This window comes from Rhizobium leguminosarum bv. trifolii WSM2297 (assembly GCF_000271845.1).
The window spans coordinates 4,449,924-4,505,092 of the sequence record NZ_JH719395.1; the positions used below are offsets into that span (position 1 = coordinate 4,449,924).

Here is a 55,169-nt window from a genome sequence, read left to right on the forward strand (position 1 = left end):
GATGGCCCACGCAGGGAAGATGGTTGTGCGAGATAGAATAGCATATGTGGTCCCCACCAAGGATCGCCCTGACGATCTGCGGAAACTTTTCGAAAGCCTTCGGACGCAAGGCGAGGCACCCGATCAGGTAATTATCGTCGATGCAAGCGAGCCACCGATAAGGGCGATATGCGACGAATTCGCCGATCTTCCACTAACGTATGTCCGCGTATATCCTCCGTCGCTCGCCAAGCAACGCAACGCTGGAATGGCAACGCTAGATGACGGGATTACGATTGCCGGCTATCTCGACGACGATCTCGAACTCGAACCAGATGCCACCAGCAAGATGAAAGAATTCTGGAGTGCCGCGGGGCCGGATGTTGGCGGCGCAGCCTTCACCATCGTCAATCAGCCTTTGAGACAGTCTGCTTTCGGAGCCGCTGCCGACTTCTTTCTATTGAACGCGAAGCGGCAGGGTCGGTTGCTACGATCAGGCTTTGCTTCGTCTATCGCGGTTCCCTCCGAAGACATTGACACCGACTGGCTATATGGTGGCGCCACGCTTTGGCGGCGGAAAGTAATCGAGCAGCATCGTTACGATGAATGGTATATCGGCCACGGGTTTCTCGAGGATGTGGACTACAGCTATCGTGTGTCGCGAAATCACAAACTCTGGGTTGTTGCGGCTGCCCGGGTATGGCATTGGCCTCGACCAGTGATGGCGTCGAAACAATTTACGCTCGGCGTGCAGCAGGTCGTGAATCGTATATACTTCACTAGGAAGATGGGAACTTTTTCCGCCATGGCTCTTTCATGGGCGCTTCTCGGGCAATGCTTCTTTAACATAGCGCAATCCGTTCAGCAGAGGGAAAGCAGCGGTTTCCGACGCTTTCTGGGGAATCTCAAGGGTCTTGTCCTAGTCATGAGCGGCAGGCTCAATTCAGTCGATGGAATCTGGAAGTAACGCATACCTATCCTATCGGACTAAAAGCCGGTTGTACATTATAAGGATATCAACGGGCCATGCGCATTCTGTTCGTCTCCCAGTATTTTTGGCCAGAGGACTTTCGCGCTAACGATATCGTCTTGGGATTGAAGGAACGCGGCCACGAAGTTGTTGTTGTCACCGGTCTGCCCAACTATCCGGGTGGCAAACTGCTCCCGACCTATTCATTGTTTCGGGGGCCTTATAGGGAGGAGTGGAACGGGATAGAAATTATTCGCAGCCCGTTGTTGCCGAGAGGCCAGTCCGACGGCATCAAGCTAACTTTGAATTATATCAGCTTCGCACTTTTCTGTTCCATGATCATGCTGTTTCGCCGCAGAAAGGCCGATATCGTCTTTTGCTGGATGGTGTCGCCGATCACACAGGTACTGCCCGCCATTGTTGCCAAAAAACTACTGAGCGTCCCGCTCGTGCTCTGGGTGATGGATCTCTGGCCCGATAGTCTTTTTGCGTCCGGGCGAGTGTCGAACCGGTATCTGATCGCATTGGTCGGAAGCTTCACCAGATGGATCTATAGACGGTGCGACATCATCTTGGGACAATCTCGGCGGTTTATCGGGCATATAAAAAAGGTCGGGAAGTTTTCACACGATCGCGTTTATTATATGCCCCAATGGGAGCCGCCTGTTCTGCCTGCGGATTTGGTAGCCATCAGTCTCCCGCCTCTTCCCGAGGGATTTCGGATCGTATTTACTGGCAATGTGGGATTTTCACAAGATTTCGGCACAATCGTCGAGGCAGCCCGGCGTTTGTCCGCACGATCGGATATCCACTGGATTGTCGTGGGAGAGGGCGATGCGCTTCAGTGGGTGCGTGAACGGGTCGCAGAAGCCGGTCTCCAGGCGAACTTTCATCTGCTCGGACGTTATCCGTTCGGTGCGATGCCGGAATTTTACCATAACGCCGATGTTTTGTTGGCGACCTTGCGCCGGGTCGAGATCTTCAGCATGACCATTCCAACCAAAATTCAATCCTATCTTTCGAGCGGCAGACCGATGATCACCGCGATTGATGGTGAGGTCGCCGAAATTGTATCCGAAAGCGGAGCGGGATTTGCCGTCCCAGCAGGAGACGCCGAGAGCCTGGCTGGTGCGGTCCTGAAAATGGCATCGCTTTCCAAACGCGAGCGCGCGGAGATGGGAGAGCGAGGACAGCACTACTTCCGAAAGAACTTTGGACGGGATGAACTCCTTGACCGTCTCACAACATTGCTTAAAGAGGTAGCAGAAAGTGGTTCGCGATCTTGAAGCGGTGGCGTGGAAAGGGCTGCGGAACTGCAAAGACTGCGGACGTCGCCGTCAGCGACTTTGATGCGGAACTACAGGTACAAGGACATAAAGCATGATCCCCTACGGCCGTCATCATATCGACGAAAGCGACATCAAGGCCGTTGCCGACCTGCTGCGCGATGGATTTCTTACACAAGGGCCGATGGTAAGCGCGTTCGAGAATGCCGTGGCTGCCTATACGGGGTCAAGATTCGCGGTGGCCGTTTCCAGCGCGACTTCGGGACTTCATCTTGCTGCCGCGGTCGCCGGCGCCGAACCTGGCACAGCTCTGGTGACCTCGCCGATAACCTTCGTGGCCAGCGCCAACGCTGCGCTTTACAATGGAGCTGCTCCGCTGTTTGCCGACATCGATCCGGCCACTGTCAACATAGATCCGGCAAAGCTAAAGCAGGTGCTAGCGATGAACAGCAATGTCAAAGCCGTCATGCCGGTTCACTACGGCGGACTCGCCTGTGACATGGCCGAAATTCGCAGAGTTGCCGATGGGTTCGGCGTTTCCGTCATAGAAGACGCCGCGCACGCGCTTGGCGGAAACTATCCGGACGGCGGAAGAATCGGAAATAACAGTTTCTCCGACATGACGGTGTTTTCGTTCCACCCCGTCAAGGCTATTGCTGCCGGCGAAGGCGGCATGATCACGACCAATAGCGAAGATTCTTATAAGCGCCTCCTGAGACTCCGCAGCCACGGCATCAATAAGTTGGACGATCCGTTCATCTATGCCGAAGATGCGTTTGAGGGCGGCGAGGCCAATCCCTGGTACTACGAGATGCTGGAAGTCGGTTACAACTACCGCATCACCGATATCCAATGTGCCCTTGGACTTTCGCAGTTCAAAAAGCTCGACCGATTTATTTCAAGGCGGCGGCAGCTCGCCAAGCTCTATGATGATGCTTTCAGTGATTTCAAAAATCTGCGCCCTGCTCAGCCGAGGGAAGGGCGTGATCGGAGCGGGCTGCATATCTATGTTGTGCGGATAGATTTCGAAGCCATCGGTATGGGACGCGGGGAACTTATGCGCGCGCTGAGAGCCCGCAATATAGGATCGCAGGTCCACTATATCCCGGTTACCAGTCAGCCCTATTATCGCGATCTCGGTTTCAAGACTTCGGACTATCCAAACTCGGCGGATTTCTATGGCCAAGCGCTGAGCATTCCGCTTTATTTTGATCTGTCCGACGATGAGCTGGCAATGGTCATCGAAGCGCTTCGAGAACTTGTTGGATGAAGCTGAGCCTGGGAACTGCGCAGTTTGGGTTGACCTATGGTGTGTCCAACACCATAGGTCAACCCACGGAAGAAGAGGTAGCGCTCATTATAGCGCGGGCACGCCAACACGGCATTCGCACCATAGACACTGCCACAGCCTATGGGGATGCCGAGATGATATTGGGCGAGGTCGGGATCGAAGGTTTCGACATCGTCACCAAGATCGGTGGCGTTGATGGCCCCGATCTTGCAAATGAAGTGAGATCGTCGCTTTCAAGGTTGCGCATCTCAAGTCTGCATGGGCTCTTGTTGCATCGTCCTTATGAACTGCTTGCAGATCAGGGCGCCGGTCTCCAGGATGCTATGGAGCAATTGCGGACGGCAGAAGTGGTGAAGAAGATTGGAGTGTCGGTCTACGATCCTTCCGACCTTGATGCGATTATTCCAGTTTTTCGGCCTGATATCGTCCAATTGCCCCATAACATTTTCGACCGTCGGATGGAGCGAAGTGGCTGGTTGCAGAGATTGAAGGACATGGAAGTTGAAATCCATGTGCGTTCAGTATTTCTGCAGGGCTTGCTAGTTATGCCGTCGTCGGCGCGCCCGGCTCGGTTCGCGCGCTGGCAGCCATTGTGGGAGCAATATGAGAACTGGTTAAGAAAGGTTGGTCTTACGCCCGTTGAGGCTTGCCTTGGATTCGCACTTGCAAACCCGCTGGTCGACCGCGTGATCGTAGGTCTTGTGAATACGGAGCAGATGGAAGAAGTACTGTCGGTCAATCCGTTGACGGAAAGCGTTCCCCAAATTTTGGCGAGCGACGATCAGTTCATGATAAACCCAAGCCTCTGGAATAGTTGAATTTTTTCCGCATCGCACGGCGGATGGAGTGGATTGACATGAAAGTTGTTGCAGTTGTCCAAGCAAGAATGGGATCGTCGCGTCTTCCGGGCAAGGTGCTTCGAGAGATTTCAGGCCAGCCGCTGATTTCAGTGCTGATGAAACGAATGGCGCAATCACTAAGATTGCATGAGTTGGTCGTGGCAATCCCGGAGGGGCCTGCTGACGATGTTCTTGCGCGGTTTTTGGATGCGAACGGATACAAGGTCTTCCGTGGCTCCGAAGGCGATGTCCTTAAGCGATATTTCGATGCCGCAAAGGAGCACCAAGCCGATGTCGTGGTCAGGGTAACGGGCGACTGCCCATTCATCGATCCTGCGGTGCTCGATACGGTCATCGACACGTTTGTTTCGTGCGCCGCAGACTACGCCTCCAACATTGCGCCGCCGACTTTTCCTGATGGCCTTGATGTGGAAGTTTTCGGATTCTCCGCTCTTCAACGCGCACATCTCGAAGCGACAGAGCTCGCGCACCGTGAACACGTCACTCCCTACCTACGGGAAAGCGGTTTGTTCAAAACGATCAATGTCAGCAACGAGTACGATCATTCCTCAGAACGCTGGACAGTGGATGAAGTGGGAGATCTTCAGGTTGCAGATGCAGTTTTGGCTCACTTGGGGCCTGATATCGATTTTACTTGGCAAGACATCCTCCAGCTCAAGATCGATCGGCCGGAACTCTTTCAATTGAACAGCGGCATAGCGAGAAACGAAGGGTTGACCATGCGCAGCGGGCAGAAACTCTGGAAGCGAGCAAAGGATGTTATCCCAGGCGGAAACATGCTCCTGTCGAAACGGGCTGAAATGTTTCTTCCAGGTCAATGGCCGGCCTATTTCAGCAAGGCGAAAGGACACACGGTCTGGGATCTGGACGGAAATATGTACATCGATACTTTCTTGTTTGGTGTCGGAACGAACACTCTTGGATACGGTCATCCGGAAGTGGATGCTGCTGTCTTGGCCGTGATCGCCGACGGCAACATGTCAACGCTGAATGCGCCCGAGGAAGTCTATCTCGCGGAGCGTCTCATCCATATCCACCCATGGGCAGACATGGCTCGGTTTTGCCGTTCGGGCGGAGAAGCGAACGCGGTCGCGATACGGATTGCGCGAGCAGCTAGCGGGCGGGATAAGGTCGCATTCTGCGGTTATCATGGCTGGCACGACTGGTATCTGGCTGCAAATCTCGGAAACGATCGTGTGCTGGCCGGCCATCTCTTGCCAGGACTGGAACCTCGCGGTGTTCCGCAGGAATTGCGCGGATCGATTTGCCCGTTCTCTTACAACTCGATTGCCGAGTTCGACGAGGCGGTATCCGATCCGGAAGTTGGAGTTATCTTCATGGAAGTGTCCAGAAATTCAGGGCCGCAGGAAGGCTTTCTAGAGCATGTCCGAGACGTCGCCTCGCAGAAAAATCTGGTGCTGATCTTCGATGAATGCACTTCCGGTTTCAGACAGAGTTTCGGGGGGCTCCATAAGATTTACGGCGTTGAGCCCGATATGGCTACATTTGGCAAAACAATAGGCAACGGCTACGCGATTACGGCCGTGATCGGCCGTCGTGCGATCATGGAAGCGGCGCAATCGACCTTTATCTCCTCCACCTTCTGGACCGAGCGCATCGGTTCGGCTGCGGCGCTCAAGACATTAGAAGTCATGGAGCGTGAGCGTTCTTGGGAGGTCATTACCGCGACCGGGCTTGACATTCGGCGCAGATGGCAGCAGCTGGCGGATGATTATCGGCTTGTGATTGATCATTGGGGTCTTCCTTCACTGTGTGGCTTCACCGTCAGAAGCGATAATGCGCTCGCCTACAAGACGCTGATCACCCAGGAGATGCTCGCCAAGGGCTATCTTGCGGGTAACAGCATATATAGCTCGATCGTTCATACGCCTGACGTTATTGAAACCTTCTTCGAGAAGCTGGCGCCGGTCTTTAGGCTTATCAAGGAATGCGAAGACGGACGGAACGTCGTGGATCTTTTGAACGGACCTGTTGCCCATGGCGGTTTCAAGCGCCTGAACTGATGATGGACCTGGGTCGGTGCCCCACGAGAGAATTTTGAATGTCGGGAAATTCCGGAGTTCTTGTTTTCCGCTGCGATGGTTCAATATCGATTGGTAGCGGACATATGATGCGTTGCATCACCTTGGCGGAAACGCTTCGCAACTTTGGATATCGTTCGCACTTTATCTGCCGGGAACTTGAGGGAAATCTCATTTCAGTTGTGGCTGAAAGGGGTTTTGAGGTTCACCGTCTTCTGTTGGTTCCGCAGCCCGCCATCGATTTGGAAAGTACGCAGGAGGAGGCGTTCCACGAACAAGCGGATGCTCTCGAATGCCGAGAGATTATGAAAGCGATCCAGCCTGAAAGGGTGATTGTCGATAGTTACGCACTAGGATCTGGATGGGCGAAGAACGCGGTTCCAATGGGTTGCGACGTGTTAGTCATAGACGATCTCGCGGACAGGCCGCTGTTGTGCGATATCGTTCTTAACCAAAACTTCGGCCGGCAAGTCGAAGAATATGATCATCTCTTGTCAAGCGGGTGCAAGCGGTTGATTGGCCCGCTGTTTGCACTCATCCGACCTGAATTTGCTCAAGCCAGATCGCGTTCCTTGTCCAGGCGGCGAGGACAAAGCCTTCAGCATTTGCTCATTGCATTTGGCGCTACCGATCCAGATAATTGCAGCGGTAAGGTCCTTGCCTACCTTTTGGAACAGCGGCCCTTTTTGGTTCAGAGGATCACGATTGTTTTGGGAGCACAGGCGCCGCATTTTGCTGACGTATTGCAGCGTGCGAGGACTGCCCCGATCCCGGTAGACGTCCTTTCAGGAGTGGCCGATATGGCTGAATTGCTCGTCGGCTGCGACGCCGCGATCGGTGCAGCCGGAACAAGTGTCTGGGAGAGATGCGTACTCGGTGTTCCGTCGCTGCTGCTTACGTTTGCGGAGAACCAGCGAGCTGGAATGATCGCGCTAGACGCCGCATACGCAGGTATTGCACTTGGAGATGCCCAGGCTATGGACTGGCAGATCAAACTTCGGGATGCTCTGACGAGACTCAGCGATCCCGATGTCCTTAACTTCTACAGTGAACGAGCGTCCACCATCTGTGAGGGGGTGGGGGCCGAGCGAGTGGCCCACGTAATCATGTCTCAGCGGCTGATTCTGCGTGATGCAACTCTGGACGACGCCCCGGCCATTTGGAATTGGAGGCGGGGCGGAGGAGCGGAACGCTATTACAGATCCCCACAAAGGGGAGATATCAATGCGCACATCGCGTGGTTCAGAATGGCATTGGAAGATCGGAAACGTCATCTTCTGATTTTTGAGGTTGATTCTGTGCCGGTGGGGCATATTCGTCTGGATCGAAGTGAAGATGGGCAGACGGCAGAAGTCAGTATATGCATCGATCTTGCCCATCGTGGAACTGGGCTGGGGGCGCGCGCGCTGGGAAAGGCACTGGATTTCGCACAGAAACAGGGGATAAAAGCCCTTTATGCGGAAATTCACCACGACAATTTCGGATCCTTGAAGGTTTTCCGCGGGCTGCAGTTTGATACTGTCGAAGAATCAACCCCATTTTTGCGCTTGAGGTTGGTCCTTTGAGCGTAAGAGCCTTTGGCGCATCCAGCTTGGGTTTGCTTTACAAGCGTGCATGATTTGACTATTGCACCTGTTCCTATAACGGCCTCGCGGGGAGGTGAAAACGCTATCCCAACAGACCCAATGGAGAATTCGATGACGATAAAAATCGGCGATCGGTTTGTCGGGCCCGAACACGCTCCGGTCATCATCGCGGAAATGTCCGGGAATCATAATCGGTCGCTGGATAGAGCGCTGTCGATCGTAGACGCCGCTGCGGACGCTGGTGCGCACGTTCTGAAGCTGCAGACATATACACCCGATACGATTACGCTCAATGTGCGTGGCGGCAACTTCGAGATTTCAGATTCTGGCAGCCCCTGGGCAGGCAAGAACCTCCATGATCTGTATGCGGAGGCCTACACGCCCTGGGAGTGGCATGCGCCGATTATGGCGAGGGCCCGCGATCGCGGGATGCAATGCTTCAGTTCGCCTTTCGACGAGACGGCAGTGGACTTTCTGGTTGGCCTGGATGTTCCGGCATTCAAGATCGCTTCTTTCGAGAACAACCACCTTCCGCTGATAAGAAGGGCCGCAGCCACGGGAAAACCTCTGATCATCTCCACAGGAATGGCGACGATTGCAGAATTGGACGAGGCTGTTCGGACTGCACGGGCCGCAGGTTGCAAGGATCTCATCCTCCTGAAGTGCACGAGCACCTATCCGGCAACACCACAGAACAGCAACATTCTGACGATACCGCATATGTCGGCGCTTTTCGATTGCCAAGTCGGTCTCTCCGATCACACGATGGGCGTCGGCGTGGCGGTGGCAGCAGTGGCGCACGGGGCGACGGTGGTGGAAAAGCACTTTACTCTGCGACGGGCCGATGGCGGCATCGACAGCGCCTTTTCCCTTGAGCCGGAGGAAATGAATAGCCTCGTGTTGGAGACGGAGCGTGCTTGGCAAGCACTTGGCGCCGTGGCCTACGGGCCGACAGAGGCAGAGCAGAAATCGCTTGTATTCCGGCGGTCGCTCTATGTTGCGCGTGAGATTCATGCTGGCGAGGTTTTTACGACGGAAAATATCCGCATCGTTCGGCCTGGGCAAGGATTGCCTCCGCGCGATTTCGCAGCCGTTTTGGGGCGAAAGGCAAATCGCGATCTGTCCATAGGCACGCCGATGTCGTGGGAATTAATAGGATAGGGACCGTAGATGATAGCGACACAGCGGCTGTTCCTGCGGCCCCTGCGGCAGGAAGATGCGACGCAACGGTATCTCGATTGGTTTCGCGGTCCCGCGTCCGAGAGAATCTACTCCAGCGACTTAATGAACGAAACGGACGATCTGCGACGCTATATCGCAGAGAGGCAAGCGCGCGAAGACGTTTTGTTTCTCGGAATATTTGAGCGGACATCGGGTGACCATATCGGAAATCTGAAGTATGAGCCGATTTCCGAAAAGGAATTTGTGGCGACCATGGGCATTTTCATCGGCGAGCCCTCAGCTCGCGGTAAGGGAATTGCCGGCGAAGCGATCCAGGCGGCCAACTCCTGGCTTAAGGATCGTCGTCGCATCCGCAAAATCGTTCTCGGGGTCGAAACCAACAATATCGCGGCCATAAGGGCATACGAAAAGATCGGTTTCCTATTTGAGGAATGCGAGGAGATTTCTCCCTCTGCATCGACGCTCAGCATGGTGCTCACTCTATGAGGTTGCGACGCACCGTCGAAAAAATGCTTGCCCGTCGTCAGCGACAGGCCGTTCGTCGCTATATGCGGGGTTACCGTCGACTCAGGGACACGGGAGACCTTGCAAAAGTCGATAATATCAAGAACGCACTGGCCCATACCGAAATCGGTGTGGCCGGCAATGCTTCCATTTCGTTCTTCGGCCCGTCGCTGCCATTTGCCGACAAGGTCATCCGTCAATACTTGTTGATTACAATCGCGGAGAAGTCGCTGAACAGAAAGCTTCTGGCTGCCTCCAGTCACGCGGGACATTCCATAGTTCACCCGCTTCCCGCGGTTTGGCGGCGAGCGCTCGTTGCGCATGGATTTCCGGTGTCGAACCTTCGCTGCCGGTTGCTTTGGATGGCTTTTCTGGTTGCAATGTTCTGTTATGGGCTTTTCGCTATATGCCGGACGTTGATGACTGCCCTGGCGCGGGGGGACGCGGTGCCGATGGGCGACACTGCCTATTTTGCTGGCATCTCAGCCGGCCAACTGCCGAGACGCCAGCAGCCCAGCTATGATATATTCTCCTGGTATGCGTCTTGGACTTCTCGTGCTCCAGCCTTGCAAGCGCTGACACACAGCATCGGATCGCCGGCGCCGACGCCGGCGGGCAATCTGCCCTTGCGTTTTGTCCGACAGCCGCAGCCGCTACCCGCAGGATTCGATGAATGGCGCAGGCTGGCGTGGCGCTATTGCAGCCTCATTTATCTCGCTGTGGCCGGAGCACTGCGGGGTCGGTGGTGGCATGTCCTTTTGCTTCGCGAGGCCGCAAGGGCCGCGGATATAAAGGCTGTATCGCCCGATCGTCTTCCACGGGATTATCTGATCAACAATTCCGGATGGCTGTATAGGCCAATCTGGACTTACTTCGCCGAGGCGGCCGGTAGCCGCGTCCTGTTTTACTTCTATTCGACAAACTGCGAGGTCTTCAAAAATCCTTATGGATATCCTCGTCAAAGCAACCATTGGGAACTGTGCAGTTGGTCAACCTACCTCGTGTGGGACAAATATCAGAAGGATTTCATTCGCCGTCTCGGTCTGAATGCTGACATTCAGATTGTGGGTCCCATCTGGTTCTCCGACGCCGATGCGGAAATTCCATCCTTGACCGGCGCGAAGGTCGCTGTGTTTGACGTTCAGCCGATGCGGGACTCCATCTATCAAAGTTTTGCGTTAAGTATGGAATACTACACGCCCGACACGGCGATCCGATTTGCCGAGGATGTCGTCGCAGGTGCGCAAGCTAGCGAAGTTCAGGTTCTCTGGAAGAGAAAACGCAACATAGGCAGGAATGTCCACTCGCATTATGCGAAAGTTCTCGACCGGTTGGGAAATGCGGACCGCATCGTATCCATCGAGCCTTCTTTGGCTGCCCAGCACGTCATTGCGGGTTCGGATTGTGTGGTGAGCATGCCGTTTACATCGACGGCCATTATCGCTCGCACGATGAACAAGCCATCATGCTATTATGATCCGACAGGTCTCGTAGAAGCTGACGATCGCGCCGCGCATGGAATCGAGATATTGAAGACGGCCGGCGAACTTAACGCTTGGATTCAAAAAAACGCGATGGTACATGGCCCCGTCGATGGGAGTAGGCAGAATGAATGAACGGCGCATTATCGAAATTGGATATGGCGATGTTCGCCGTGTAAGGATCGGCCGAGGCCTGCCGCTGGTCTATATTGGCGGTCCATGTGCAATCGAAAGCAGGGATCACGCATTCAAAATGGCGGAAGCCATTGCGGCTGTGTGCGATCGATTGAACATGCCTTGGATCTACAAGTCCTGCTACGATAAGGATTCGCGTTCATCGGCAACAAGTTTTCACGGCGTCGGGCTTGAAGACGGCATGAGAATTCTCTCGGATATCCGCAACGAATTCGGGGTTCCGGTGGTGTCAGATTTTTCGGACCCATCTTGGGCGGCCGCAACGGGTGAAGTCTGCGATTTAGTCCAGGTCCCCGCTTATTTGTGCCGGCAAACTTCCATTCTGCGGGCAGCCGCCGAGGCAGGGCGTCCCGTTCATCTCAAAAAGGGACAATTCATGAGTCCCTGGAATATGCGAAACTCGGTCCGCAAGCTCGAATCCTTCGGCTGCGATCAGATCCTCCTGACCGATCGTGGAACTTTTCTCGGCTATAACATGTTGGTCAACGACATGACCTGTTTTCCGATCATGGCCAAAACGGGCTATCCGGTTTGCTTTGACGCCACCCACTCGGTGCAAATGCCGACGTCGATGGGCAATCTTTCCGGTGGCCAGCGCGAATTCATTCCATTCCTAGTGCGCGCCGCCGTCGGCGGTGGTATCGATGCGCTTTTTATGGAAACGCATGACGATCCCGATAATGCGTTGTCTGACCCGAACACCGTTTTGGATTTAAGGTATTTGGAATTGGTGTTGTCACAGGCCATTGCCATGCATGAAGCAAGGCTCTCGATCCTGGACCAACATGGAGAAGACAATGTCCACCCGTCCATTTAAGGATTTCCGCGTATCGGAACTGGCAATGCCAATCGGAGATTTTCCGGTGGTATCGATGCAAACGATATTCAAGACAGCTCTGGAAGAAATGGGCCGCAGCAAACTCGGCATCGTTTGTATTACGGACCCAGGTATGATGCTTTTAGGGGTTGTAACCGATGGCGACATCCGCCGCCGGCTTTTGTCGGATCAACGTCCCTTCTCAGCCCTGTTCGGCGATGATGCACTGGATCACGCTACTCGTCATCCCGTGACAGTGAGTGCAGATGCGAGCCTTATGGATGCCATCCAAGTGATGGAGGATAGACGGGTTTGGGACCTGCCTGTTGTTGACGCGGACGGTCGGCTGGAAGGCCTTCTCCATCTTCATCGGGTCATGCAAGTCCTCCTGGGTGTCAAGGAATTTTCGCCCGCGGCGCGGTCGTAGATGTCCGACACTGTCGCGATCTTTGGCAATTTCAACCCGCGCGACAGATCGTGCCCACCCCAACAAATCCCAGCCAGAATAAGGCAAAATGGCGGGTCGGTTGGCGCGGCCGATACAGCGCCGCATCTACAATAGCTAATACGGACGATGCGGAAATTTGCAAGGACACGGCTGCCGCTAGTTGGTATGAGTTCCCGTCAATCATCGGTGACCTATACCATGCGTAGCCCTTCACGAAAATTTATTCCATCACTCCATCTGTTGCGCGGTATATGCGCGGTGTCGGTGGCTTTGTACCACTACTTGGCCTGGGGGCACCAGTTTGTCATCAGCAGTATGGGCACATTCGGTGTCTACACCTTCTTTATTCTCTCTGCGGTGGTATTACTCCACACGCATGCCGAAGAGTTCCATGATGTTATCTCGAGAGAGCGTTTACTGAAATTCTACGTGCTCAGGTTTGCCCGGGTAATTCCCCTCCTTGCGGCTGTCACCTTATTCGGCATGGTTTTCGTCCATTTCCAGCAGGGCGCCTCTTTCGACTATATGTGGAAGAAGAGCTTTCTGACCGCTTCTGGACTGTTTGCTTTGCATATGCCGGGGATACTGTCGACGACAACGGGTGCGTGGTCTCTCGGGATAGAGATTGTATTCTACTTGCTTTTTCCGGTTTTGGCGTTGCTATGCTCGGTTATGTCGACACGAGCAATTGCGTCATGGGTGGTGCTTCTTCTGTTGGCACAGTATGCGTTGCTGAAATCTCTTCCGGAGTCTTCGGCTCCCGAATTTTGGGGCCAATACATCATGCCTTTGACATTTGCGCCATTTTTCGGGGTCGGCTTTTTGATATATCGATCGCACAGAATCAACTCGCACTTAGATCTCGGGCTATCGCTGGTATGCTTATCCCTGGTATTTGGCTTCTCACTCATTTCGCGGGGAGACGTATTGGCTGCCGGTTTCACATATCTGCTGCTGACGGGACTCGCCGGTGGCGCGGTTTATTTCGCGTGGTCTGCAAAGCTACCAGCTTTGCTCTTACCTCTTGCGATGTTTCTCGGGAACATCAGCTACTCGCTTTACCTTACGCACTGGATTGCGTTTGAGTTCGCCAAGAAGTCAGGTGTTCCGGCGATATTCCCCGTTGTAGCGATTTCGATCGCGTATTTATGTTGGAAATTTATCGAAAGACCTGCACGACGCTTTCTGACCCCGCCTCCTACGGAAACGGCCTCTCCAACTGCAGCCGGTTTGTCTCAATCAAAGTAATGAAGTTCTGAAAGGTGGTCTTTCCACCGCGGCGCCGGTCGATTAGTCTCCAGCGATTTACAACCCAGATTGAAGCAAGAAAATGCTGTCTGATCTGTGTTTTTGTATGCAGCTGGTATTTCGACCACCGTGGATTACCTAACCGAGAGGTATTGATGAAACTAGAACGTAAAGACATCCAGCGGGGGAGGCGAATATAGTGACTTACTTGGAAGCGCGAGCTCGCACCGGATTCGACCTTGCGAGGTTATTTGTTCCGGTTTTTATCATTACTGCTATAGCAGCCAACGTATTGACAGCACAAACAAGAGATTGGCTGATGCTGGCTGGGAGAGGATGCCATTTAGCATCCATTGGCTTCGCGGTCAGTCTTGCCTTAGCCGCATCCCGTGGCAACTTGGTATTTATTGCAGCTCTTATTATCTCATTTGTCGCCGGGGCGTTACTAGGCGCTAGAGAATTGTACGTCGACTTACTCTGTATTCTCTTTCTCTTTGCAGGGGCGCTGGTATCTCGATATGATCTAAAACGGACCACGTGTACTCTTCAGCTCTTGACGCTTGCCAGCGGCGTATTGATGTTTCTACAGGTGGTCGGAGTGGGGGAATGGACACAATATCTCAATACTGCCGGTGGCTCAGAAATACCGCTGACCCCGTTTCCGACATTCCTTGTACCGGCACAAGACCTAATGGCTCAGCACGTCCAGGGGCGTCCCGTAGGATTATTTCATTCTAATCCATTTGCGTGCCTAATTGTACTTGTGACCTTGGCTCTGACCCTGTCGAGTGACGAAGAGCGATCGGTGTGGTTGGACATTTCGCTTGGCGCTGTAGCCGTTCTTACTCTTGCTAAAGCAGTCTATCTCGGAGTGGCCCTGATCGTTTTGCTGACTGTCTACAGAGGGAGTGAGCGCCAGCGGTCCAGCGCCTTACGCTTTGCATTTATGTTTGTAGGCCTTGTCATCGCTTACATTGCACTCTTTCCAGGTTTGACGTCTATATTCATGTTCAATCCCCAGACGTTCGTTGTGAGCGTGATGACCAGAATTATCGATATTGGCGTGACGCTGGCTCCCCAGCACAAAGCTGAGCTTATGGCATTTCTTGAATGGATTGAAAGCATTGTCGGATCGGCCGAGTTGACAAGCCATCTCATCCCGCAGCTGATTGATATCTATTCGCAGGAGCGCCTCTCAATATTCACACTGATATACCAAGTGCGCACCGGATTCGTCATCTTTCTGGGCGTGCTTTTTTTAATTACCTGTACAAGCCGCTCGACGCGACACGGATTAATCTGGACCAAAAATTCCTTCGCTCTTCAAGATCTTGCTTTGTTGGTTGCACTTTTCTCTATTTCTCTCGCCGCAAATTTTGCTGGCGCCCAGCTGTTTTGGTTCTTTGTGGGACTGGCAATCCCATCGTCAATAACAGATGCGATCGTGGATGATTTGAAGACATGAGCTGCTGATACTAAGTAGAAGTCCTTCCCGTCCATCTATTTCTTGCGAGAATATTTCTCCGTCACGGTAGCTGGCTATCTTCTCATGAAGAAATTCATGGTGTGATGGGCAGCAACCGCTAAGCGGATAAAAAGTTCGGGATCGAAGCCGCCACTGACCTGAAGAGGTCGCTTCAGTTTCTGACCGAGTATTTGCGCAAGTTCGTCCCGAGTTGGTCTCTGGCTCCGGTCATCCGAGCGCTGCAGACGCTGCGAGGGGTGGATCTGATCGTCGCCGTTACATTCGCCACGGAAGTCGGTGACGTGAGCCGATTTGATAGCCCTCGCCAACTGATGGGCTATCTCTGCCTGGTCCCTGGTGAGTGATCAACGGGCGAGACGGTCAGGCGGGGCTTGATCACAAAGGCAGGCAACGGTCGGGTTCGGCATATGCTGGTCGAGAGCGCGTGGACTTATCGCTACCCGCCGAAAGTCGGCGCGAGAAAGCTATACCGCCTCGAGGTAGTGCCGCCGGCAGTCAGAGAGATCGCGTGGAAAGCTCAGAGCCGGTTGACGACTCGATATCGCCTGCTGGTCGCACGGGGAAAGCGGACGACGGTGGTTTGCACCGCAATTGCCCGAGAATTGGCCGGCTTCATGTGGGCCGTTGCAATGGAGGCGCAGGCAAGGACATAGGTCACCGCAGCGAACTTCACCTCGCGCATGGGCGGAGGCGGGACAACGGCAGGGGAACATCCTTCAGACGCTTTATGGCCGGCATTGTCCGACGCCCGCAGTAAGATAGGAACAGCCCCGGACGCATTATCGGGAATGCGGTATCCAACCCGCGCATCAGAGCTTGATCACCGACGTCCTTGAGTTCCGCCTCCACCCATACGCGATCATCCGAACAGCCGTTCGTTTGGGCGGTCGGTTCCTCATGCCTAAAGCAATGACAACGGACATCAGAGCGCTGTAACCGCTGTTCTGCCCCCACATTGCCTGCTGTCGGCTGATCTGTGATCGACGTTTCATGGACGAGCGACAAGGAGTTTCTCCATGGACACTACATTGGAGGTTCGTGAGCGTCCGACGAATGCATTTTTTGCGTCTACGAGGCGCGGTTTAGGACTTGCGGCTTAGCTCATCTGCCATGACGCGCTCGATCATCTCGGGATCGCATTGTTCATCGACGAGGAACTGGCGGATTCCACGTAAGCGCGATTTTCGCTGCACGTTGACGCCAACCCGTTGATTGGCATCGGATCAACGTTTGGAACCGTATTGTGTCAGGCGGCTTCGGTTCTGGCGAAGTTGAACGGCAGCAGGTCGACGATGTCGGCCCTTTCGTCCCGCTGCGGCAACTCAGTGAGCACGTAGCGCAGCCAGGCGAGTGGGTCGACGCCACAGGCGCGGCAAGTCAGCATCAAACTGTAGACCACTGCGCTGGCCTTGGCTCCGTCGGCGGTGTCGCTGAACAGCCACGATTTTCTTCCGGTGGCAAAAACTCTGATTTCGCGTTCCAGAATGTTGTTATCGATCGGGATCCTGCCGTCGCTGGTGTAGCGTGTCAGGTAATCCCATTGGTTCAGGGTGTAGGAGACGGCGTCGCCGAGCTTGGTATCCGGCACGACCTTCGGCGCGATGGCGTCGAGCCAGGCCTTTAGGGCGTTCAGGACAGGCAAGCTGTGCTGTTGGCGGAAACGGCGAATGCAATCAGCCGTCGTCTCACCGGCATCTGGGGTTTTGTCTCTTGCCTGCTTTTCGATCCGGTAGAGCTGCTCGAAGAACCGGAGTGCCTGTTCCGGCGGTCCGCCTCCATTCTTCCGGGTTTTGAGAGCCTCGACGAAGCGCCGTCGTGAATGAGCATGCATCCGACATGGGTTGCGCCATGCAATGTGCGCCACGCGGTGTAGCCATCGGTCACCAATATGCCGCGGTAGTCACCGAGGAAGGTCTGGGGGTGGATCTGGCCTCGGCCGGGCTGATAATCGAGCAGTACGATTGGCTGGTCACTATCCTCGCCACTGCGATAAGCCCACATATACGATGTGCTGGTGGCCTCCTTGTCCTTTTCCTTCAGGACCTGGACTGTCGTCTCATCGCCATGAATGAGAGGCTGCGATCGCAACCGCAGTTTCAGAGCGTCATAGATGCGATGCAGATGCTTCTCGCTTGAACCGATGACCCAGTGAGCGAGAGCGCCGCGGCTGATCGGCACGCCGGCCCGCTCAAATGTCTGCGCCACGCGGTAGAGCGGTGTGCCATCGACGTATTTGTGGACGAGCGCGAAGGCTAGCGTCGAAGCGGTAGCGATGCTGCCCGGCAGGGGCTGCGTCGGCATCGGTGCGATCACGACGGGGGTGTTGATCCCGGTGCGGTCGCAATGGCGGCAGGCATATTTGAACCGGACGTTCTGCAGGACCTTTGCCTTGACTTCGATATGAAGCTGCTCGGTAACGGCCTCGCCCATGCGATGCATTTGACTATCGCAGCACGGGCAAGCCTTCTGATCGTCGGGAAGGTCATATTCGACACGCTCACGCGGCAGGTCTTCCGGCAGAGGTCTACGGCCGCGCTTTTTTCCCACGGCGCTCTCGACCGCCGGCAGGCCCGTGTCCGGGAGATCGACAACGTCATCACTGTCGCCGCTGTCATCTTCGTCGGCAGCCTCTTCGGCTTCGTTGAAGAGGCGATCAACGTGCTTTTCGCTGCGGGGTGCAAAGCGATGCAGCTTTGCAAGCGCCAGCTCCTCCTCAAGCTTGACGACCCGCTGCGAGAGCGCTTCCTTCTCGGCTTTGAGCGCAGCGATTTCGGCAGCATTGGCTGCCAATTGCGCCATCAGTTCTGCAATGCTCGGTTCGCCGGTGCGAGTCATCAGATTCTTGAATCTGAACCGCCCCTGCGCGTCAATCGCTATTCGCCATCCTCAGCCGGCGATCTGATACTGCCGCACCGGATGGCGGATCATCGCATCGATATCGATGCCGTCGAGAATCCAGTGGAGCTGTTCTGTCGTCAGCACAACGACCGGCACCTCGCGGCGGGGCCATCTGAACTTGTCCTCGGTCAACCGCTTCAGGATCAGCACAAAGCCGGACCGGTCGAAGAACAAAAGCTTCACCCGGTCACGACGGCGATTGCAAAAGGCAAAAACCGCAGGAGCAAAGGGATCCAGCGCCATCGTCTCCTGGACCAGGACAGCAAGGCTGTTGATGCCGGCCCGAAAGTCGATCGGCTCGCGATGCAGGTAAACCTTGAGATCAGCGCCAAGTCTGAACATGACCCAGCGCTCCGATGATTGCCGTCAATGCATCTACGTCACCGCATTCCAACGTCAGCTTCACGCCGTTCGGCAGTGACGCGCTCACCTTCGCTGGAGAGGGCAGCGGCCGGTTCCTCTCTGCTTTCCGAGGCAGCTCTTCACCAAACTCAAACTCGTCGCTGGCCGCGGTGATTTGCACCGGAATAAAAGACGATGTCGAAGACGGCGGCGACGCAAGGGGCTGGGTATGCTTCCGCATCCACTTCCAAACGAGGTTCGCGTTGACCCCGTGTTCGCGCGCGAGTTTCGATACCGATGCGCCAGGTTCAAGGCAGGCCGCAATAAGGCGGTCTTTCGAACTTTGATCGAAACGGCGTCTCCCATTCCGACCGACCAGCCGCACGGCAAGTTTTTGACCTTCTTCCATCACTTGGTGTCCACCTATTTTGGTGGACACCTCATGCCAAAGCTCACTCAATTGCAGAAGGTGCGGGGAAAATCGCGCTTACGATTCCACCATCCCACGTCCTTATGTCGGCCAGGAGATCTCGAAGGTCGTCAATTCCATTTTCGGTCAGGCCTTTTGTGCCATCTTCACTGCCATCGCGGACATATACCAATTCGCCCTCGGCGATATTGTCCGAGTTGGCGGTGACTTCCTCGAGTAGTTCAAGGTTCTCGCCGATCATGCTGGCGACTTCTTTGAGCGTGTAGATGAACCTCGAGCGTGCCATCACGCAGCCTCGCATCGGTCTTTCGCCGGCACCCACTGCCACGGCAGCAATTCCTGGAGCCGATCCTTGGGATGGCTCTGGATCCGGGTCAGGACGTCTGTGAGATAGATCTCCGGATTGTGGCCATGGAGTTTGGCAGTCTCAATGATGGTCAGGATATTAGCGATGCGCTCACCGCCCTTGTCTGACCCGGCAAATAGCCAGTTTTTTCTTCCGATTCCAAGCGGCCTCATGGCGCGCTCGGCTATATTGTTGTCGATCTCAACACGGCCATCGTCGATGTAAACGCTCAACGCTGCCCACCGCGAGAGGGCATATCGCATCGCTTCAGCCAGCTTCTGCTTCTGTGGCAGCGTCGAAAGCGTAGCCTCGATCCAGACCTTCAGCTCTCCCAGTATGGGTTTGGCATGTTGTTGGCGCAGTTTGCGTCGCTCGTCGGCAGGCATGCCGCGGATGCGATCCTCGATATCGTAGAGCGCACCGATGCGCGACAGTGCCTCGTCGGCGATCGGAGATGGCTTCAGCTTGATCACATCGTGGAACTTGCGGCGCACATGCGCCATGCAGGCGGCCTCGACGATCTGGTTGCCGTAGAGCTTCTTGTAACCTCCATAGCCATCAGCATGCATCACGCCGCTGAAGTTTGCGAGATGGTCAGCCGGATGCACGCCCTTTCGGTCGGGGCTATAGTAGTATGCGATTGCTCCGGGAGTGGGATCTTGATAACCGCTGCCATCGAAGACATAGACCCAAACCCTGCCAGTTTTTGTCTTTCCTCGCCCAGGGTCGAGAACATCGACCGGGGTATCGTCTGTATGTATTCGGTCAAGCGCGGCGATGTGCGCCCTGATAGCCAAGACGAGCGGCGCAAGCAAAAACGACACGCGGCCAACCCAGTCCGCCATGACAGAGCGAGAGATGTCTATCCCCAGCCGGTCGTACATCTCGGATAGGCGGTAGAGAGGGATATGATCGTCGAATTTGGCGACCATGATATGGGCGAGCAATCCCGGTCCGGGCTTGCCGCGTTCGATGGGCAGGGTCGGCATCTCACCCGCTACCGTCGTGTCGCACTCCCTGCAGATCATGCGCTTTTCGACGTGGCGGACAATCTTGATGGACGCCGGCACGTGCTCCATCACCTGGACCACCTTGTCTGCTGCCTTCAGGAATGATGTGCCTCCGCACGTCGGACAATTGCAGGGCGCGGCATAGACCAGCTCTTCGGTGGGAAGACCATCGGGCAACGGTTTGCGCTTCGGCTTGTCCGGGGTGTCGTTCAACTCCGGCAAAGGAGCTTTCCCGGAGCGCATCTCAGCCTCGGCACGAGAGGCCTCGATCTCCTCCAGCATCAGTTCGAATTGTTCGATCTTCCGGTCGATCTTTTCCGAAGAAGCGCCATGCTGCCGATGGCGGAGCAGTTCCAGTTGCGCGCGCAGAAGCCCGATAATGGAGTCGCGCTTGATGACTTCGGCTTCCTGGCTCTCAAGTTTCGCCGCCTGTTCCGCGACGAGTGCACGCAAAACAGCTAGCTCGTCCTGACTGTTCAGCGGCGTTGTTTCCATACCCGCATACATAGCCGATTTGCGCCGGAAGTGCCAGCATTTTGCCCCGGATGTCCTTGCAAAATATAGCTTTTAACCAGTTCGTCCGGGAGCAGAAGTCCACGCAGGTCGGCGCCAATCGATCCCCTCAACAAGCATCGACAACTGAGCTTGCGTCAGATGCGCAACCCCATCTTTCGCCGTCGGCCAGGGAAAGTATCCGCGTTCCAAAATTTTGTAAAACAGGCAAAACCCTTGGCCATCCCACCATAAAAGCTTGATCCGATCAGCGCGTTTTCCGCGGAATCCGAAGATCGCGCCAGAACCCGGCGCTTCCTTGATGACTGTCTCGACCAACGCTGACAGACCATCAATGCCGCGCCGCATATCAGTCACCCCGCAAGCCAGATAAACCCGCACATTCCCCGACGGCCCGATCATGCCGCCTCCACACAAGCGACCAGTGACGATAGCACTTCGAGATCCATGTCCGCTGCAATTCTCAGTAAACGGCCATTCCTTAGGACGATCTCAACGTCTTTGCATCTCGACCGAGCACTGCTCCTCTTGGAACCGTCACTAACGCTCTCCGACGCTCCGATAAGCGATACCGGGATGAACGTCTGGGGAGATTCGGCTGGCAAGAGCTTCTTTCGCCAGGCGTAAATCTGCTGCGGAAGAACGTCGTGCCGGCGCGCGACATCCGAAACGGTGCCATCCGCGCTGAACGCTTCTTGCAATATCGAAAGCTTCAGTTCCGTCGACCAGCGACGTTGTCGCTCGGCACCCGTCAGAATCTCAACCTTGGCCATTCATACCCTGTTACGTCACAAATGAATCATCTGTGTCGTAACTTGCGCCAATCCCGCACCTAACCAAAATCCGATCACCGGACGCTCACGGAGGTTCTCACGACGCGGCGTGGTCGACGTGAGGTCAATCGGCAATGGCCGGACGAGGTCAAGGCGAGGATCGTTTCGGAGAGCTTGCGACCGGGCGTGACGGTGAATGAAGTCGCGGAACGCCACGGGTTGAAGGCCAACCATTTGTCTTCCTGGCGAACGATGGCGCGAGAAGGCAAGCTAGTTCTACCCGAGCCGGAAGATGCCATCGAGTTCGCGGCCATGGTTGTCGAGACGCCCGCTCCAGAGCTTCCAACTCCCAAAGCCGCCTCCCGCGCCGAGATCGTCGTAGGTACGGTCACCATCCGTCTTGAAGAAGGTGCGTCTGCCGCCCGGATCGCCGCCATCGCGCGTGCCCTGGCGGTGGTGACATGATCTTTCCATCGACTTGGGCAATCAATCCCAAGCAAGTCTGGAACTCTGTACTCGAAGGCGGTGGCGAAGCAATCGAGAAAACTGAACGCCATCTGCGAAGTTATTCCATGCCTCCCGATCTTCCGTAGCAAAGTTTGTCTGTGAGAACGTCAAGACTAGCGACTGAAGGGACCGGCCTCCAAGCAGTGATTTGGAAACGCCTTCAGAAAGCCTCTTGCCGCCCGTCCCCAGTTCCAACTCCGATCGGGTTGACAACATAAAAGAAGTGTTACGGGCGAATGCGCCGGAAAAGTGTTACGGTTGGCAAAATTGCCTGCCAACGAACTAACTGATTTTGTTGATAAAAGTGATATTGGCTGGGGAACCTGGACTCGAACCAAGATTAACGGAGTCAGAGTCCGTCGTTCTACCATTGAACTATTCCCCAGCAGATGCCGCCGAAGCATGGCTTGGCTGCTGTGCGGCGCTTATAACCAAAAGCGGGCGGATTGCAAATACCCGTTTTGAAAAAATTCAGGGCTCCTGCGGACGAGGCGAAACCATCCGCAAATCCCCGTCCAAAAAAGAATTTGGCGATTTCGGCGGGCGCTGATATTCTTGCCGCAACGCAAAAATCGAATGAGCGCCTGCTGCATACCTCAGGACTTGCGCGGCGCAATGGAAAAAACAACGTGGAAGACCCCGAAGGCGGCGCAAAGCCGCAATTTGACGGGGCGTCGGCGGCAGGGCGCAAGGACGGCAAAAAGTCCAGGCGCCGCAAGGGCAAGCGTGGCGGGCAATCCCGCAACGCGGCTCATCCCGCTTCGCATGAGCTTTCCGGCAATGCCGGGCAGTCTGCGCGCCCGATGGAAGATGCGGCCGGTAATCCGGCCCGCAAGCGCAAGCGTCGCCGCCGTGGCGGCCAGGGCGCTACGCAGGACGGTTCATCTCACCCCCAAGCGATGGAACAGGCGGGAGCGGCGAGCAATGTTGTCCGCTCAGAAGGCGAGCCGGCGCCGACCCGGCGCAACCGCCGCAAACATCGCGGCAAGCGCGGCCTTCAGGGCCGGCCGCTGACGACGGCAAAACCTTCCGCTCCGCAGCCGGAAAGCCGCGCCGAAGAGACGGTGCAGCGCGCCGAGCCGCGCGAGGCGCAAAATAGCGCAAATGCCGGCCGCAAGGGCCGCCAGGATAGCCATATCAATTCCGGTTTTCAGGGAGATCGCCAGGCCGGCGACTATACTTGGCCGGACGAACTCTATGCCGCTCTCGACCTCGGCACCAACAATTGCCGTCTGCTGATCGCCCAGCCGACCCGCCCGGGGCAATTCCGGGTGGTCGACGCCTTTTCCCGCATCGTGCGCCTTGGTGAAGGCCTGGCGGCCAGTGGCCGTCTGTCCGACGAGGCAATGGAAAGGGCGATCGAAGCGCTGAGGATCTGCGCGTCCAAGCTCAGAAACCGCGAGATCCGCCGCATGCGGCTGATCGCCACCGAAGCCTGCCGCCAGGCGGTCAATGGCGAGGAATTCCTCAGCCGGGTCGTTGCCGAAACCGGCCTTGCGCTGGAGATCATCGATCGCGAGACCGAAGCGCGGCTCGCCGTCTCGGGCTGCTCCTCGCTGGTCGGGCGCGAGACCCGTTCCGTCGTGCTCTTCGATATCGGCGGCGGTTCGTCGGAGATCGCCGTCATCCGCATCGGCGACAATCGTTTCAGCCGACTTGCCAATCACATCACCCACTGGACCTCGCTGCCGGTCGGCGTCGTGACGCTGTCGGAGCGTCATGGCGGGCGCGACGTCACGCCGGAAGCGTTCGAAGGCATGGTGCGGGAAGTCGGCGGCATGCTCGAAGGCTTCGATTGCCCGGAGATCGAGGTCGCCCAGACCGGCGACTTCCATCTGATCGGCACATCGGGCACGGTGACGACGCTTGCCGGCGTCCATCTCGATCTGCCGCGTTATGACCGGCGTAAGGTCGATGGCATCTGGCTGTCCGACGACGAGGTCTCCGCCATGCAGGCAAAACTGCTCTCCTGGAATTTCGAAAGCCGCGCCGCCAATCCCTGCATCGGGCCGGATCGGGCCGATCTGGTGCTCGCCGGCTGCGCCATCCTCGAGGCGATCCGTCGCCGCTGGCCGAGCCCGCGCATGCGCGTCGCCGATCGCGGCTTGAGGGAAGGCCTGCTCACCGACATGATGGCCGATGACGGCGTGTGGCGGCGCAACCGCAACCGCCGCGGCCAGCGAGCCAGATAAGGAAAAGGCATGACCAAGGCACCGATCGCGGGAAACCGCACCGGCCGCAAGCTCGGCCAGCGCGTCAAGAACAAGAAGATGAAGGCTTCCTCGCGCCAATGGCTGCAGCGCCACATCAACGATCCCTATGTGCAGCGCGCCCAGCTGGAGGGCTATCGTGCCCGCGCCGCCTTCAAGCTGCTGGAGATCGATGAAAAGCACCATATCCTGCGCGGCGCCAAGCGCATCATCGATCTCGGTGCCGCCCCCGGCAGCTGGTCGCAAATCGCCGCCAAGGTTACCGGCTCGACCGATGAGGATATCCGTGTGGCGGCAATCGATTTCCTTGAAATGACCCAGCTGCCAGGTGTGAAGATCCTGCAGCTCGATTTCCTCGATCCGACTGCGCCGGAAAAGCTCTTGGAAGCCGTCGGCGGCACGCCCGATCTCGTCATCTCCGATATGGCGGCACCCACCACCGGCCACCACCGCACCGACCATCTGCGCACCATGCATCTCTGCGAAGTCGCTGCGCATTTCGCCGTCGAAGTGCTCGGGGAGGGAGGACATTTCCTCACCAAGACCTTCCAGGGCGGCACCGAGCGAGAGCTGCTCGCCATGCTGAAGCAGAACTTCCGCCAGGTCGTTCATGTCAAGCCGAACGCGTCGCGCGCCGAATCGGTCGAGATGTTCCTGCTCGCCAAGGGGTTCAAGGGCCGCAAGGCCGAAGGTGACGCTGAGAAAGCTTGATCTTGGGCCGGCCCCGTCCGATGATGGTGGTTTCAAGAGCTGAACTGCTGATCCCATGCTTCTTTACATCACGATCGGAACCAACGACCTTTATCGCGCAGGACAGTTTTACGATGCCGTGCTGCCTCTGCTCGGCTATCGCCGCCAGCATTATTCGGAAGAGGAAATCGGTTATTCCGCCGAAAGCGATACGCGCTGCCGCTTCTGGGTGGTGACGCCCTTCAATCGCCGCCGGGCGACATCAGGCAACGGCGCCATGGTCGCGCTCGCGGCCGAAACCCGGGCTGATGTCGATGCCTTCCATGCAGCGGCAATTGCCGCAGGCGGCGTCGATGAAGGCGGGCCGGGCCTGCGCTCCTACCACGCCAATTTCTATGCCGCTTATGTGCGCGATCTCGACGGCAACAAGATCTCTGCCGTCTGCGAAAACCCGGAATAAGACGACAGCGCCCGCGCGTCTTTTCCGACGCAAAGGGCGTAGCACCTTGGGCCTATTTCACCACCGGCTGCTCGGCTTCAACAGTCGACGCCATCACCATCTTCGAGCGGTGGCCGGAAACGAGCGCGCCGGCATTGCGGTCCATTCTGATGAAGGGAATGGTGGCGATGACGGTCAATCCGGCGATGATATAGAAGGCAAGGTGGAAATCGGCGACCTGCAGCGCTTCGCCCCTGATATAGATCGAGCTTTCCAGGATCGCGGCGGCGACCGCGACACCGAGCGCCAGGCTGACCTGCTGCATCACCGAGCTCATCGAAGTCGCCTGGCTGGCTTGCGCATCGTCGATATCGGCAAAGGCAAGCGCATTGACGCCGGTGAACATGAAGGAGCGGGAGAAGCCGCCGATCAGCAGCACGCCGATAATGACCAGATGCGGCGTTGCCGGCGTGAACAGGCCGGTAACGATGGTCACCAGCGTCGTCACCATAGCGGCGCCGAGCAGCGTCGTGCGGAAGCCTATGGCGGCGAAGACACGCTTTGCCATGAACTTGGTGGTGATCGCCCCGATCGCACCGGCAAAGGTGATCAGGCCGGATTGGAACGGCGTCAGCCCGAAGCCGAGCTGCAGCATCAACGGCGTCAGGAAGGGCATGGCGCCGACGCAAATTCGAAAGAGGTTGCCCCCCGTGGTCGAGACCCGGAAGGTCGGATTCTTGAACAGGTCGAGGTTGAGGATTGGCGCCGGGTGGCGCTTCGCATGGCCGATATAGAGGTAGCCGCAGGCAAGGCCGATTGCGGTGGCGGTAATGCCGATGATCGGCGGCAGGGCCGGCAGGCTGACGACCGACAGACCGAAAACGACGCCCGCGGCCGACAGCGAGGTCAGCACGAAACCGGTAAAATCAAGCTTCGGCGGCGCCGTCGCTTCCACCTCGGGCAGGAAGATCGTCGCCAGCCAGATGCCGATGATGCCGACCGGCACGTTGATCAGGAAGATCCAGTGCCAGCTGAAATAGGTGGTGATGAAGCCGCCGAGCGGCGGGCCGGTGAGCGGGCCGACAAGGGCCGGGATGGTCAGCAGCGCCATGGCCGAGACCAGGTCGCTGCGCTTCGTCGTTCGCACCAGCACCAGGCGGCCGACCGGCGTCATCATCGCCCCGCCCATACCCTGCAGGAAGCGGGCAAACACGAATTCGACAAGGTTGGACGAGATGGCGCAGAAGATCGAGCCGATGACGAAGACTGATATGGCAAGGCGAAAGATGTTCTTGGCGCCGAACCGGTCCGCCATCCAGCCGCTGACCGGGATGAACACCGCAAGCGCCACCATATAGGAGGTCAGCGCCAGCTTCAGCGTGATAGGCCCGACATTGAGATCCGCTGCGATCGCCGGCAGCGCCGTGGCAATGACGGTGGAGTCCATCTGTTCCATGAAAAGAGCGACGGCAAGAATCAGCGGGACGATGCGGTTCATAGGCGGGAGGCCTTGATGGGCTGCGGATGGGAGCTGCGAAGGCCCGTGCTGTTTAGTCCCACTTCCGGGGCCTGCCAATCCCTCAATCGGCCTCGACGACACCTTTGCTTCACGTCTGCGTGAAACGGCTTGTCCGACAACGTCGTGTGGCAAGATTGAGATATGTCTATTCCGTCGGCAGAACGAATCCGGCCGGAATCGACATCGGGGGCCGTGCGGCGACGCACCGCACGTCATGGAAGGATGGACATATGGCAATTTCGTCGGGAATAAAGCGGCGCACCCTTTTTGCCGCAGGTCTCGGCCTGCTCGCGGCGCCGGTTATTTTAAGAGAGAAGGCCGAAGCGGCCGCGACTGGAGAAAGCAACAAAATGGATTTAACGCCCTTGCCCGAGATCAATCAATTCAAGCTCGGTTCCTATAAGTTCACCGTCGTCCGCGATGGCACCAATGTCTCCGAAAAACCCTATGAGACCTTCGGTACCAATCAGGCCCCGGAAACGGTAAAGGCGTTGCTGACCGAAAACTTCCTGCCGGCCGACAAGTTCGTGAACGGTTATACGCCGGCTCTCATCGATACCGGCTCGGATGTCATCCTCATCGATACCGGCTTTGGCGAGAGCGGCCGCGCGCGGGGCGCCGGCCAGCTTGCCCAGGGACTGAAGGCCGCAGGCTATTCGGCGGACGACGTCACCCTGGTGGCGCTGACCCATCTGCACGGCGATCATATCGGCGGCCTGACGGAAAACGGCGCGGCTGCCTTCAAAAATGCCCGCTATGTCGTCGGCCAGTCCGAATATGATTTCTGGTCGAACAAGGCGCGCGAGGGCACGCCGGCCGAAGGCGGACATAAGGCGGTGCTTGCCAATGTCGCGCCGCTTGCTGAAAAGACTACCTTCATCAAGGACGGTGACAGCATCGCGCCCGGCATGACGGCAATGCTGGCGGCCGGCCACTCGCCGGGGCATATGGTCTTCCACGTCGAATCCGAGGGCAAACGCCTGGTGCTGACCGGTGATACGGCCAATCACTATATCCTGTCGCTGCTTCGCCCGGATTGGGAAGTGCGCTTCGACATGGACAAGGCGCAGGCAGCCGCCACCCGCCGCAAGGTCTTCGACATGATCGCCAGCGAGAAGATCGCCTTCCTCGGCTACCACATGCCGTTCCCAGCGGTCGGTTTTGCCGAGAAGCAGGATGGCGGCTATCGCTTCGTTCCGAAGACCTATCAGTTCGACATCTGATATGAAGCCGTTCCAGCAAAACTGCGCAGCGGTTTGCGTCCGGAATGCGTGAAAACAAAGAGATAGAGCATCTCCGTGAGGTGGAGAAATCACGGGATGCTTTAGACGCATGGCACCCATGACGAGCCCGGCGGACACGTCGGGCTTTTTGCTATTTCCTTCCTGTCATAGACGTGTTACCAGCCCTCGCCAACTTCCAAGCAATCCCATGCACACCGCCGGGGCGGACGATTCGTTTCCGGGCGGGCTCGCATTTTTATTAAATGAAGGAATTTGGCCATGGCACGCATCATTGAAACGGCAACCGGCGCGGACGCGCTTACCTTCGACGACGTGCTGCTGCAGCCCGGCCACTCCGAGGTCATGCCCGGCCAGACGAACATTGCCACCCGCATCGCCCGGGACTTCGAGCTCAACATCCCGATCCTCTCTTCGGCCATGGATACCGTCACCGAAAGCCGCTTGGCGATCGCCATGGCCCAGGCCGGCGGCCTCGGCGTCATCCACCGCAACCTGACGCCGATCGAGCAGGCCGAAGAGGTCCGCCAGGTAAAGAAGTTCGAAAGCGGCATGGTCGTCAATCCGGTGACCATTGGTCCGGATGCGAAGCTCGCCGAGGCGCTGGGCCTGATGAAATCGCACGGCATTTCCGGCATTCCCGTCGTCGAAAAGTCGGGCCGCCTCGTCGGTATCCTGACCAACCGCGACGTCCGCTTCGCCTCCGATCCGGAGCAGAAGATCCACGAGCTGATGACCAAGGATAACCTGGTCACCGTCAAGGAGAGCGTCGATCAGCAGGAGGCCAAGCGCCTGCTGCATTCGCATCGCATCGAGAAGCTGCTGGTCGTCGATACCGAAGGCCGCTGCGTCGGCCTCATCACCGTCAAGGACATCGAGAAGTCGCAGCTGAACCCGAACGCCTCCAAGGATGCACAGGGCAGGCTTCGCGCCGCTGCCGCCATCAGCGTCGGTGATGACGGCTTCGAGCGCGCCGAACGGCTGATCGACGCCGGCGTTGACCTCTTGGTCGTCGATACCGCCCACGGCCATTCGCAGCGCGTCCTCGATGCCGTCACCCGGGTGAAGAAGCTTTCCAACTCGGTGCGCATCATGGCCGGTAACGTCGCCACCTATGACGGCACCCGGGCGCTGATCGATGCGGGGGCGGATGCCGTCAAGGTCGGCATCGGTCCGGGCTCCATCTGCACGACGCGCATCGTTGCCGGCGTCGGCGTTCCGCAGCTCGCCGCCATCATGTCGGCGGTTCAGGCAGCACAGGCTCAGGACGTGCCCGTCATCGCCGATGGCGGCATCAAATTCTCCGGCGATCTTGCCAAGGCGATTGCCGCCGGCGCCTCCGCCGTCATGATCGGCTCGCTGCTGGCCGGCACCGATGAGAGCCCGGGCGAGGTCTATCTCTACCAGGGCCGTTCCTTCAAGGCCTATCGCGGCATGGGCTCCGTCGGCGCCATGGCCCGCGGCTCGGCCGACCGTTATTTCCAGGCCGAAGTGCGGGACACGCTGAAGCTCGTTCCTGAGGGCATCGAGGGCCAGGTGCCGTACAAGGGACCGGTTTCGGCCGTCGTCCACCAGCTCGCCGGCGGTCTCAAGGCGGCCATGGGTTATGTCGGCGGCAAGGACCTCAAGGATTTCCAGGAGCGGGCGACCTTCGTGCGCATCTCCGGCGCCGGCCTTCGCGAAAGCCACGCCCATGACGTGACGATCACCCGCGAGAGCCCGAACTATCCGGGCGCCGGCCTCTGATCATGAAATCGGGCAGCGCAATTCCCCTTTGGATCGTCGCGCTGCTCGCAGCCCTCTGCCTGGCCGTGCTCGCCTGGACGACCCTCGGCTTCGTCGTGCCCTTCAAGCACGAAACCGGGCAGGCGGTGCTCGATACCTATTTCGCCGGTTATGACGAAGCTGATGTCTTCCGCATGCAGAAGCTGCTCGATGAGAACGAGACGGCGAGCAAACTGCTGCGCGCCATGTATTTCGGGCCGGAACTGATTTTTCCGGCATTGCTGACGGCGCTGCTGTTCTTCGTCTTCGTCGCGCTCGGTCCCGTCGGCTCGTGGTTCGGCCGATCGGTGCATCCGCTCGTCGCCAAGGCGATCTACCTGCTACCGTTCACCTACGGCATCGCCGACTACGCCGAGAACATCTCGAGCCTGATCGCCTTCGGCGACGGTGCGTCCACAAGTCTTGCAACGCATCTGCTGCCGTGGATGACACGGCTGAAATTCGCAAGCCTCGCCATCTGCTTCATCGTCATCGCCCGGCTTGCCATCGCCCGCTGGCTCTTGCCGCGCGGGGACTGAATGGGACCGTTCAGCCGTTCCATCGCCATGATGGGTTGGAAAGCCGCGCAACCATGAAATCGGACAACACCTCCACCTTCGCCGGCCGAGTGCGGGCCGAGGGCGTGACGAAATAGAGCGCACCGCTCGGCAGTTTCCAATCGCTGAGGATGGCTTTCAGCCGGCCATCGGCGAGATATTCATGCGCCATGAACTCAGGCAGTTCGACGATTCCTAGGCCGCGGAGCGCCATCGGGATCAGCGCCTGCGAATTGGTGGCGCGCAACGGCCCCGTCGGCACGACCGTTTCTTCCTCGCCGGCCTCGTTGTGCAAATGCCAGACATCCTGCCGCGGCCGATAGGCATAGCCCAGGCAATGGTGGGCGCTGAGCTCGCCTGGATGTACTGGTGTCCCGTGTTTCTCAAGGTAGGGGGGCGCTGCGAGGATGAAGCGGGCGACCGGCGTCAGCCGCCGTGCCACCAGCGAGGAATCCTGCAGAACGGCGATCCTCAGCGCTGCATCGAAACCATCTCCCACCAGATCGACGGCGGCATCGCTCATATGCAGGTCGATGGAAATATCCGGATAAAGCTCGAAAAAGTCCGGGAGGATCGGCGCCAGCCAGCGTGTGCCGAAGGCCATCGGCACGGCAAGCCGGATCATCCCGCGCGGACTGCTGGAAAGCTCGCGCGCCGCATCCTCCGCCGCCTCCGCCTCCGCATAGAGCCGTGAGGCACTGTCGACCAGCCGCAAGCCGAAATCGGTCAGCGCCAGCTGCCGTGACGTGCGGTTGAAGAGCCGTGCGCCGAGCCTCTCCTCCAGCCGGCCGACGGCGCGCGAAACGGTCGGCACCGAAACACCAAGTGTCTTGGCGGCGCGGGCGAAAGAACGCTCCTCTGCCACCTTTGCAAACATTCCGAGGCCTTCAAAATCGGGAAATTTCGTCATTTCATTCTTGCAACGATGGCTTTCATTTCTTTCTATTCCGAAACAATCCCCGCGTCCATATCTCAGCCTCGGTCGAACAACAGGAGACGACAATGACACAGAGACTGAATGGAAAGATCGCGGTCATCACCGGCGCCACATCCGGCATTGGCCTTGCCACCGCCAAACGTTTTTCTGCGGAGGGCGCGCAGCTCTTCGTGACCGGTCGCCGCAAAGATGTCCTCGACGCCGCGGTCGCCGAAATCGGTGGCAATGTCACAGGCATCCAGGCGGACTCGGCAAAGCTTGCCGACCTCGACCGGCTCTATGAGCTCGTGAAGGCGCAAGTCGGCCGGATCGACGTGCTCTTCGTCAATGCCGGCGGCGGTTCCATGCTGCCGCTCGGCGAAATTACCGAGGAGCAGTACGACGATACCTTCAACCGCAATGTGAAGGGCGTGCTCTTCACCGTACAGAAAGCGCTGCCGCTGCTCGCCCGGGGTTCATCCGTGATCTTGACGGGCTCGACGGCCGGCTCGACCGGCACGCCTGCCTTCAGTGTCTACGCTGCGTCGAAAGCTGCGCTCAGAAACTTTGCCCGCAACTGGATCCTCGATCTCAAGGATCGCGGCATCCGCATCAACACGCTGAGCCCCGGCCCGACAGAGACGACCGGTCTTGTCGAACTCGCCGGTAAGGACAAGGCACAGCAGCAGGGTCTGCTCGACTATCTCGCAACACAGGTGCCGATGGGCCGCGTCGGCCGCGCTGAGGAAATCGCCGCCGCCGCACTCTTCCTCGCCTCGGACGATTCGAGCTTCATCACCGGCACCGAGCTCTTCGCCGATGGCGGATCTGCCCAGGTCTGAAATGTCCTTGTGACTCGCCGTCGCATGACGGCGGGTCACTGCCGCCGCCGCTGGTATCCGGCTCTCCTTTCGGCTACTGCTCGCAACGAATGCCGAAGCGGAAAAGGACTCAAGGCGCCCATATGACCGGTTATCAAATCTTCTGGCCACTCCTCGCCCATGTGGCCCTGGTCTATGGTCTTTATATGCTTCTGGGCATGCGGCGCGGGAAAATGGTCCGCGCCGGCAAGATCGGGAAATCGGATTATCGCGAAAATCGTGACGAGCCGGCGACAAGCCTCGTCGTCAAAAACTGCCTCGCCAATCAGTTCGAACTGCCTGTGCTCTTCTACGCCTGCTCTATTCTTCTCTATGTTGCCGAGGCTGACAATCTCCCGGCCGTCGTCCTCGCCTGGCTCTTCGTCGCCCTGCGTTACGCCCATGCCGCCGTACATGTCACCAGCAATGATCTGCGCTACCGCAGCCCGCTCTTCGCCGCCGGTTATCTCACGCTCGCCGCCATGTGGATCTGGCTCGCAGCATGGATGGCAATGAGCTGAGGCCGAGCACTCGGGCTCGTCCGGCGTCCTGGCGGGCAGTATCTTCACTTGCCCCGGCAGCGGCATGGATCTCTCTTCTCGACCCAAGAATTTTACAACTATTTCAGGTCTTTCGGATGCTGGTCAATTAGGATGATATGATCTAGGTGCCTGATTTCAAACGCATTTGCCGGTCGTTAAAATGCGGGCGTTTTCATTTACGACTGATGAAGACCTGCAATGTCATACCCGCCCGACGCGCCGATTTGGCATTATGCCTGCCCGCGCGAACGATAAGAACGGGAACGACATGGGCGTGGAAAGCATGGATCGGATCGGCTTGCGCAGGAAGCCGAAGCAGGAGCGCAGTATCCAGAGGCTGGACCTCATTCTCGCCGCCGCCGCCAAGATCATTGCGGAAAAAGGCGTCAGCGCCATGCGGATGACGGAGCTTGCCGTCGCCGCCAAAGTGCCGATCGGCTCGGTTTACCAGTATTTCCCCGAAAAGGCGGCGATCGTCAAAGCCTTGTTCGACCAGCACGCCGCGGCGATCCAAGAAAAGACGGCGGCGATGTTCGCCGACGTTCAGACGCTCGACCAGGCGCTCGACCGCGTCTGCGACATCATCGACTGGTATTACGAGTCCTACCACGATGATCCCGTCTATCTCGGCGTCTGGATGGGAACGGAGACGGACCAGGATCTGCTTCAGCTGAATATCGAGCACAGCGGCCGCATTGCCGGCATCTTTCATGAGGCCGTGCGTCGGCTGGCGCCCCACCTTTGCGACGAAGAGATGTATGCGCGCACTTATCTGTTCAGCCACTTGATCGGCGCCGTCATCCGGCTTGCCGCCGTCAGCGAGAAAGCCCTGGCGCGGCGCATGCTCGATGAGTGGAAACGCGTCATCCGCGCTTCTCTTTTCGCCGCGACCGCTCAGCGCGCAGCCTGATGACTTCTTACCAGCTCGGCACCATATTGGCGGCCTTCAGCCGCGGATAAAGGCGCGCCTGCGCGGATTTGACATCAGCCTCCAGCGTGTCGTCGACGACGGCAGGCGTGATATTGTCGAGGCAGGCGGTGATATGCGCCGTGATCGCGTTCATCAGCGAGAGCGAAACGCCCGGCCGCTTCATGATGCCGATCTGCACCGGCGGCAGCGCCGGAAAGCCGTCCGCCTGGCTGAGCACCTTCATGCCGGTGCGCAGTGCCGATTCCGGCATGACCGAAACAGCCATGCCGGCAAGCACGGCAGCGGCAACGACGGTGCAGGACCAACTGGTGAACAAGATCTGGTGTTCGCGTCCGACAGCATCGAGCGCCGAGCAGGCAAGCTGACGCCACTGGCAATCGCGCCGGCCAACGGCAAGCGGCACCGGCGCGTCGTCGCGGATCGGATGGTTGGCCGAACCCACCCAGCAGAGCGGTTCGGTTCTCACCACGTCGGACATGCGCTCGCGCGGATTGTGGGTGACGAGCGCGATGTCGAGCTCGCCCTTGTGCATGCGCTCGGCAAGATCGACCGAGGGTTCGCAGACGATGTAGAGCTCGACATTCGGATGCGTCTTGGCGAAGCGGCCGATGATCTCGGGCATGTAGCGGTCGGCATAATCGTCCGGCGTGCCGATGCGCAGCGTGCCCTCCAGCCTGTTGTCGTCGAAGGCCGCGATCGCCTCATTGTTGAGGCGGATGATCCGCCGGGCGTAATTGAGCAATTTTTCGCCCTCGACCGTCAGCCGGTTGCCGCGTCCATCCTTGATGAACAACTGCTTGCCGATGCGCTCCTCGAGACGGCGCATCTGCATGGAGACGGCCGATTGGGTCTTGTAGACCCTGTCGGCGGCCTTGGTGAAGCTGCCGGAATCGACGATGGCGATGAAAGTCTGCAACTGGTCGAGATCAAGAGGCGCGGCCATGGTGTCACCCATAAAGATAGCTGATGATAATCATTAGAAACATTCGTTGGACTGATCAATAGCTCTTTGGCATCTTCGGGATGCAAATCAAAGCAAAGTGAAGGACAGACACCCTGCCTGTCCAAGCGGAATTCAGCTTGCTCCCTCCCGCACGACCTCGCGGGTGGGGTGGGTTGCTTTGCGCGCAGATCTGAAACGTTACAGCGCCCTTTATCCGTCTGAAAGACGCGCGGCGCTGTACAGAAAGGAGAGTTCAATGCGCATGACAGACCAGACACTCGAACTCGATTGCGACAAGCCGACCCCGACGTTTTCCCAGCGTCTGGCGGCAGGTCTCGCACCGTTGGCCTCTCTCTTTCGCGTGTTCCGCAATCGCATGGAGATCAACGCGCTGCATGATCTGAACGACACGCAGCTGAGGGATATCGGCCTCACCAGGGCCGATCTGACTTCCGCGTTCCTGGCGTCGACCTTTTTCGAGGACCCGTCGGAACATCTGACGCGTTCGGCGCGCAATCGCTGGCGCCTGTCGCTCTTCCGCTCCTACGCGGAGTAGGAGCGTCGAGTTTCCCCGCAGGGTGATAGCCAATAGCCCTGCCGCTTGACCCGGTGATCGGCTTTTCCCAAAGCCATCTCCGGGTTTTTTTATGCCTTGGTTTCAGGCGGCTTCGGTCGGTAGGTTTCGAAGATCGCTTCCAGGTTCCTCTGGTAGGTCTTCTGCACTTCCAGCCCGCTGTCGAACATGGCGTTCAGGATCTCGCCATAGCTGTCGGCCGCGACCTTCGCCTCTTCCTTCGGGGCCTCGGGCGTCTTGGCAGCCGGTTGCTTGGCCGCCGGCTGTTGCCCAAGCCCGGCCATCATCTCCTGGAAGGCCTTGGCGAAGGGATTGTCGAGGAAGGGGTTCGGCTGAGGTGCCGGTTCGGTTTTCGGCACCGAAAACATCTGCTGCATCGCCTGCGTAAAGGGATTGTCGAAGATACTGGGCTGCGCGGCCTTCGGTTTCGGCGCGAAGCCGGTGCTCTCCAGCCATTGCTGGATGGTCTCGGCCATCGCCGTATTGACGAAGGGGTTGACCGGCGACGCCATCTGGCCGGTCGTCTGTTTGAAGAGCCCGCCCATCAGCGTATCGGCCAGCACCGGCAGCATCCGCTTGTAGATATCCTGGCCGATGCCTGTCATCTGTGCCGCCTGGGCGGCGACTGCGCGCGAAACCTCCTTGGAGCCGAAAAGCTGGGCAAGGATATTGTTGCCGTCGGAAATGCCCTCGGGGGTGAAAGCCCGGCTCATATCCTCGAAATAACGCGCATAATTGCCGGAGGAGACGGCCTGCATCAGCCCGACGAAATCATAAGGGTTGCTGGTACTGCGCTTCAGGCCGGCGGAGAAGGCCGGCATCAGCGCCGCCATCGCCTTGGTCGCTTGTTCCTGCGCCAGGTTGAACTGCCGGGCGATCGCCTCCATCGCCGCGCCGTTCTGCGCCTGCATCATCATGTCGAAGAGTGGCAGCATGGAGGTCCCTTTCCCCGAGTCGTGACGCTGGTAACGCCACTATATCCGGAAATGGTAATGTGCAAACGGCTTTTTGCCATAAGAACTTAAACCAATTCCAGCGAAAGTGCCGGGCGGTTTTCCGGCCTGGAGAAAAACCCTGGACAGGCTCAGTACTGATAATCCTCGAAGACCGGCTCGACGGAGCCGTTCCAGCGGCCGTGATAGAGCGACAGCAGATCCTCGGCGAGCGTCGCCTTCTTGGCGAGCACCTCGTCGAGCGGCGCCAGGAAGATGCTTTCGTCCTGGCCTTCGCGGTTGAGCCTGCCGCGCGCTTTGAGGCCGGCCCTCGATATGCCGACCACCTCGCGCGCCACGTCGAGCAGCGCATGTCCGCGAAACTCGGCCTTCAACCCCTCTGCCGGAACGGCATTGCGCAGGGCGCCGACCTCTGCGAAGGTCCAGTCCTTCGTCAGTTCGTCGGCGGCCTGAAGGGCCGCGTCGTCGTAGAGCAGGCCGACCCAGAAGGCCGGCAGCGCACAGATACGCCGCCACGGGCCGCCGTCGGCGCCGCGCATTTCGAGGAAACGCTTCATCCGCACGTCCGGGAAAAGCGTCGACAGATGGTTCGTCCAGTCGCCCATCGTCGGCGCCGGATCGGCGACCTCGCCTTTCAATGCACCATTCATGAACTGCCGGAAGGTGACATGGGTACAGTCGTGGTAGCGTCCGTCCCGGACAATGAAATACATCGGCACGTCGAGCGCCCATTCGGCATAGTCGCGGAAGCCGAAATTGTCGCGGAAGGTGAAGTCGAGCAGGCCTGAGCGGCGGTTGTCGACATCGCGCCAGATATCGCCGCGCCAAGAGAGCAGCCCGTTCGGCTTGCCCTCGGTGAAGGGTGAGGATGCAAACAGCGCGGTCGCCAGCGATTGCAGTTTCATCGAGACGCGCATCTTCTGGCGCATGTCGGCTTCTGAGGAGAAGTCGAGATTCACCTGGATCGTGCAGGTGCGGTACATCATGTCGAGACCCTTGGTGCCGACCTTCGGCATGTAGCGGGTCATGATCTCGTAGCGCGATTTCGGCATTTGCGGGGTCTCCGCATAGGTCCATTTCGGGCTGCCGCCGATGCCGAGGAAGCGGATGCCCATCGGCTCGGCGATGTCGCGCACCGTCGCCAGGTGCTGGTTCGATTCCCTGCAGGTTTCGTGGAGCGTTTCCAGCGGTGCGCCCGACAGTTCGAACTGGCCGCCGGGCTCGATCGAGATCGCGCCCATGCCGCTCTGTTCGGCGAGGCCGATGATATTGCCGCCGTCGATGATCGGCTCCCAGCCGCTTTTTGCCTGCAAGCCGGTCAGCAGGGCCGAAATGCTGGCATCGCCGAAATAGGGAACCGGGCTGTTGTCGGCGCGGAAGAAGGCGAATTTCTCGTGTTCTGTGCCGATCCGGAAGCGCTCCCGCGGCTTGTTGCCGGCGGCGATGTAATCGGTCAGATCCTGGACCGAAGAGAGCGGTGTCTGGTCGGTGGTGTCGCGGGCCATGCGGGGTACCTGTATTCGAAAAAGGCGCCCAGGGGGCCGGGCAGTTGAAAGGCTGATTAGGACCCAAGCCGCGTATGTTGCAAGTGAAATTCTTTCAACGACGCATCAAAAAAATAGCAGCAATTTCCATGTCCACCCGTTTTCGCCGTCAGCGCCAGTCGCCGATCGCCGCCTGGACCACCGCCAGCGCCGCAACGGCTGCGGTATCGGCCCTGAGGATGCGCGGTCCGAGCGGAATGGCGGTGACGAAATCGAGGCTTCGAAGCCGTTCCCGCTCTTCTTCGGAAAAGCCGCCTTCCGGCCCGACGAGCAAGGCGAGGTGCCTTTCCCTTATCTCAGACAGCACCGGCAGCGGGTTTTGCCCGACGTCACCCTCGTCGCAATAGATGATGCGGCGCTCTTTCGGCCAGCGGTCGAGCAGGTCGAGAAGCCGCACCGGCTCGGCGACATCGGGAATGCCGAGAACGCCGCATTGCTCCGCCGCCTCGACGACATTGGCGCGCAGCTTGTCCAAATTGGTGATTTTGCCCTGAACGTGCTGGGTCATGACCGGCTGTAGCAGGCCGGCTCCCATTTCGACCGCCTTCTGCACGAGGTAATCCATGCGGCCGACCTTGAGCGGTGCAAAGAGATAATGCAGGTCGCAGGGCGCGGGCTGCGGCCGCGTCTCTTCGATTGCCGTCAGCTGAATGCGTTTGCGCGTGGGGAAGGTGAGGGCCGCCTTCCACTCGCCATCGCGGCCGTTGAAGAGCAGGATCTCCCCACCTTCTTCCATCCGCAGCACATTGGCGAGATAGTTGAACTGGTCGGCATTCGCCTCGAGGGCGGCACCGAGCGAAAGCGGCGCGTCGACGAAAAGCCGTTGCATGCGGAAATTGGCGCGCATTTAAAACTCGCGGGTTTCAGACGAAGAGCGCGAACATAACCCAATAAATCATCGCCGCAAGCACGGCGGAAACCGGCACGGTGATGATCCAGGCGGCGATGATCGTCATGAAATGCGAGCGGCGCACGAGATAGCGCCGCCGCGTCTCGTGGATGTTCGGATCCTCCGGCTCGTCGATATCGAAGCTCTCGGCCTTGTGCCTGATATAGGCGATGCGGCGCTTCGAATGGCGCGTGTACCATTCGCGGAAGAAGCCGACACCGAAGACGGAACCGATGGCGATATGGGTGGTGCTGACGGGCAGGCCGAGCCAGGAGGCGACGATGACGGTGAAGGCGGTTGATAAAGCGACGCAATAGGCGCGCATCGGATTGAGCTTGGTGATCTCTTGGCCGACGAGGCGGATCAGCCGCGGCCCGAACAGCAGCAGACCGACGGAGATGCCGAAGGCGCCGATCAGCATCACCCAGAGCGGTGGATGGCCGATACCGTTGCCGCCGCTGATGCCGACCGAATGGACGATCGCCGAAAGCGGCCCGACCGCGTTCGAAACATCGTTTGCGCCATGCGCGAAGGACAGCAGTGCCGCCGAACCGATGAGCGGCAGCCGGAACAGCACCCGCAGTGAGCTGTTGCGGTTTTCGAGATTTCGCGCCTGGGCGAGAACCAGCGGCCGGGCAATAAGCCAGCTGACCAGCCCGATGCCGATGCCGATGAGGATGATGGTGAAAGACGCAAAGCGGCCGGTCGGCGAGAGCTGTAGCACCATAAAGGCCATGAAGCCGCCGGCCATCACCGCGACCAGCACCGGCACCCAGCGCCGCGCGGCCGCGACCTTGTCGTCGCGATAGATGATCAGGGTCTTGACGAGGTAAAGCAGCCCGGCCGCAATCAGCCCGCCGATCAGCGGCGAGGTGATCCAGCTCGAGGTGATCTCCAGCATCACCCGCCAATTCACCGGTTCCGGCCCGACGGCGGCGACGCCAGCGCCGATCACCGCCCCGACGATCGCATGGGTGGTGGAAACCGGCGCGTTCATCCAGGTTGCGAGATTGATCCAGAGGGCAGCTGCCGTCAGCGCCGCCATCATGATCCATCCGAGCATCGCCTGCGGCATCTGCACGGTGTCGATGATGTTGGAGGAAATCGTCTTGACGACCTCACCGCCGGCAATCGTTGCCCCGAGAATTTCGAAAATCGCAGCGATGAGGAGGGCCTGGCCCATCGTCATGGCGCGCGCCCCGACGGCGGCGCCGACATTGTTGGTTACGTCATTGGCGCCGATATTCAAAGCCATGTAGCCGGCCAGGGCCGCCGCCGCAACGACCAGCACCGCTCCCGGCCGGTCGAACACGTAGACACCGGCAAAGATCATGGCGAAGCCGACAAAGATCAGCCCGAGGCCGGGCGTCACCAGCCGCCGCAGAACATGCTTCGCCGCGTCCTCGGCATGGGTAATCCTGTCGAGGTCCTTGTCGAGCGTGCGTTTCGTGAGGACTGTGGGACGTGGCGGCATTCTTTTTCCGGGGATGAAATCTGCTTCTACGCCACTTTCTTAGCAGCGCAAGATGGCAGGATTCATTCCGCCGGAATTTGCTTTCCCGCGGATCCCTGCTTTGCGGCTCTGGCCGAAAGCCTCTCGCTCATTTTTCGCTTGAAGGCCAGGAAAAGGCCACGCAGCTCCGGCTCGCGCACACGCTCTGCCGCCTCGTCGAACGAAACCCATTCGATGCGGCGTTCGCCCTTCTCCTTGAAGTTCTTCGCCATGTCGGTGACTTCGAGCGCATAAACCTGCACCTTGCAGGCCACCTGCACGCCGTCGCGCAGGACTTTCGAGTAGCTATAAGCGCCGAGCGTTTCCATCTCGACCGCACCGCGGACGCCGGCTTCCTCAAAGGCCTCCTGGGCAGCGACCTCATAGGCGCATTTGCCCGTCATCGGCCAACCCTTGGGAATGACCCAGCGGCCGGTGTCGCGGCTCGTCATCAGCAGTACCTCGACGTCACCGCTCTTCTTCTTCACCCGATAGCAGATCGCACCATATTGCTGTCGCGGCGGTCGCCGGAACATTAGTTGCACATCGGATGCCAATCGGGCGAGAAGAGTCAATTGTCGGGTCACCTTCGCAGCGGTTGTTAGGAATCACTCATATACGTGTATCACAAAAAGCTTACACAATCCAAAAGGGCCACGGACGATTCAATTGCCGTTCATAGGGGAATCGAGGTCGGACAGGTTGGGAAAATCCGCCACGCCCTGTCTCGAATGCGTCACGTTGCACAGGTGTACAATATGGCGTGGTCTTGCCTTTCGTTCAATGGCAAGATCAAGTGATCCACTATCATTTCTGATCGTGGTAATCATGCGTCTTCCACCGCTCAATGCCGTCCGCGCCTTCGAGGCCGTCTGCCGTCACGGCAGCATTCTGAAGGCTGCCGAGGAGCTGAATGTGGTGCGCGGCGCCGTCCGCCAGCAGATCGTCACGCTGGAGGGCTACTTCGGCCGCGAGCTCTTTGCGCGCGACGGCCGCCGGCTGGTCCCAACCGCAGAAGCCAGCGCTTTCGCCGAGGCTTGCAGCGCGGCTTTCGACATTCTGCAGCGCGCCGCTTGTGAGCTCGAGGGCGGCGTGCCGGGCCGCATCCGGCTCGGCGTGCCCTCCGCTTTCGCGGTCTGGTGGCTGATGCCGCGTGCCGCCGACATGCAGGCAAGCCTCGGCGATGTCTTAGTCGACGTCCTGCCGATGAGCATGGTCGAACCGCTGCAGATGCACCCAGAATTGGACGCTGTGATCATGGGCGGCGAATACAGGCCGGCCGCCGGGATTACGGCTCTCCGCTTCATGGAGGACGAATTCGGTCCGGTCGCAACACCGGCGCTTGCGGCGACACTGTCGGAGAACCCGGCGGCAATGGGCCGGCTCACCATGCTGGCCAGCCGCAGCGCTCCGAAGCTCTGGGACGAATGGTTTGCCGAAAGCGGCACCCCGCCGGTTGCCTTTTCCCGCCGTCAGGAATTCGAGGATCTGCTGCTGGCGCTCGGTGCCGCCCGCTCTGGGCTCGGCATCGCCCTTGCGCCGCGTGCCTCGATCGAGGACGATCTTCAGCGCGGGCAACTGGTCGCGCCCTACGGCTTCATCTCCCGGCCGTCCGGCTACAGCCTCTGCTGCCGCACGCCGGATGCCAAGCGACCGAGTTTTGCGGCCCTGTCAGACTGGCTGCGCCGTTGCGGGACACGCAGCTGAAAGGGCAGATTTTCTGCTCTTTCGCCAGAATAACCTCCATATTCGCTTCCCTGTCGCTCCGCTAGAAATGGCGGGAACAAGGCAAGGAGATGAAATGATGGAAAAGACCGCGACACGCATCGACTGGATCGGCGGCAGTTGCCGACTGTTGAAGGCGACGGCGGCCGAATTCGAGCGGACGCGACCCTTCGAGGGCCTGTCGATCGGCACCGGCATCCATCTGGAGCCGAAGACAGTGGCGCTCTTGATGACGCTTCGCGCTGGCGGGGCGCGTCTCGTCTGCACCGGCAATCTCAACAGCACCCAGCCTTCGACGGTCGAGTTCCTGCGTTCTCAGGGCATCACGGTTTTCGCCACGCAGACGACCGATGCCGCCGCTCACCATCGGAGCCTCGAAGCGGTGATTGCAGAAGCGCCGGACCTGCTGCTCGACAATGGCGGCGATCTCTTCGCCATCGCGGCGGAAAAGCCCTACGCCAATCTGCGCGGCGGCACAGAGGAGACTACCTCGGGGCGCACGCGGCTGCTGCCGCTGCGCGAGCGCCTGAACATGCCGATCCTCGTCATCAACGACAGCCCGATCAAGCAGTTCGCCGAAAATAGGCATGCGGTTGGCCAGAGCCTGTTCGAAAGCTATTTGCGCTTCACCAACCGCTCGACCAACGGCAAACCCGTGACGGTCTTCGGCTATGGCGCCTGCGGCAAGGGCACGGCCGCTTGTTTTCGCAACGCCTTTTCCACCGTCAGCGTCGTCGATATCGATCCGGTGGCCACACTCGAAGCCCATCTCGACGGTTTCGTCACGCCGCTCCGCGACGCGGCCATCCGCTCGGCCGATATCATCGTCACAGTGACCGGCTTTGCCGGCATCGTCACGGCGGCCGACCTGCCGCTCGTCAAGGATGGGGCGATCCTGATGAACGGCGGCCATTTCCCGCATGAGATCGATGTCGATGCCTTCCGTCGCCATCCGGATGTCGTCGGCGTCGACCGCTATGAGGCCGACCATATCGAGACTTTCCATCTCGGCGACGGCCGTTCCTTCCATGTGCTGGGCGGCGGTCATATGGCCAATCTCGCCGGCCCGCGACCGCTCGGCAACACCGTCGAATCGATGGATCTCGGCTTTACCCTTCAGGCACGCTGCCTGGAACGCATCGCCAAGGGCGAGGCCGGCGCCGAATCCTGCATCGTGCCTGTGCCTCGTGAAATCGATGCGATGGTCGCGAACGCCTATCTCGATCTGGCACGCTAGAGCGGTTCAGGTTTTCACGGAAGCGCTGAACCGCTCCAACTTTTTGTTTTTACGCAATTCCGGACGGAAAACCGCTTCGCGCTTTTCCTGGAATTGCTCTAAGTAGGGGCGGAGGCGTCAGCGCTCCCAATAGGGAACCGGGCCGTAAAGCTCCGCCAGATAATCGATGAACAGCCGCACCTTGGCCGGCAGGAACTGCCGGCTGGGATAGACGGCCGACAGCGCCACATTGTGCGAACCCTCATAGGCGGGCAGCACCTGCACCAGCCGGCCGGCTTTGAGCTCTTCGCCGATATCCCAGGTGGAGCGCAACGCGATCCCGAGACCGGCGATGACCGCCTCGCGAATCACCTCGCTGGAATTGGTGACCAGCATGCCCTCCGGCCGCAGGCTGATCATTCCGTCCGGCCCGTTCAGTCGCCAGGTGTCGCCATTATGCGCCGGCAGGCAGCGGTGATGTTTCAAATCGTCGATATCTCCAGGCTCGCCATGTGCCGCCAGATAATCCGGCGAGGCGCAGAGCAGCCGGCGTACCGGCGCCAGCCGCCGGGCGACGAGGCTCGAATCGTTGAGCTCGGCGATGCGGACCGCCAGATCGAAGCCGCCGCCAACGATGTCGGAGAATTCGTCGGTCAGCACCAGGTTGATCGCCAGTTCCGGATGCGCCTCCATGAACGCCTTCAGATGCGGCGCGATATGCATGCGCCCGAACGAGGTCGGCGCCGAGATTTTTAGCGTGCCGTGCATCTGCGCCGAGCGGCCTGATATGTAGAACTCCACCTCCTCAAGCCCGGCGAGAATGCCGAGAACGCGGTCATAGAAACCCTGGCCGGCCTCCGTCAGCGAGATCTGCCGCGTCGTGCGCTGCAAAAGCCGGGTGCCGAGCCGGTCCTCCAGCCGCTTGATCCGCTTGGAGACGACGGCCGGGGAAAAGCCGAGCGCGCGTCCGGCCAGCGACATGCTGCCGGTCGAAACAACCTTGGCAAAAATTTCGAGATCACCCAGATTGGTCATAAGGTTTTGCGACTCTTTCCCCTTTTGGCATAAGTGCTTAGCATTTGCGCCAGTTTCGGGAAAGTGCTAAGCCGGTTCATCGGCGGCGGGGAGGTTCGCGGCCGGTTTCACTGTCATTTCCTGTCGTCATTTCCGAATATCAGAGGCCAGGGAGAACGCCATGTCCGACGCCATTTCGTTTCTCGCGCCGCGCGCCGATGTCCTTGCGCGGCGCTCCCAGATCGTCGCCGATCTGACCGATCTTCTGCCACCGGAATGCCTGATCCATGAGCCGCGCGAGCTGGTGCCGTTCGAGACCGACGCCTTCGTCTCCTATCGCCGCCTGCCGCTCGCCGTCGCTTTGCCGCGCACCACGGCCGAGGTTTCGGCGATCATGCGGTATTGCCACCGCTACGGCATTCCCGTCGTGCCGCGCGGCGCCGGCACATCGCTTTCCGGCGGCGCCATTCCGCAGGAGGATGCGGTCGTGCTCGGCCTGTCGAAGATGAACAGTATCCTCGAAATCGATCTGCCCAATCGCGTCGCCGTGGTTCAGGCCGGCGTCACCAATCTCAATATTTCCGAATCCGTGTCGGCGGACGGCTTTTTCTACGCACCCGATCCGAGTTCGCAGCTCGCCTGCACCATCGGCGGCAATATCGGCATGAATTCCGGCGGCGCCCATTGCCTGAAATACGGGGTCACCACCAACAATCTGCTCGGCGTCAAGATGGTGCTGGTCGACGGCACGGTGATCGAACTCGGCGGCAAGGCGCTGGATGCGGCAGGTTATGACCTGCTCGGCCTCGTCTGCGGCCACGAGGGCCAGCTCGGCATCGTCACCGAGGCAACGGTGCGGCTGATCGCCAAGCCGGAAGGCGCGCGCCCCGTGCTCTTCGGCTTCGAAACGTCGGAAGAGGCAGGCGCCTGCGTTGCCGATGTCATCGCCGCCGGCATCGTGCCCGTGGCGATCGAATTCATGGACAAGCCGGCAATCGAGATCTGCGAAGCCTTTGCCCATGCCGGCTACCCCCTCGATGTCGGCGCGCTTTTGATCGTCGAGGTCGAAGGCTCGGAAGCGGAAATGGACGCCATGCTGAAGGACATTGTCGAGATCGCCCGCCGGCACGGTGTCAAGACGGTGCGCGAGTGCCAGTCGGCGACCGAGGCGGCGCTGATCTGGAAGGGCCGTAAATCCGCCTTCGGCGCCACCGGCCGCATCGCCGATTATATCTGCATGGACGGCACCGTGCCGCTCAGCCAGCTGTCGCACGTGCTGAAGAGGACTGCCGAGATCATCGATCATTACGGCCTCAGGGTCGCCAACGTCTTCCATGCCGGCGACGGCAACATGCATCCGCTGATCCTGTTCAACGCCAACGATCCTGAGGATGCCGCCCGCGCCGAGGCCGCCGGCAACGATATCCTAAAACTCTGCGTCGATGCCGGCGGCTGCCTCACCGGCGAACATGGCGTCGGGATCGAGAAGCGCGATCTGATGCGGCATCAGTATTCCGAGGCCGACCTCGCCCAGCAGATGGCGGCGCGCGCTGCCTTCGATCCCGGCTGGCTCCTCAATCCGTCGAAAGTCTTCCCGCTCGAAGGGCGCCCCGCCGCATGATCGATCTGATGCCGACCAGCGAGGAACAGGCGGCGGCGATCGTCCTCTCACATGCAGAGACGAACCGGCCGCTCGCGGTCTGTGGCGGCGATACACGCTCGGGTTTCGGCAATGCCGTTGCATCAGAAGACCGGCTTCGATCGACCAGGCTTTCCGGCATCGTCGCCTACAATCCGGGCGAAATGGTCATGACAGTGCGATCGGGTACGCCGCTTGCCGAGGTCGAGGCGGTGCTGACCGAAAACGGCCAGATGCTCGCCTTCGAGCCGATGGATCACCGCCCTGTGATGCGCAGGTCGGGCGAGCCGACCATCGGCGGCGTCTTTGCCGCCAATGTCTCCGGCCCGCGTCGGCTCATTGCCGGCGCTGCCCGCGACAGCCTGCTCGGAGTCCGTTTCGTCAATGGCAAGGGCGAAATTATCAGAGCCGGCGGCCGGGTGATGAAGAATGTCACCGGCCTCGATCTGGTCAAGCTGATCGCCGGCTCGCATGGCACGCTGGGTTTCCTCACCGAAGTCACCTTCCGGGTGCCGCCGCGCCCGAAGACGGAACAGACGGTGGTTCTCTCCGGCCTCAACGACGCCGAGGCGGCCAACGCCATGGCGGCGGCGATGGCGCTGCCGGTCGAAGTCTCCGGTGCCGCCCACCTGCCGCTGACGGTGACGTGGAAATTCCTCTCCGGCAAATTGCCGGAGGGCGAGGCGACGGTTCTGCGCATCGAAGGTCTGCCGGGCTCGGTCGACGTGCGCATCGAAAAGTTGGTAGCGTCCATGTCGGCCTTTGCGACGGTCACCCGGCTGGAGCAGCCGGAAAGCCGCAGGCTCTGGCAGGAAATCCGCGACGTGCTGCCCTATGCCGATGGCACGACGCGCCCGGTCTGGCGCGTCTCGGTCGCCCCCGGCACCGGTCATCAACTGGTCGCAGCCCTGCGCCTCGAAGCCGGCGTCGACGCCTTCTATGATTGGCAGGGCGGTCTCGTCTGGATGCGCATGGAGGCGGGCCCCGAAGCCGAGCTGGTCCGCCGCTTCATCAAGGCACTCGGCGGCGGCCATGCGACGCTGATCCGGGCGTCGGAGCAGGCGAGGGCGGTGACTGCGGCGTTTCATCCCGAGCCCGAGGCGGTGGCGATGTTGTCGCGGCGGGTGAAGGAGAAGTTCGATCCGGCGGGGATCTTCAATCCGGGGAAGATGGGGTGAAGAGATGAGTTTGTGTGCGGGTTACCCCCCTCTGTCCTGCCGGACATCTCCCCCACAAGGAGGGAGATTGGCAAGAGGTTGGATCACCGGTCCCTCTTTACCGTATCGAAGTATTTCCACGGTCGTTGTTTGGAGAAACCGTTGCGCCTATCTGATCTCCCCCCTTGTGGGGGAGATGGCCGGCAGGACAGAGGGGGGTGCCACACACTCAACTCCCGACATCCTCCCAAAGCGGAGGCCCCGCTAGATGCAAACCAACTTCACCCCGGCCCAACTCGCTGATCCCCATGTCGCCGAATCCGAGCAGATCCTGCGCAAATGTGTCCATTGCGGTTTCTGCACCGCCACCTGTCCCACCTATGTGACGCTCGGCAACGAGCTCGACAGCCCGCGCGGCCGGATCTACCTGATCAAGGACATGCTGGAAAACGGCCGGCCGGCCGATGCCGAGGTCGTCACCCATATCGACCGCTGTCTCTCCTGCCTTGCCTGCGTCACCACCTGTCCGTCGGGCGTCGATTATATGCACCTGGTCGATCACGCCCGCGCCCATATTGAAAAGACCTACAAGCGGCCGCTGATGAACCGGCTGACGCGCGCCATCCTTGCCGCGGTGCTGCCCTATCCCGGCCGTTTTCGCCTGGCGCTCAAGCTCGCCCGCCTCGGCCGGCCCTTTGCCGGCCTGATGCGCGGGGCGGCACTCAAACCCTTTGCCGCCATGCTGGCGCTCGCGCCGCGTCGCATCCCCGCTGTTTCAGATTTCGCAAAACCCGGCAGCTACCCGCCCGAGACGGAACGGCGCGGCCGTGTCGCCATGCTTTCCGGCTGTGCCCAGCCGGTACTCGACCCCGGCATCAATGCGGCGGCGATCCGGCTGCTGACCCGGCTCGGTGTCGAGGTCGTGTTGCCGGAAGGCGAGGTCTGCTGCGGTTCGCTGGTTCATCACATGGGGCGCGCCGAACAGGCGCTCGCCAGCGCCCGGGCCAATGTCGATGTCTGGACGCGCGAGATCGACGGGCAGGGGCTCGATGCGATCATCATCACCGCCTCTGGCTGCGGCACGACGATCAAGGACTACGGCCATATGCTGCGCCTCGAACCCGCATATGCCGCAAAAGCGGCGAGGGTCTCGGCACTCGCCAAGGACGTGACCGAATATCTCGCAACGATCGAGCTGCCGGCGCATATGCCGAGGGGCGTTACCGTCGCCTATCACTCCGCCTGTTCGATGCAGCACGGCCAGCGCATCACGCTGGCGCCGAAGCAATTGCTGAAGGCGGCCGGTTTTACCGTGCGTGATCCCGCCGAAGGTCATCTCTGCTGCGGCTCGGCCGGCACCTATAACATCATGCAGCCGGAAATCTCGGCGGCACTGAAGGCACGCAAGGTCAAGAACATCGAAGCCACCAAGGCCGATGTCATCGCCACCGGCAATATCGGTTGCATCACCCAGATCGCCACTGGCACCGGCATGCCGATCCTGCATACGGTCGAGCTGCTCGACTGGGCTTATGGCGGTGCTGTGCCGGAAAAATTAAGAGATTTACCGTTAGGCTGACGTGAAAGGCCCATCGGGCCGGTCTCGGGAGTTTAGACGATGTGGCGGGGAATGATCGTATTTGCTGGACTGCTCGGTGCGGCGGGCGCCGCCCATGCCGACAGCCGTTTTTTCTGTTCCGCCGATGACACGCAAGCGCGCTTCACGCTCGAAAGTGGTTTCACCAGCGGTGCCGGCCACAAGCTCAACCATTTTCGCGGCGCACTTGTTGTGAAGGATGCCGCCCAATCGAGGACGTTCGGAAAACGCGTGTTCGAATCGCAGCACCTGACCAACCATTGGTCGCGGGATGGTGAGCTGCTGATGGAAGTCGTCGACGGGGGTGAAGACGATACTGGTGGGGCAACGCTCGATCTGGTGGTGGTTGCCGGCGAACGCGGCAAGACGGCCGCAAATTTCAGCGGCACCTATTCCCTGACAATCGAAGGTGGCGAAAAACCCTATGCCGTCGAGGGCAAGGTCAGCTGCGGCACGAAATAAAGCAAAAGCCAAGTCGATAGCGCCGCGCTCCAATCGGACGCGCGGCGCTCGATTCAATTACCAGTGGAACGATACGCCGACGTTGACGGCATTGGTGAAGATGTTGGTCTTCAGGTCCACGCCGCTGTCGATCGGAACGTCGACGCGCGAATAGGTGCCCTTGTATTCGACGAAGGTCGACCAGCGATCGGTCACCTTGAAGTCGACGCCGGCCTGAGCCTGCAGCGTCACGCCGCCGAATTCATAGGCCCAGGTCTTGCCTTCAGGGCGAATCACTTCGACATGCGGAATGTTCACGCCGACACCGGCGCCGAGATAGGGCGTCCAGCGGCGGGTCGGATCCTGGAAGCGATAAAGACCGTTCACGGTGAGCAGGTTCAGGCCGTCGGTGAACTCGAAATGCGACCAGCCGGTCTTGGCGAGCGTATCGTCGTCGGCGTAGACCTTGTCATGGGTGTAATCGAGCGAAATACCCCAGTTCGGCTTGTTGAAATTCTCCAGCCACCAGGTGACGCGGCCGCCGTAGTAAGGCGGGCTGCCGAAGGACTTGCCTTCCCAGCCAGCGGTGAAATGCGTGCCGTCGGAGAGATCGACGCCGCTGTGCGGTGCCGTCTGATAGCCGCCGTAAATGGAGAACTGCAGGTCTTCCGCCGAGGCGGAGGCTGCCGAACAGATCGTGAAAAATGCGATGCCCGCAAGCAGGGAAACGGACGAGCGCAGCCCATATGTCATTGAATAGCCCCGATATTGCAAATATGTCGACTCTAAGGCTGGTGTGCCAGCTTTCCGCCGCAAAGTCTAAGAAAAATAAAAGGCGCGACGAAAAGCGCCTATCATTTTTTTCTAAAGTGTTGCTCAGCCGCCGAAAAGCGTGCGCAGCACGTCGATACCCCTGTCCTCGAACGCGACGTTGCCCTGCCGATTGCCGGGGCCGATGACGATCACTTTGGTGCCGACAGGCGCGCGATCGTAAAGATGCGTCACGTCTTCGTTCATCATCCGGATGCAGCCGGAGGACATGTTGAGGCCGATCGTCCAGGGCTGGTTGGTGCCGTGGATACGGAAGATGGTGTCGCGGCCGCCCTGGTAGAGATACATGGCGCGGGCGCCGAGCGGATTGTCCTCGCCGCCTTCCTGATAGGCGGGAATGATGTGGCCCTTGGCGGCTTCGCGGCGGCGCATCTCGGCCGGCGGCGTCCATGCCGGCCATTCGGCCTTGCGCCCGATCTTGACGACGCCCGACCAGCCGAAGCCGTCGCGGCCGACGCCGATGCCGTAGCGGGTGGCGCGGTTGTTGCCCTCGATGAGATAGAGATATTTGTTGTTGGTATCGATAATGACGGTGCCTGCCGCTTCCGTCGTCACCAGGCGCACTTTCTTGCGCTTGAATTCCGGCTTCACGTATTTCGGCATCTGCGCGACACGCACGACCTGTGCCGGGCGCTGCGCGCTGTCAGGAGTAGAGCCGGCGGGTGCAGCCAAGGCTGATGTAGACATCAAGGACAGGACAAGTCCGGCCGCAGCCAGACCCGGCATCAATTTGATCATGATCGATTCCCCTCAAGCAAATCCGCCCGAAGCTACATGAACTTCTGCCCGATTCAAGATCGGCGTCGCCGGATAAAGCAATTTTGGAGAGTGGAGCCGCCTGTTCTTGCGGCTCCCGATGTAATTGCGCCACCATTACATGACGATGACGCGGGTTCCGACGCTGACGCGGTCATAGAGGTCGACGACGTCTTCGTTGCGCAGGCGGATGCAGCCGGAGGAGACGGCGCTGCCGATCGACCAGGGCGCGTTGGTGCCATGGATGCGGTAGAGCGTCGAGCCGAGATACATGGCGCGGGCGCCGAGCGGGTTTTCCGCGCCGCCGTCCATCCGCGCCGGCAGGTAGTGGCCCTTGGCGGCTTCGCGGCTGATCATTTCGGAAGGCGGCGTCCAGTCCGGCCATTCCTGCTTGCGGGTGATCTTGTGGGCACCGGCCCATTCGAAGCCCGGCTTGCCGACGCCGACGCCGTAACGCCGCGCCTTGCCGCCGTCCATCACCAGATAGAGGAAGCGGTTGTTGGTATCGATGACGATCGTGCCGGGTTTTTCTTGGGTGTCGTAATCGACCATCTGCGGCAGGAATTGCGGTTCGATCGGATGGCGGATCGCCGGAATGCCGGGATTGATCGCCGACACGGTCTGCGGGGCTGCCTGCGGCGCCCGGCGCACGATACGGCGCTGGAAGAGGCCGCGTTGCTGCGGCTGGATAACCGGCCGCTGGTAGACGACCGGACGAACCGTACCGCCGCCCAGCTGGTTGATCCATGGCGCGGTCAGATCGGGGCTGAGCACGACGGGCGGACGGGTGGCGTAGCGGTCGTCGGCAAGGGCGGCCGCGGAGAAAATGCCGAACAGGGCTGCGGCAAGAACAAGCTGTTTCATCATCGGACGAACTCTCTACAAATGACCGAAAATGGGCTGGCGGGACATGTCCGCCTGGGCGGAGATGTTCCGCCGGGAAAGACGCTGCCACCCTATCCGCCAGCGAATGGTAAAGATCGAATCGTGAAAAGCCGACCGGCCGGATAAACTTTTCGTCAGGGTTACCGTTCGGTTTGGAAAGACGGTTTGCAAATGGTAAAGCCGGAATCATGACCGGAAAACGAAGCGGACCGGCGAACAGACGGACCCGGGAATGAAGCAGACATGAGCGAGACAGGCATCATCATCGGCGAGGACGGCAGGAGCCGTTGCCACTGGCACGCCAATCTGCCGGATTATCTCCGCTATCATGACGAGGAATGGGGCCGCCCGGTCACCAACGACATTCGCCTGTTCGAGAAGATCTGCCTCGAAGGCTTCCAGTCCGGTCTTTCCTGGCTGACGATCCTGCGCAAGCGCGACAACTTCCGCGCTGCTTTTGCCGGCTTCGATTTCGAAAAGGTTGCCGTTTTTGGCGATGAGGATGTTGCTCGCTGCCTTGCCGATGCCGGCATCATCCGCCATCGCGGCAAGATCGTCTCCACCATCAACAATGCCAGGCGCGCCATTGCGCTGAGAGACGAATTCGGCTCGCTCGCCCATTATTTCTGGCGCTACGAGCCGGGCCATAACGAGCGGCCGGCAGTGGTCGACCGTGAGCATATAGTCGCCAATCCGACGACGCCGACCTCGGTCATCATTTCGAAGGATCTCAAGAAGCGCGGCTGGACCTTTGTCGGCCCGACCACAGTTTATGCTTTTATGCAGGCGATGGGTCTCGTCAACGATCACCTGGAGGGCTGCTTCTGCCGGCCCGAGGTCGAGACGATGCGCGCTACCCTGGTTCGACCATGAAAGATCAATTCGTGAGAACAATGACCACCGCTGCTGCCCTGTTCTTCCTGACGGTCTCCGCCATTGCGCAGACGCCGCAGCTCGATCCGGGTGAAAAGCTGGAGAAGTTGCAGTTCCCGGCCGTCACCATGCAGCTCAAGGACTGGACGAAATTCGGCAACAGTCATGTCTATACGCTGCCGGTGCGTGCCGGCCAGCACGTGAAGATAAGCTTTGCCACCAAGAGCAAGTTCGCCTTCCTGGCGATCTTCGACCTGTCGAAGCCGGATGACGAGGCTTTTTTCGGCACCGACGAGGACGGCACGAGCTTCGAGACGACGGTCAAGGAAAACACCACCTGGCTGTTGCGCCCCTATTATTCCAAGGTGTCGCCGCGCCGCGGCCTCGGCGCCCCCTTCAGCATCCTGATCGAGCCTTTGGCCGTTGCCCCGAAACAGCCGCAGCCGCCGGCCGAGCCGGAGCGCCCGTCGCTATTCCCGAAGGCGCCTGCCAAAGAGCAATAAGGCGGGCGAACGGCCTCGCCTATGATGCGAGCCGGTCGATCAGGTCGCGCAATTCGCCGAGATGGCCGATCTTGCGGAAACGCGGCGCCTCCGTCGGTTCGTCCACATGTTCCAGCACCCAGGTGAGTTCATGTGGCACGAAGACGCCGTAGCTGCCGGCGGCGATCGCCGGCACGATGTCGGATTTCAGCGAATTGCCGACCATCATCGCCCGCTCCGGCCCGTCGCCGACCTTGGCAAAGATGCGGCGATAGGTGACGGCCGTTTTGTCGGAGACGATCTCGACGGCATCGAAGAAATCGCCGAGCCCGGATTGGGCGAGCTTGCGCTCCTGGTCGAACAGATCGCCCTTGGTGATCATGACAAGCAGGTATTTACCGGCGAGCGCCTCCAGCGTGTCGCGCACATGCGGCATGGTTTCGACCGGATGGGAAAGAAGGTCGCGGCCGGTATCGAGGATCTTGGCGATCACGCTGGCGGGAATCTTGCCTTCGGTGATCTCGATCGCCGTTTCGATCATCGATAGCGTAAAACCCTTGATGCCGAAGCCGTAATGGCGAAGGTTGCGTTTTTCCGCCTCCAGCAGCCGCTCGGATATCTTCGGCCCTTCGGCGAAATCGGCAAGAAGCCCGGTGAAATGCGCTTCCGTCAGCCGGTAATATTGTTCGTTCTGCCAGAGCGTGTCGTCGGCATCGAAGCCGATCGTGGTCAGTGGTCGCGTCGTCATATGCGTACCTCTTGAAATATGAGCGGAAATCTATCGGCCGCCTGTGTCGAGACAAGGGCGTCGGCTTCGGCACGGCGCGGCGTTGAAAAACGCTGCCGCCGCACTAAATCGAGTGTGCCTCACCCTGCAGCCAGCCACGGCTGTGCCTGTCACGCGCAGGCCAATAATCAAAAAATGAAGTTCTTCGGTTCGCAAGCCCTTCTTGCGGCAGACACAAAGGATTTTTTCGACCATGCGTTACAATCAGCTCGGAAATACGGGACTTTTCGTCTCGGAACTCTGCCTCGGCACCATGACCTTCGGCGAAGCCAAACAGGGCAGCATGTGGGGCGCCATCGCCGATGTCGACCAGAATGCCGCCGACCGGATCGTCGAGCGTTCGCTTGCCTCAGGCGTGAATTTCATCGATACGGCCGACGTCTATTCATCCGGCGAGTCCGAAAGGCTGCTCGGCCAGGCACTGAAAAACCTCGACGTGCCCCGCAAGGACGTCGTCATCGCCACCAAGGTCTATGGCGCCATGGGCGACAAGCCGAACGACCGCGGCGCCTCGCGCGGCCACATCATGGATTCCGTCGAGGCGAGCCTCAAACGCCTGCAGACCGATCATATCGACCTTTATCAGATCCACGCGACGGACACGGTGACGCCGATCGAGGAGACGCTGCGCGCCTTCGACGATCTCGTTTCCCGTGGCCTCGTGCGTTATATCGGCGTCTCCAACTGGCAGGCCTGGCGTATTTCCAAGGCGCTCGGCCTCTCCGAACGCCGCGGCTTTGCCCGGTTCGAGACGGTACAGGCCTATTATTCCATCGCCGGCCGCGATCTCGAACGCGACATCGTGCCGATGATGCAGGAGGAAAAGCTCGGCCTGATGGTCTGGTCGCCGCTCGCCGGCGGTCTGCTCTCCGGCAAATATGGTCCCGGCGCCCCCGGCAACGGCGAGGGTCGCCGCGCCAGTTTCGACTTCCCGCCGGTCGATAAGGACAGGGCCTGGGCCTGCGTCGCCGTCATGCGCGAGGTCGCCGAAAAACACGGCGTCAGCGTCGCCACCGTGGCGCTCGCCTATATCCTTGCCAAGCCTTTCGTCACGACGGTTATCATCGGCGCCAAGCGGGTCGACCAGCTCGACCAGAACCTTGCCGCGGTCAAGCTGAAGCTCGATGAAGAGGATATGACGAGGCTCGACGAGGTGAGCGCGTTGGCCCCCGAATATCCAGGCTGGATGTTATCGCGCCAGGCCGCCGGCCGCCGTCCGGCGGATTTCGAGGCGAAGGATTAATCGACAGATCGAACAGCATTGCTGCGGGAGAACGCCGGATAGCTCCGGCGTTCTTTTTCAGACGAGTGACTACTTGCCGTGGGCCTTAAGCCAGGCGTTCATCTCGGCGATCTCAGCTTCCTGCGCCTTGATCACCCCTTCGGCGAGTTTGCGGATTTCTGGATCCTTGCCGTATTGGAGCTCGATCTTCGCCATGTCGATCGCGCCCTGATGGTGCGGGATCATGCCGCGGACAAAATCCTTATCGGCATCGCCGCTATATTCG

The 55,169-nt window shown here is 59.4% G+C and carries 52 protein-coding genes, 1 tRNA gene and 3 pseudogenes (2 of these 56 cut by a window edge); 34 read left to right on the plus strand and 22 right to left on the minus strand.

Annotated features, from left to right (window positions below; translation table 11 throughout):
• The 14 genes and pseudogenes from RLEG4DRAFT_RS36725 to RLEG4DRAFT_RS39635 all read left to right on the plus strand — a co-directional run.
• On the plus strand, positions 1-946 hold the 3' portion of the coding sequence (locus RLEG4DRAFT_RS36725) for a glycosyltransferase family 2 protein (RefSeq protein ID WP_003584424.1). The gene continues 29 nt to the left of window position 1, outside the view; the window shows 946 of its 975 coding nt (coding positions 30-975); the start codon falls outside the window, past its left edge; it ends in the stop codon at positions 944-946.
• Between the two features lie 59 nt (positions 947-1,005).
• Positions 1,006-2,235, plus strand: a complete 1,230-nt coding sequence (locus RLEG4DRAFT_RS36730; RefSeq protein WP_003584425.1) for a glycosyltransferase family 4 protein — start codon at positions 1,006-1,008, stop codon at positions 2,233-2,235.
• Between the two features lie 94 nt (positions 2,236-2,329).
• Positions 2,330-3,505, plus strand: a complete 1,176-nt coding sequence (gene pseC, locus RLEG4DRAFT_RS36735) for a UDP-4-amino-4,6-dideoxy-N-acetyl-beta-L-altrosamine transaminase (RefSeq protein WP_003584426.1) — start codon at positions 2,330-2,332, stop codon at positions 3,503-3,505.
• On the plus strand, positions 3,502-4,344 hold the full coding sequence (locus tag RLEG4DRAFT_RS36740; protein ID WP_003584427.1) for an aldo/keto reductase: 843 nt from the start codon (positions 3,502-3,504) through the stop codon (positions 4,342-4,344). Before pseC ends, RLEG4DRAFT_RS36740 begins: the two co-directional genes overlap by 4 nt.
• A 38-nt stretch (positions 4,345-4,382) precedes the next feature.
• Positions 4,383-6,410 (plus strand): aminotransferase class III-fold pyridoxal phosphate-dependent enzyme, encoded by a 2,028-nt coding sequence (locus RLEG4DRAFT_RS36745; RefSeq protein WP_003584428.1) that lies wholly within the window; start codon positions 4,383-4,385, stop codon positions 6,408-6,410.
• A 38-nt stretch (positions 6,411-6,448) separates the two neighbouring features.
• Positions 6,449-7,993, plus strand: coding sequence for a UDP-2,4-diacetamido-2,4,6-trideoxy-beta-L-altropyranose hydrolase (pseG, locus tag RLEG4DRAFT_RS36750; protein ID WP_003584429.1), 1,545 nt, complete (start codon positions 6,449-6,451; stop codon positions 7,991-7,993).
• Positions 7,994-8,125: 132 nt separating this feature from the next.
• Positions 8,126-9,175 carry a pseudaminic acid synthase gene (pseI, locus tag RLEG4DRAFT_RS36755; RefSeq protein ID WP_003584430.1) on the plus strand — a complete coding sequence of 350 codons (1,050 nt, stop codon included), beginning with the start codon at positions 8,126-8,128 and terminating at the stop codon, positions 9,173-9,175.
• A 9-nt stretch (positions 9,176-9,184) separates the two neighbouring features.
• Complete coding sequence (locus RLEG4DRAFT_RS36760; RefSeq protein WP_003584431.1) at positions 9,185-9,682, plus strand: GNAT family N-acetyltransferase; 498 nt, start codon at positions 9,185-9,187, stop codon at positions 9,680-9,682.
• Complete coding sequence (locus RLEG4DRAFT_RS38195; protein ID WP_003584432.1) at positions 9,679-11,316, plus strand: polysaccharide biosynthesis PFTS motif protein; 1,638 nt, start codon at positions 9,679-9,681, stop codon at positions 11,314-11,316. Before RLEG4DRAFT_RS36760 ends, RLEG4DRAFT_RS38195 begins: the two co-directional genes overlap by 4 nt.
• The gene (gene kdsA, locus RLEG4DRAFT_RS36770; RefSeq protein ID WP_003584433.1) at positions 11,309-12,193 is read left to right on the plus strand and encodes a 3-deoxy-8-phosphooctulonate synthase; all 885 of its coding nucleotides are present in this window, start codon (positions 11,309-11,311) and stop codon (positions 12,191-12,193) included. Before RLEG4DRAFT_RS38195 ends, kdsA begins: the two co-directional genes overlap by 8 nt.
• The gene (locus RLEG4DRAFT_RS36775) at positions 12,174-12,620 is read left to right on the plus strand and encodes a CBS domain-containing protein (protein WP_037094571.1); all 447 of its coding nucleotides are present in this window, start codon (positions 12,174-12,176) and stop codon (positions 12,618-12,620) included. Before kdsA ends, RLEG4DRAFT_RS36775 begins: the two co-directional genes overlap by 20 nt.
• Positions 12,621-12,839: 219 nt before the next feature.
• Positions 12,840-13,889 (plus strand): acyltransferase family protein, encoded by a 1,050-nt coding sequence (locus tag RLEG4DRAFT_RS36780; protein WP_171898264.1) that lies wholly within the window; start codon positions 12,840-12,842, stop codon positions 13,887-13,889.
• Positions 13,890-14,088: 199 nt separating this feature from the next.
• Positions 14,089-15,354 carry a hypothetical protein gene (locus tag RLEG4DRAFT_RS36785; protein ID WP_003584436.1) on the plus strand — a complete coding sequence of 422 codons (1,266 nt, stop codon included), beginning with the start codon at positions 14,089-14,091 and terminating at the stop codon, positions 15,352-15,354.
• A 197-nt stretch (positions 15,355-15,551) separates the two neighbouring features.
• Positions 15,552-16,028 (plus strand): annotated as a pseudogene (locus tag RLEG4DRAFT_RS39635) (transposase); the annotation flags it as partial.
• Between the two features lie 593 nt (positions 16,029-16,621).
• Here the strand turns inward: RLEG4DRAFT_RS39635 and tnpC (RLEG4DRAFT_RS36795) are convergent.
• The 7 genes and pseudogenes from tnpC (RLEG4DRAFT_RS36795) to tnpA (RLEG4DRAFT_RS36825) all read right to left on the minus strand — a co-directional run bounded on the left by tnpC (RLEG4DRAFT_RS36795) (position 16,622) and on the right by tnpA (RLEG4DRAFT_RS36825) (position 21,687).
• A pseudogene (gene tnpC, locus RLEG4DRAFT_RS36795) lies at positions 16,622-18,210 on the minus strand (IS66 family transposase).
• Positions 18,211-18,261: 51 nt separating this feature from the next.
• A complete protein-coding gene (gene tnpB / locus RLEG4DRAFT_RS36800) occupies positions 18,262-18,615 on the minus strand; it encodes an IS66 family insertion sequence element accessory protein TnpB (protein ID WP_003584440.1) in 354 nt (117 codons plus the stop codon).
• The gene (tnpA, locus tag RLEG4DRAFT_RS36805) at positions 18,596-19,027 is read right to left on the minus strand and encodes an IS66-like element accessory protein TnpA (RefSeq protein WP_103671231.1); all 432 of its coding nucleotides are present in this window, start codon (positions 19,025-19,027) and stop codon (positions 18,596-18,598) included. Before tnpA (RLEG4DRAFT_RS36805) ends, tnpB (RLEG4DRAFT_RS36800) begins: the two co-directional genes overlap by 20 nt.
• Before the next feature lie 40 nt (positions 19,028-19,067).
• Positions 19,068-19,331 (minus strand): hypothetical protein, encoded by a 264-nt coding sequence (locus tag RLEG4DRAFT_RS36810; RefSeq protein WP_003584444.1) that lies wholly within the window; start codon positions 19,329-19,331, stop codon positions 19,068-19,070.
• Positions 19,331-20,896, minus strand: coding sequence for an IS66 family transposase (tnpC, locus tag RLEG4DRAFT_RS36815; protein WP_037095047.1), 1,566 nt, complete (start codon positions 20,894-20,896; stop codon positions 19,331-19,333). The genes RLEG4DRAFT_RS36810 and tnpC (RLEG4DRAFT_RS36815) overlap by 1 nt, the downstream gene beginning before the upstream one ends.
• A 72-nt stretch (positions 20,897-20,968) precedes the next feature.
• The gene (tnpB, locus tag RLEG4DRAFT_RS36820) at positions 20,969-21,316 is read right to left on the minus strand and encodes an IS66 family insertion sequence element accessory protein TnpB (protein WP_003571489.1); all 348 of its coding nucleotides are present in this window, start codon (positions 21,314-21,316) and stop codon (positions 20,969-20,971) included.
• The gene (tnpA, locus tag RLEG4DRAFT_RS36825) at positions 21,313-21,687 is read right to left on the minus strand and encodes an IS66-like element accessory protein TnpA (protein WP_003574552.1); all 375 of its coding nucleotides are present in this window, start codon (positions 21,685-21,687) and stop codon (positions 21,313-21,315) included. The genes tnpB (RLEG4DRAFT_RS36820) and tnpA (RLEG4DRAFT_RS36825) overlap by 4 nt, the downstream gene beginning before the upstream one ends.
• Positions 21,688-21,825: 138 nt before the next feature.
• On the opposite strand from tnpA (RLEG4DRAFT_RS36825), the pseudogene tnpA (RLEG4DRAFT_RS36830) reads away from it, so the two are divergent.
• Positions 21,826-22,152 (plus strand): annotated as a pseudogene (gene tnpA, locus RLEG4DRAFT_RS36830) (IS66-like element accessory protein TnpA); the annotation flags it as partial.
• 353 nt (positions 22,153-22,505) lie between these two features.
• Here tnpA (RLEG4DRAFT_RS36830) and RLEG4DRAFT_RS36835 read toward each other — a convergent pair.
• Positions 22,506-22,579: transfer RNA gene (locus RLEG4DRAFT_RS36835), tRNA-Gln, on the minus strand.
• A gap of 244 nt (positions 22,580-22,823) precedes the next feature.
• Between RLEG4DRAFT_RS36835 and RLEG4DRAFT_RS36840 the strand changes: the two genes are divergently transcribed.
• From RLEG4DRAFT_RS36840 to RLEG4DRAFT_RS36850, 3 genes are read left to right on the plus strand one after another with little or no spacing between them, the layout of a single operon-like run.
• Positions 22,824-24,386: a Ppx/GppA phosphatase family protein gene (locus RLEG4DRAFT_RS36840; RefSeq protein WP_003584448.1), complete on the plus strand. Its 1,563-nt coding sequence runs from the start codon at positions 22,824-22,826 to the stop codon at positions 24,384-24,386.
• Between the two features lie 9 nt (positions 24,387-24,395).
• Positions 24,396-25,115, plus strand: coding sequence for an RlmE family RNA methyltransferase (locus tag RLEG4DRAFT_RS36845; RefSeq protein ID WP_003584450.1), 720 nt, complete (start codon positions 24,396-24,398; stop codon positions 25,113-25,115).
• Between the two features lie 55 nt (positions 25,116-25,170).
• Positions 25,171-25,554 (plus strand): VOC family protein, encoded by a 384-nt coding sequence (locus RLEG4DRAFT_RS36850; protein ID WP_003584452.1) that lies wholly within the window; start codon positions 25,171-25,173, stop codon positions 25,552-25,554.
• A gap of 52 nt (positions 25,555-25,606) precedes the next feature.
• Here RLEG4DRAFT_RS36850 and RLEG4DRAFT_RS36855 read toward each other — a convergent pair whose 3' ends face one another.
• The gene (locus RLEG4DRAFT_RS36855; RefSeq protein WP_003584454.1) at positions 25,607-27,031 is read right to left on the minus strand and encodes a DHA2 family efflux MFS transporter permease subunit; all 1,425 of its coding nucleotides are present in this window, start codon (positions 27,029-27,031) and stop codon (positions 25,607-25,609) included.
• Between the two features lie 251 nt (positions 27,032-27,282).
• Between RLEG4DRAFT_RS36855 and RLEG4DRAFT_RS36860 the strand changes: the two genes are divergently transcribed.
• The 3 genes from RLEG4DRAFT_RS36860 (at position 27,283) to RLEG4DRAFT_RS36870 (ending at position 30,596) form a co-directional block, all read left to right on the plus strand.
• The gene (locus RLEG4DRAFT_RS36860; RefSeq protein ID WP_003584457.1) at positions 27,283-28,275 is read left to right on the plus strand and encodes an MBL fold metallo-hydrolase; all 993 of its coding nucleotides are present in this window, start codon (positions 27,283-27,285) and stop codon (positions 28,273-28,275) included.
• Between the two features lie 279 nt (positions 28,276-28,554).
• A complete protein-coding gene (guaB, locus tag RLEG4DRAFT_RS36865) occupies positions 28,555-30,039 on the plus strand; it encodes an IMP dehydrogenase (RefSeq protein WP_003584458.1) in 1,485 nt (494 codons plus the stop codon).
• A gap of 2 nt (positions 30,040-30,041) precedes the next feature.
• On the plus strand, positions 30,042-30,596 hold the full coding sequence (locus RLEG4DRAFT_RS36870) for a hypothetical protein (RefSeq protein ID WP_003584460.1): 555 nt from the start codon (positions 30,042-30,044) through the stop codon (positions 30,594-30,596).
• Between the two features lie 10 nt (positions 30,597-30,606).
• On the opposite strand, the gene RLEG4DRAFT_RS36875 is transcribed toward RLEG4DRAFT_RS36870, so the two are convergent.
• On the minus strand, positions 30,607-31,524 hold the full coding sequence (locus RLEG4DRAFT_RS36875; RefSeq protein ID WP_003584462.1) for a LysR family transcriptional regulator: 918 nt from the start codon (positions 31,522-31,524) through the stop codon (positions 30,607-30,609).
• A gap of 92 nt (positions 31,525-31,616) precedes the next feature.
• Between RLEG4DRAFT_RS36875 and RLEG4DRAFT_RS36880 the strand changes: the two genes are divergently transcribed.
• The 3 genes from RLEG4DRAFT_RS36880 to RLEG4DRAFT_RS36890 all read left to right on the plus strand — a co-directional run bounded on the left by RLEG4DRAFT_RS36880 (position 31,617) and on the right by RLEG4DRAFT_RS36890 (position 33,842).
• Complete coding sequence (locus RLEG4DRAFT_RS36880) at positions 31,617-32,372, plus strand: SDR family oxidoreductase (RefSeq protein WP_003584463.1); 756 nt, start codon at positions 31,617-31,619, stop codon at positions 32,370-32,372.
• A 122-nt stretch (positions 32,373-32,494) separates the two neighbouring features.
• A complete protein-coding gene (locus RLEG4DRAFT_RS36885; RefSeq protein WP_003584465.1) occupies positions 32,495-32,911 on the plus strand; it encodes an MAPEG family protein in 417 nt (138 codons plus the stop codon).
• A gap of 289 nt (positions 32,912-33,200) precedes the next feature.
• Complete coding sequence (locus tag RLEG4DRAFT_RS36890) at positions 33,201-33,842, plus strand: TetR family transcriptional regulator (protein WP_003584466.1); 642 nt, start codon at positions 33,201-33,203, stop codon at positions 33,840-33,842.
• Positions 33,843-33,849: 7 nt separating this feature from the next.
• On the opposite strand, the gene RLEG4DRAFT_RS36895 is transcribed toward RLEG4DRAFT_RS36890, so the two are convergent.
• Positions 33,850-34,806: a LysR substrate-binding domain-containing protein gene (locus RLEG4DRAFT_RS36895; RefSeq protein WP_037095051.1), complete on the minus strand. Its 957-nt coding sequence runs from the start codon at positions 34,804-34,806 to the stop codon at positions 33,850-33,852.
• Positions 34,807-35,062: 256 nt separating this feature from the next.
• Between RLEG4DRAFT_RS36895 and RLEG4DRAFT_RS36900 the strand changes: the two genes are divergently transcribed.
• Positions 35,063-35,362 carry a DUF1127 domain-containing protein gene (locus RLEG4DRAFT_RS36900; protein WP_003584468.1) on the plus strand — a complete coding sequence of 100 codons (300 nt, stop codon included), beginning with the start codon at positions 35,063-35,065 and terminating at the stop codon, positions 35,360-35,362.
• A gap of 89 nt (positions 35,363-35,451) precedes the next feature.
• Here RLEG4DRAFT_RS36900 and RLEG4DRAFT_RS36905 read toward each other — a convergent pair whose 3' ends face one another.
• The 5 genes from RLEG4DRAFT_RS36905 to RLEG4DRAFT_RS36925 form a co-directional block, all read right to left on the minus strand.
• Positions 35,452-36,315: a DUF937 domain-containing protein gene (locus tag RLEG4DRAFT_RS36905; protein ID WP_003584469.1), complete on the minus strand. Its 864-nt coding sequence runs from the start codon at positions 36,313-36,315 to the stop codon at positions 35,452-35,454.
• Positions 36,316-36,464: 149 nt separating this feature from the next.
• Positions 36,465-37,838: a glutamate--cysteine ligase gene (locus RLEG4DRAFT_RS36910; protein WP_003584471.1), complete on the minus strand. Its 1,374-nt coding sequence runs from the start codon at positions 37,836-37,838 to the stop codon at positions 36,465-36,467.
• A 148-nt stretch (positions 37,839-37,986) separates the two neighbouring features.
• On the minus strand, positions 37,987-38,724 hold the full coding sequence (locus tag RLEG4DRAFT_RS36915) for a 16S rRNA (uracil(1498)-N(3))-methyltransferase (RefSeq protein ID WP_003584473.1): 738 nt from the start codon (positions 38,722-38,724) through the stop codon (positions 37,987-37,989).
• Positions 38,725-38,740: 16 nt separating this feature from the next.
• Positions 38,741-40,240: an inorganic phosphate transporter gene (locus RLEG4DRAFT_RS36920; RefSeq protein WP_003584474.1), complete on the minus strand. Its 1,500-nt coding sequence runs from the start codon at positions 40,238-40,240 to the stop codon at positions 38,741-38,743.
• A gap of 62 nt (positions 40,241-40,302) precedes the next feature.
• The gene (locus tag RLEG4DRAFT_RS36925) at positions 40,303-40,833 is read right to left on the minus strand and encodes an NUDIX hydrolase (RefSeq protein WP_003584475.1); all 531 of its coding nucleotides are present in this window, start codon (positions 40,831-40,833) and stop codon (positions 40,303-40,305) included.
• A gap of 253 nt (positions 40,834-41,086) precedes the next feature.
• On the opposite strand from RLEG4DRAFT_RS36925, the gene RLEG4DRAFT_RS36930 reads away from it, so the two are divergent.
• Together RLEG4DRAFT_RS36930 and RLEG4DRAFT_RS36935 are read left to right on the plus strand one after the other, a co-directional pair.
• A complete protein-coding gene (locus RLEG4DRAFT_RS36930) occupies positions 41,087-41,965 on the plus strand; it encodes a LysR substrate-binding domain-containing protein (protein ID WP_003584477.1) in 879 nt (292 codons plus the stop codon).
• A gap of 97 nt (positions 41,966-42,062) precedes the next feature.
• Positions 42,063-43,220 (plus strand): adenosylhomocysteinase, encoded by a 1,158-nt coding sequence (locus RLEG4DRAFT_RS36935; protein WP_037095056.1) that lies wholly within the window; start codon positions 42,063-42,065, stop codon positions 43,218-43,220.
• 117 nt (positions 43,221-43,337) lie between these two features.
• Here the strand turns inward: RLEG4DRAFT_RS36935 and RLEG4DRAFT_RS36940 are convergent, their stop codons facing one another.
• A complete protein-coding gene (locus RLEG4DRAFT_RS36940; protein WP_003584481.1) occupies positions 43,338-44,234 on the minus strand; it encodes a LysR family transcriptional regulator in 897 nt (298 codons plus the stop codon).
• A 160-nt stretch (positions 44,235-44,394) separates the two neighbouring features.
• On the opposite strand from RLEG4DRAFT_RS36940, the gene RLEG4DRAFT_RS36945 reads away from it, so the two are divergent.
• The 4 genes from RLEG4DRAFT_RS36945 (at position 44,395) to RLEG4DRAFT_RS36960 (ending at position 49,068) form a co-directional block, all read left to right on the plus strand.
• Positions 44,395-45,834, plus strand: coding sequence for an FAD-linked oxidase C-terminal domain-containing protein (locus tag RLEG4DRAFT_RS36945; RefSeq protein WP_003584482.1), 1,440 nt, complete (start codon positions 44,395-44,397; stop codon positions 45,832-45,834).
• Positions 45,831-47,030, plus strand: a complete 1,200-nt coding sequence (gene glcE, locus RLEG4DRAFT_RS36950; protein WP_003584484.1) for a glycolate oxidase subunit GlcE — start codon at positions 45,831-45,833, stop codon at positions 47,028-47,030. The genes RLEG4DRAFT_RS36945 and glcE overlap by 4 nt, the downstream gene beginning before the upstream one ends.
• Before the next feature lie 247 nt (positions 47,031-47,277).
• Positions 47,278-48,588, plus strand: a complete 1,311-nt coding sequence (glcF, locus tag RLEG4DRAFT_RS36955; RefSeq protein ID WP_003584486.1) for a glycolate oxidase subunit GlcF — start codon at positions 47,278-47,280, stop codon at positions 48,586-48,588.
• A gap of 39 nt (positions 48,589-48,627) precedes the next feature.
• Positions 48,628-49,068, plus strand: coding sequence for a hypothetical protein (locus RLEG4DRAFT_RS36960; RefSeq protein WP_003584489.1), 441 nt, complete (start codon positions 48,628-48,630; stop codon positions 49,066-49,068).
• A gap of 57 nt (positions 49,069-49,125) precedes the next feature.
• Here RLEG4DRAFT_RS36960 and RLEG4DRAFT_RS36965 read toward each other — a convergent pair whose 3' ends face one another.
• The 3 genes from RLEG4DRAFT_RS36965 to RLEG4DRAFT_RS36975 form a co-directional block, all read right to left on the minus strand.
• A complete protein-coding gene (locus RLEG4DRAFT_RS36965) occupies positions 49,126-49,800 on the minus strand; it encodes an outer membrane protein (RefSeq protein ID WP_003584490.1) in 675 nt (224 codons plus the stop codon).
• A gap of 123 nt (positions 49,801-49,923) precedes the next feature.
• Positions 49,924-50,616 (minus strand): L,D-transpeptidase, encoded by a 693-nt coding sequence (locus RLEG4DRAFT_RS36970; RefSeq protein ID WP_003584491.1) that lies wholly within the window; start codon positions 50,614-50,616, stop codon positions 49,924-49,926.
• A gap of 135 nt (positions 50,617-50,751) precedes the next feature.
• Complete coding sequence (locus RLEG4DRAFT_RS36975; protein ID WP_003584493.1) at positions 50,752-51,501, minus strand: L,D-transpeptidase; 750 nt, start codon at positions 51,499-51,501, stop codon at positions 50,752-50,754.
• Positions 51,502-51,762: 261 nt separating this feature from the next.
• Here RLEG4DRAFT_RS36975 and RLEG4DRAFT_RS36980 point away from each other — a divergent pair, with 261 nt between their 5' ends.
• Both RLEG4DRAFT_RS36980 and RLEG4DRAFT_RS36985 read left to right on the plus strand, forming a co-directional pair.
• A complete protein-coding gene (locus tag RLEG4DRAFT_RS36980; protein WP_003584494.1) occupies positions 51,763-52,392 on the plus strand; it encodes a DNA-3-methyladenine glycosylase I in 630 nt (209 codons plus the stop codon).
• Positions 52,389-52,895 carry a hypothetical protein gene (locus tag RLEG4DRAFT_RS36985; protein ID WP_003584495.1) on the plus strand — a complete coding sequence of 169 codons (507 nt, stop codon included), beginning with the start codon at positions 52,389-52,391 and terminating at the stop codon, positions 52,893-52,895. The genes RLEG4DRAFT_RS36980 and RLEG4DRAFT_RS36985 overlap by 4 nt, the downstream gene beginning before the upstream one ends.
• 19 nt (positions 52,896-52,914) lie before the next feature.
• Here RLEG4DRAFT_RS36985 and RLEG4DRAFT_RS36990 read toward each other — a convergent pair whose 3' ends face one another.
• Positions 52,915-53,622 (minus strand): HAD family hydrolase, encoded by a 708-nt coding sequence (locus tag RLEG4DRAFT_RS36990; RefSeq protein WP_003584497.1) that lies wholly within the window; start codon positions 53,620-53,622, stop codon positions 52,915-52,917.
• 232 nt (positions 53,623-53,854) lie between these two features.
• Between RLEG4DRAFT_RS36990 and RLEG4DRAFT_RS36995 the strand changes: the two genes are divergently transcribed.
• Positions 53,855-54,904 (plus strand): aldo/keto reductase, encoded by a 1,050-nt coding sequence (locus tag RLEG4DRAFT_RS36995; protein WP_003584498.1) that lies wholly within the window; start codon positions 53,855-53,857, stop codon positions 54,902-54,904.
• Between the two features lie 69 nt (positions 54,905-54,973).
• Here the strand turns inward: RLEG4DRAFT_RS36995 and copM are convergent, their stop codons facing one another.
• On the minus strand, positions 54,974-55,169 hold the 3' portion of the coding sequence (copM, locus tag RLEG4DRAFT_RS37000; RefSeq protein ID WP_003584500.1) for a CopM family metallochaperone. It continues 161 nt past the right edge of the window; only the last 196 of its 357 coding nucleotides appear in the window; its start codon lies off the right edge, out of view — the gene reads right to left on this strand; the stop codon is at positions 54,974-54,976.

Excerpts from the sequence above, each read along its gene's own strand:
- RLEG4DRAFT_RS36730 (WP_003584425.1), top strand. The coding sequence starts at position 1,006 with ATGCGCATTCTGTTCGTCTCCCAGTATTTTTGGCCAGAGGACTTTCGC.
- pseC (WP_003584426.1), top strand. The coding sequence starts at position 2,330 with ATGATCCCCTACGGCCGTCATCATATCGACGAAAGCGACATCAAGGCC.
- RLEG4DRAFT_RS36740 (WP_003584427.1), top strand. The coding sequence starts at position 3,502 with ATGAAGCTGAGCCTGGGAACTGCGCAGTTTGGGTTGACCTATGGTGTG.
- RLEG4DRAFT_RS36745 (WP_003584428.1), top strand. The coding sequence starts at position 4,383 with ATGAAAGTTGTTGCAGTTGTCCAAGCAAGAATGGGATCGTCGCGTCTT.
- pseG (WP_003584429.1), top strand. The coding sequence starts at position 6,449 with ATGTCGGGAAATTCCGGAGTTCTTGTTTTCCGCTGCGATGGTTCAATA.
- pseI (WP_003584430.1), top strand. The coding sequence starts at position 8,126 with ATGACGATAAAAATCGGCGATCGGTTTGTCGGGCCCGAACACGCTCCG.
- RLEG4DRAFT_RS36760 (WP_003584431.1), top strand. The coding sequence starts at position 9,185 with ATGATAGCGACACAGCGGCTGTTCCTGCGGCCCCTGCGGCAGGAAGAT.
- RLEG4DRAFT_RS38195 (WP_003584432.1), top strand. The coding sequence starts at position 9,679 with ATGAGGTTGCGACGCACCGTCGAAAAAATGCTTGCCCGTCGTCAGCGA.
- kdsA (WP_003584433.1), top strand. The coding sequence starts at position 11,309 with ATGAATGAACGGCGCATTATCGAAATTGGATATGGCGATGTTCGCCGT.
- RLEG4DRAFT_RS36775 (WP_037094571.1), top strand. The coding sequence starts at position 12,174 with ATGTCCACCCGTCCATTTAAGGATTTCCGCGTATCGGAACTGGCAATG.
- RLEG4DRAFT_RS36780 (WP_171898264.1), top strand. The coding sequence starts at position 12,840 with ATGCGTAGCCCTTCACGAAAATTTATTCCATCACTCCATCTGTTGCGC.
- tnpB (WP_003584440.1), bottom strand. The coding sequence starts at position 18,615 with ATGTTCAGACTTGGCGCTGATCTCAAGGTTTACCTGCATCGCGAGCCG.
- RLEG4DRAFT_RS36810 (WP_003584444.1), bottom strand. The coding sequence starts at position 19,331 with ATGGCACGCTCGAGGTTCATCTACACGCTCAAAGAAGTCGCCAGCATG.
- tnpC (WP_037095047.1), bottom strand. The coding sequence starts at position 20,896 with ATGGAAACAACGCCGCTGAACAGTCAGGACGAGCTAGCTGTTTTGCGT.
- tnpB (WP_003571489.1), bottom strand. The coding sequence starts at position 21,316 with ATGATCGGGCCGTCGGGGAATGTGCGGGTTTATCTGGCTTGCGGGGTG.
- tnpA (WP_003574552.1), bottom strand. The coding sequence starts at position 21,687 with ATGGCCAAGGTTGAGATTCTGACGGGTGCCGAGCGACAACGTCGCTGG.
- RLEG4DRAFT_RS36845 (WP_003584450.1), top strand. The coding sequence starts at position 24,396 with ATGACCAAGGCACCGATCGCGGGAAACCGCACCGGCCGCAAGCTCGGC.
- RLEG4DRAFT_RS36850 (WP_003584452.1), top strand. The coding sequence starts at position 25,171 with ATGCTTCTTTACATCACGATCGGAACCAACGACCTTTATCGCGCAGGA.
- RLEG4DRAFT_RS36855 (WP_003584454.1), bottom strand. The coding sequence starts at position 27,031 with ATGAACCGCATCGTCCCGCTGATTCTTGCCGTCGCTCTTTTCATGGAA.
- RLEG4DRAFT_RS36860 (WP_003584457.1), top strand. The coding sequence starts at position 27,283 with ATGGCAATTTCGTCGGGAATAAAGCGGCGCACCCTTTTTGCCGCAGGT.
- guaB (WP_003584458.1), top strand. The coding sequence starts at position 28,555 with ATGGCACGCATCATTGAAACGGCAACCGGCGCGGACGCGCTTACCTTC.
- RLEG4DRAFT_RS36870 (WP_003584460.1), top strand. The coding sequence starts at position 30,042 with ATGAAATCGGGCAGCGCAATTCCCCTTTGGATCGTCGCGCTGCTCGCA.
- RLEG4DRAFT_RS36875 (WP_003584462.1), bottom strand. The coding sequence starts at position 31,524 with ATGACGAAATTTCCCGATTTTGAAGGCCTCGGAATGTTTGCAAAGGTG.
- RLEG4DRAFT_RS36880 (WP_003584463.1), top strand. The coding sequence starts at position 31,617 with ATGACACAGAGACTGAATGGAAAGATCGCGGTCATCACCGGCGCCACA.
- RLEG4DRAFT_RS36885 (WP_003584465.1), top strand. The coding sequence starts at position 32,495 with ATGACCGGTTATCAAATCTTCTGGCCACTCCTCGCCCATGTGGCCCTG.
- RLEG4DRAFT_RS36890 (WP_003584466.1), top strand. The coding sequence starts at position 33,201 with ATGGGCGTGGAAAGCATGGATCGGATCGGCTTGCGCAGGAAGCCGAAG.
- RLEG4DRAFT_RS36895 (WP_037095051.1), bottom strand. The coding sequence starts at position 34,806 with ATGGCCGCGCCTCTTGATCTCGACCAGTTGCAGACTTTCATCGCCATC.
- RLEG4DRAFT_RS36900 (WP_003584468.1), top strand. The coding sequence starts at position 35,063 with ATGCGCATGACAGACCAGACACTCGAACTCGATTGCGACAAGCCGACC.
- RLEG4DRAFT_RS36905 (WP_003584469.1), bottom strand. The coding sequence starts at position 36,315 with ATGCTGCCACTCTTCGACATGATGATGCAGGCGCAGAACGGCGCGGCG.
- RLEG4DRAFT_RS36910 (WP_003584471.1), bottom strand. The coding sequence starts at position 37,838 with ATGGCCCGCGACACCACCGACCAGACACCGCTCTCTTCGGTCCAGGAT.
- RLEG4DRAFT_RS36915 (WP_003584473.1), bottom strand. The coding sequence starts at position 38,724 with ATGCGCGCCAATTTCCGCATGCAACGGCTTTTCGTCGACGCGCCGCTT.
- RLEG4DRAFT_RS36920 (WP_003584474.1), bottom strand. The coding sequence starts at position 40,240 with ATGCCGCCACGTCCCACAGTCCTCACGAAACGCACGCTCGACAAGGAC.
- RLEG4DRAFT_RS36930 (WP_003584477.1), top strand. The coding sequence starts at position 41,087 with ATGCGTCTTCCACCGCTCAATGCCGTCCGCGCCTTCGAGGCCGTCTGC.
- RLEG4DRAFT_RS36935 (WP_037095056.1), top strand. The coding sequence starts at position 42,063 with ATGGAAAAGACCGCGACACGCATCGACTGGATCGGCGGCAGTTGCCGA.
- RLEG4DRAFT_RS36940 (WP_003584481.1), bottom strand. The coding sequence starts at position 44,234 with ATGACCAATCTGGGTGATCTCGAAATTTTTGCCAAGGTTGTTTCGACC.
- RLEG4DRAFT_RS36945 (WP_003584482.1), top strand. The coding sequence starts at position 44,395 with ATGTCCGACGCCATTTCGTTTCTCGCGCCGCGCGCCGATGTCCTTGCG.
- glcE (WP_003584484.1), top strand. The coding sequence starts at position 45,831 with ATGATCGATCTGATGCCGACCAGCGAGGAACAGGCGGCGGCGATCGTC.
- glcF (WP_003584486.1), top strand. The coding sequence starts at position 47,278 with ATGCAAACCAACTTCACCCCGGCCCAACTCGCTGATCCCCATGTCGCC.
- RLEG4DRAFT_RS36960 (WP_003584489.1), top strand. The coding sequence starts at position 48,628 with ATGTGGCGGGGAATGATCGTATTTGCTGGACTGCTCGGTGCGGCGGGC.
- RLEG4DRAFT_RS36965 (WP_003584490.1), bottom strand. The coding sequence starts at position 49,800 with ATGACATATGGGCTGCGCTCGTCCGTTTCCCTGCTTGCGGGCATCGCA.
- RLEG4DRAFT_RS36970 (WP_003584491.1), bottom strand. The coding sequence starts at position 50,616 with ATGATCAAATTGATGCCGGGTCTGGCTGCGGCCGGACTTGTCCTGTCC.
- RLEG4DRAFT_RS36975 (WP_003584493.1), bottom strand. The coding sequence starts at position 51,501 with ATGATGAAACAGCTTGTTCTTGCCGCAGCCCTGTTCGGCATTTTCTCC.
- RLEG4DRAFT_RS36980 (WP_003584494.1), top strand. The coding sequence starts at position 51,763 with ATGAGCGAGACAGGCATCATCATCGGCGAGGACGGCAGGAGCCGTTGC.
- RLEG4DRAFT_RS36985 (WP_003584495.1), top strand. The coding sequence starts at position 52,389 with ATGAAAGATCAATTCGTGAGAACAATGACCACCGCTGCTGCCCTGTTC.
- RLEG4DRAFT_RS36990 (WP_003584497.1), bottom strand. The coding sequence starts at position 53,622 with ATGACGACGCGACCACTGACCACGATCGGCTTCGATGCCGACGACACG.
- RLEG4DRAFT_RS36995 (WP_003584498.1), top strand. The coding sequence starts at position 53,855 with ATGCGTTACAATCAGCTCGGAAATACGGGACTTTTCGTCTCGGAACTC.